This window comes from Streptomyces sp. KPB2 (assembly GCF_003950055.1).
Taxonomy (GTDB): Bacteria; Actinomycetota; Actinomycetes; order Streptomycetales; family Streptomycetaceae; genus Streptomyces; species Streptomyces salinarius.
In genome coordinates this window covers 341,081-396,543 of the sequence record NZ_CP034353.1, presented here as the reverse complement: position 1 = coordinate 396,543, position 55,463 = coordinate 341,081, and the positions used below count along the sequence as shown (strand labels likewise).

The window sequence follows — 55,463 nt, the reverse complement described above, 5'->3', positions numbered from 1 at the left end:
GGCGGTCCAGTCCGAGGTCACCTCGTCATGGGGGCTGACGCTCTGGACACCCTTGGTGAAGCCGCTGAAGTCCTGGAGCTGCGTCCACTGGTCGTAGACCGTGCGCAGGGGAACGCCGATGTCGACGGTCTCCATGATGTGCGTCGCCTTGACGCTGCCGCCGCTGCCACCGGAACCGCCGCCACCGCTCTTGGACCCGCCGCCGCCGCTCCCGGACCCACCGCCGCCGCTGCCCCCGGACCCGCCGCCGTCGCCCTTGGAGCCACCCCCGTCGACCGACTCGGTCAGGCGGTCGGTCAGGGACCCGACCCGTTCCCCCGCCCTGCCGACGAGGCCGTGCCCCGCCGCGGAGAGGTAGCCGCCCAGGGCGTCCTTGAGATCGGCGAGGGGGGACGGTCCGCCGCCACTCTGCCGGTCGGGGCTCATCCGCGCCCACCCCCGCGCCCGGCGCTCCGGCCCGCCGACCGCTTCACCGGTGCGGCCTTCTTGGCGGTGGCCGCCTTCTTCGCCGGCTTCTTCCCGGGAGGCGCGGCCTTGCGCGGCGGAGCCTTCTTGGCCGTCTTCCGGGGCGGCGCCGGCGCGGGCCGCCGGTCCTCTTCCCGGTCCTCCTCGTCGAAGTAGGCGTCCTCGTCCGGAGCCTGCTCGTCCCAGGAGCCGCCGGAGTCCTCGTGGTCGTCGTAGTCGTTCCGGCGGCTCTCGCCGGTGAGCGCGTCGGTGCGGTCGCGGAGGGTGTCCGCGAAGCCGGTGAGGCGGCGGTTCGCCGCGGCGGTGACGGCCGCGCGTCCGGCGGTCAGCAGATCGCCGCGCACCTGGTCGGTCAGCTCCTGCACCTGTGGCGTCCGCTGCAGGCCGCCCAGCCCCTGGCCGAGGAGCCGGCCGGGGGAGAGGCCGGCGCGTCTGCCCACGAGGTAGGAGCCGACCGCGAAGGCGAGCTTGGCCTTCTTGGTGCGCCCCAGGAGGTATCCGCCCGCCACGGCCGCCGCCATGGCCGTCCTGTTGTCGTTCATACGTGTCGTCTCCGCGCTGGTTTCGTGGTGGTGGTACGGCCGGGGGACCGGGTGGGGCGTTCCAGGAGGGTGAGCAGGTGCTCCTCCTCCCGTTCGAAGGCCGCCTCGTCGATGGCGCCCTCGTCCAGGGCGCGGTTGAGGGCGGCCAGCCGCGCTTGCACGGCGCGCGGGTCGTGCGCCTGGCGCCGGGCCTCCTGGAGCAGGTGGTCGGCGATCCACGCCGTGCCGCGCACCGGCGCGAGGGGCAGCAGGAGGAGACCGCTCACGAGGCCCACGCGGTCACCGGCCGGTCGGCGCCGCGGGCCGCGGGTCGACGAAGCTGTAGCAGGGCAGGGGCCCGGTCACGCTGAGGGCCAGCCGGTCGCCGCAGGCCCGGGCCCGTTCCGCCACCGCCTCCCGGAACCGCGTCTCGTCCGCCGAACGCAGCAGGAACGACGCGCTGAGCACCTGCTCGTCGTCGGTCGCTCCCTGGACCGTGCGCACGGCGAGCGGAGCCAGCAGGTCCACGACCTCCCGTGCGGCGCGCCGTGCCTCGCGGCGCACACTCAGTGCGATCGCCTCGCCCAGCCGGACGTTGGCCTCGTAGTCCGGCCGGCGCCGCGTCCGCAGGGCCAGGGTCCGCAGCTTGTCGTCGCGGCGCACCAGGTCGGCGAAGTGACCGGGCACCACAGTTCCCTTGACGTTCAGCTCCACGCACCCGCGTACGCCGTCGAGCTGTTGTGCCAAGTGCGTGGCGTCCGTCCGCAGTTGGGCGAGCAGGGTGTCGGTCCGAGGGCTGAGGACCGCGAACCGCATGGGCAGCACCGGTCCCTGAGCCACCAGTTCGTCCAGGACTGCCTGGTGGGCCAGCAGGTCACGGCGCCGGGGCCGCAGCCGCGGGGGCGCGTCCGACACCGCGGCGCACAGCCCGGCCTCGGTCAACAGCCGCACGGGGGCGCCGTCGACGCCTCGGGAACGGGGGGCGCGGATGCCGGCGGGGGCGATGCCGTAGACGTACAGCGCCTTCGGTGCGGCGGCGGAGTCGGGCGCCGATGCGGGGGCGGCTTCGGGGGCGGTGGTGGTGGGCGCGGTCATTCGTCCTCCGTCTCGGTGCGCCGGCGGGTGCGGGAACGGGGGCGGTCGTCCTCGTCGCGGGGGCGTGCGGCGGGCCGGCCGCGGGGCCGCTCCGCGCGTTCACGGGGACGGGCCTCCGCCTCCGCCGCCTCCTCGTGCTCGGGCGCGAGGACGTCGCGCACCTTGTCGGTCAGCGAGCGCGCCGTCCGCCTGGCGCCCGCCTTGCCCACGGTCCTGGCGACCGGGCTGCCGAACATCTCGGGCACGGTCTTGGACCGCACGTCGTGCTCCAGGTCCAGGCGGTTGCAGGCCTCGGCGAAGCGCAGATACGTGTCGACACTCGCGACCACGATGCGCGCGTCCACCTTGAGGATCTCGATGCCGACCAGGGAGACGCGCACGAAGACGTCGATCACCATGCCGCGGTCGAGGATGAGTTCGAGGACGTCGTAGAGGGTGCCGGCGCGGGGCGCGCAGACGACCTCGTCGTCGTAGGTGATCATGCGGTGGTCCTTCCGGGTGCGGGCCTCACGGTCCGCTCACTGGTCCTGGGCACCGCGCCGGTAGCGCGCGATCCTGCGGTACTGGATCAGGTCGCCCGCCGGGTCCAGCTCGACCTCGTAGGTGGCGAGCAGGCTGGTGGTGTCGGGGATGCGCGCGACCTCCAGCACGTCCACGTTGACGACCCAGCCGCCGTCCTCGCTCCGGCACACCGCGGAGACCCCTTCGAGGTGGTGCCGGATCAGCTCGGACAGGGCGTCGGCGGCGTGCCGGGCGGCGTCACGGGCGCCCCGCACGCCACGCTCGCGCGTGGCCGTGGAAGTGGTACGGCGCCGTCGCTCGCCAGGTTCTGTCATGCTGCCCACTCTGACCGCGGACCCCGGTCCGCGCGTGCGCAGTTACCCCATCCGGGGCTGCCCCGGGCGCCGGCAGTGCAGGAAGAGGTGCGGCTCCGGGCGGGCGTCCGGGTGGGCCGGGGTGAACATCGACGCCTCCTGCGCCAGCACCTCCAGGCCCGCCTCCTCCATCAGGGCGACGAGCTCCTGCGCGGGGAAGCTGGTGACGCGCACCGGCTGTCCCATGAAGGTGGCGTCGACGCCGTCCACGTCCAGCGGCACGGTGGCCAGGACCAGAAAGCCCCCGGGCTTCAGCAGCCGTGCCAGCCGCCGTACGAGATCCGCCTGCTCGCGCCGGTCGAGCTGGAGCAGCGAGAAGTACACGCAGACGGCGTCGAACGAGGCGTCCGCGAGCGGTACGTCACGGACGTCGGCGCACTGGAAGGTGGCGCCCGGCACCTGCCGCGCGGCCAGCTCCACCATGACGGGGGAGATGTCGATCCCCAGCACCGCGTGCCCGGCGTTCGCGAGGGTCTCGGCGGTGGGACGGCCCGTGCCGCTGCCCACGTCCAGCACCCGGCTGCCCGGCGCGAGCCGCGCCAGCAGCCACTCCAGTGAGCGGCGGTGCGTCTTCGACCCGGCGAACGCCTTCTCGTACTCGGCGCCCAGCGCGTCGAACGCGGCGGCGGCCCGTGGGCGTTCGCGGTCGTCGGTCACGGCGTTCCCTCCGGTGCGGTGAGCCGGTGCCCGGGCATCGTTCCACCGGGAACCAGCCGCCGACAAGGGGCCCTTCGGGCGACATCCCCCTAGCGGTCCTCGCCGTCGTCCTGTGCCGTCCCCGGCTCGGCCATCCGGCGGTGCACGGCCGCCTTGACGCGATCGGGCAGCACCTTGTCGGCCACCCCCTGCGCCTTGGTCCTCGCCGAGCCGGTGACCAGCTTGCCGCGCCCCTTCATGACGGCGTCGAACGCCTGCCGGGCCACCTGCGCCGGGTCGTCCTTCGGCATCGTGCCGACCTTGGTGTCCGCCATGCCGGCCCGCCGGAAGAAGTCGGTCTCCGTCGGCCCCGGCATGAAGGAGGTGACCGTGACACCGGTGTCCCCGACCTCCTCCTGCAGCGCCTGCGCGAAGGACTGCACGAAGGACTTCGACGCGTTGTACACCGACTGGAACGCGCCCGGCATCGTCGCCGCGACCGACGACGTGAACATGAGCCGTCCCACCCCGCGCGCCACCATGTCCCGCAGGATCGGCTTGGTGAGCCGCACGGTCGACGTCACGTTGAGGTCGATGACGGACTGGTCGTCCGCGAGGTCGGTGTCGACGAAGGCGCCGCCCCGTCCCACCCCGGCGTTGAGGGCCGCCACGTCCACCGTGAGCCCGGTCAGGGCGGCGACCAGGTGGTCCACGCCCTCGGGGCGCCGGAGGTCCGCGCGTACGGCCCGCACCTCCACGCCGGTCTCCCGCAGCCGCTGGGCGGCGTGCTCCAGCCGTTCGTCCTCCGCGTTGACCACGAGGTCGTAGCCGTGCTCCGCGAACAGCGCGGCGAGTTCGTGGCCGATGCCGCTGGAGGCCCCGGTGACCAGGGCGAGCGGCCTGCTGCCGTCCATGGTTCCTCCGTCCTCGGCGCACCCGCGCCCCTGAGGCCCGCCGGGTTCCCCCGATCCCGGTCTTCACGTCAGCACGGTCCGATCCCGGCCTTCACGGCGTCACGGTCCGGTCCCGGTCTGCACGGCGTCACGGTCCGGCACCGGCCGGCGCGCTCACCGCGGACGGGCGCCGGTCAGGGCCAGGTCCACCAGGCCCCGTACGAGCACGTCGTCCAGCGGGGCGCCGCTGAGCAGCACCCGTACGAACAGCGGACCGCTCACCGCCTCGATCAGCAGCCCGGGGTCGGTGTCCGCTGCCAGCTCGCCCCGCTCGACGCCCCGCCGGACCATCACGACGGCGCGGTCGAGACGCTCGCTCCAGTAGGGGCCGCGCCGGTCCTCCAGGGTGTCGTCGTGCTCGACGCTCAGCCGCAGCAGCGCCCGGCCCTGCGGGGTGGCGAGGAGCCGGGCCAGGGCGGAGAAGAACGCCAGCAGGTCGTCCCGGACCCGCCCGGTGTCCGGGACCGGCAGCGCGGCGTCCAACTCCGTGGTCAGCGCGTCCAGGATCAGGTTCTCGCGCGTGCCCCACCGCCGGTACACGGAGGTCTCGTGCACCCCGGCCGCGCGGGCCACGGCGCCGACGGTCGCGCCCGCCAGGCCCTCGCTCGACAGCAGGTCCACGGCGGCGGCCAGCACCGCCCGCCGCATCCGCTCCCCGCGGCGGCGCAGGGGCGGGGCGACGGGTTCCGGTGAGCTCATCGGACCAGCGTAAAGCAAGTCGTCCTGCGTTGGGTGTACGGTTAACGCAAGTCGACCTGCGATGGACCGCTGGAGGCCGTCCGGGTCGCCGCCGCACCGAGGAGGCCCCGTCATGGCACAGATGCTCGCCGCCCGCCTGCACGTCCCGAGCCGCACCCTGCGACTCGAAGAGGTGCCCCGCCCGCAGCCCGGCCCGGGGGAGGTGCTGGTCAAGGTCGAGGCCGCCGGCGTCTGTCTCTCCGACGTGCACCTCATCGACGGCACGCTCACCCCGCTGCTCCTCCGGGGCGACACCGTCACCCTCGGCCACGAGGTCTCCGGCACCGTCGCCGAGACCGGGGCGGGCGTCACCGCCTGGTCGCCCGGACAGCGGGTCGTGCTGCACGCGGGCGAGTCGCGGGACGGCGTGACCTACACCCGCGGGGTCGACTACGACGGCGGCTGGGCCGAGTACGCCCTGTCCGCCGCCGACGCCATGACGGCGCTGCCCGACGCCATCCCCTTCGAGCAGGGCGCGATCATCCCGGACGCCGTGTCCACCCCGTGGGGCGCGATCACCGAGACCGGCGCGGTCCGGCCCGCCGAGGCGGTGGGCGTGTGGGGCGTCGGCGGCCTCGGCGTCCACGCCGTGCAGCTGCTCCGGGCGATCGGCGCCTGCCCCGTCGTCGCCGTCGACCCCAACCCGGTCGCCCGCGAACGCGCGCTGGCCGCGGGCGCCGACCTCGCCCTGGACTCCGCCGATCCCGAGCTGCGGCAGACGGTCCGTGCCGCCACCGGCGGTGCGGGGCTCGCCGCCGCCTTCGACTTCGCGGGCGTGCCGCCGGTGCGGGAGCAGGCGGTCTCCGTCCTCGCGCCCAAGGGGCGGCTGGTCCTGGTGGGCCTGACCGACAAGCCGCTCACCGTCACGGACGGGACCCGCTTCAGCTACCTGCAGCAGCGCGTCCTCGGACACTACGGCTCCGACATGCCGGTGGCCCTGCCGCAGCTGCTGCGGCTGATCCAGGGCGGGCGGCTGGACTTCTCCGGTTCCGTCAGCGGAGTGCTGCCGCTCGCCGAGGCCGCCGAAGCGGTGGCCCGGCTGGAGAAGAAGGAGGGCGACCCGATCCGGCTGGTGCTGCGCCCGTGAGGTGAGGGAAACCTGAGACTTTCAGAGGCGGTTGAACGCTCCGGCCCCCGGTTCCGTATGGAGCCGGGGGCATTTCATGTCCGAGTCCGTCACGACACAGGAGCACGCCTTGGGACACAACCGGCGCAGACGCCCGACCGGGGCGCGGCGCGCGACCTTCGCAGCGGTCGCGCTGATACTGGGGGGCGGCGGCCTGGTGGCCGTGAACGTCTTCGCCTCCGCGACGGAGTCCGGCAACGCCGCCGTCCCCCTGGGCAGTTCCGGAGTCGCGGCCACCGTCGACTGCCCCGACCTGACCGAGCGGCTCACGGCCGTTCCGGAGCAGGCGCGGCCCGAGGTCGACACCGAACTCGCCCACCTCGACGAACAGGTGGCCGCGGCCTACCGGCAACTCCAGGAGGCCGCCCGCACCGCGGACGACGGCACACTCGACGAGGGCGCGATCCTCGGCCCCCTGAAGAAGGAGCGCACGGCGACCATCGAGCGCATCGCCGCCGCCGTCGACAAGGCCGGCGACCGCCCCGAGGGCCTGGACACCCTGGCCGGTTGCACCCTGCGCCGCACCGAGATCGCGTCGACCGCCGCGGGGAGCGGCAGCCCGGACCAGCAAGACCGGGGGGAGCAGCAGGGACAGGATCAGGAGCAGGGCCGGGAACAGGGCAAGGGCCAGGATCAGGAGGACGGCGCGGGGGAGCAGTCCGGCGACGGACAGCAGCCGCCCGGCAACGGCGGGCAGGCGGGCAACGGCCCCGTGGCCGCGGACTACGCCGACATCAAGTCCGTCCAGCCCAACGTCGTACGGGCGCCCCGGCAGCGGAACGCCTCTACCGGCTCCTTCGCCACCAGCTGCGGCGTCAACGCCGAGGGCCTGTTCAACTCGGACAACCTGATCGCCGCCCCCGGCGTCGGCAACGGCGCCCACCACTTCCACGACTACGTCGGCAACCAGGCCAACAACGCCTTCGCGAGCGACGAGGACCTGGCCGCAGGCGACACCAGCTGTGCGGACCGAGGCGACAAGTCCTCGTACTACTGGCCCGTGCTGCGCCTCCAGAACGGCACCGTCGAACAGGACGCCCAGTCGCCCGGCGGCGGCATCGAGGGCAACGCGGGCGAGATCGTCACGCCCGCGGAGGTCACCCTGACGTTCGAGGGCAACGAGCGCGGCAAGGTCACCGAGATGCCGCGGCTGCTGCGCATCATCACCGGCGACGCCAAGGCGTTCGTCAACGGCGACACCAACGCCAACGCCTCCTGGAGCTGCACCGGCTTCGAGGACCGGCAGCTCAAGGACAAGTACCCGCTCTGCCCCTCGGGCAGCGACGTGGTGCGCACCTTCACCTTCCAGAGCTGCTGGGACGGGCGCAACACCGACAGCGCCAACCACCGCACGCACATGGCCTTCGCCGCCGCCGACGGCAGCTGCCCGGAGGGGTTCCGGCCCGTTCCGCGACTGGTGCAGCGGGTCGTGTACGACGTGGCCGCGCCGAGCCTCGCGGACGGGGGCAGGACCGTGCCGCTGTTCGCCGTGGACTCCTTCCCCGAGCAGCTGCACAAGCCGGTCACCGACCACAGCGACTTCATCAACGTGTTCGACGAGGACCTGATGCGCGAGATGGTCGAGTGCATCAACTCCGGCCGCGAGTGCGGCGGGGACACACCCCCGGGGCCCGAGCCGGGCGAGGGCGAGGAGCAGCCCGGCGGCAACGACGACGGGCAGACCGCAGAGCCCCCGGCCGAACAGACCGCCACGGCCTCGGCACCCGTGGACGACGGGAAGAACGACGGCAAGGCTCCCACACAGGGCCAGGACGACGGCAAGGACGAGAGCAAGGCTCCCACCCAGGGCCAGGACGACGTGCGGCCCGGCCGTGACGAGACCGCGCCCCCGGCCGGCGGGGCGTCGGACGCCGGCGCCTCCGCGAGCGCCGCGCCCAGGGCCGCGACGACACAGGCCGACGCCCCGAACGACGCGAGCGGCGCCGGGGCCGTACCGGAGAGGACCGGCGGCACGGGCGACAGCGGCAACGCGGGCGGATCCGGGCCGGCGTCCGAACCGCAGGCGCAGGGCGGGCTCGCCGAGACGGGGTCCGGGCTCGGACTGTGGCCCGCGGCGGTCGGCGGCGTGCTCTCCGCCGGCGGATGTGTCCTGCTGGTCCGTTCCAGGCGACGTGCGCTGTGACGGCTGTTGCGGCGGCATGACTGAACGGGTGGGCGGGAGTGGCTTCCCCGCCCACCCGTCGGGTGGTGTCGAACACGCCACCGCGCCGCGAGAACTGGCTCATTCGGGGTGTTGCGAATCTCTTCACCCGGGCGGAGCCTGGTCTGCGACATCTTGGGAGCGCTCCCATAGGCGCCTGCGAGGTCAGTACTGTCCCCCCACGCGAAAGAAGGACACCCCGTGAGTTGTCATGATCGCATCAATCACAAGCCTGCTCGAAGGACCCGGCGCGCGACGACCCTCGCCCTCGGCACCCTGACCGCGGCCCTGCTCACCATGATCCCCTGGAGCGGCACCGCCGTCGCCCACGGCTCGGTCGTCGACCCGGCCTCCCGCAACTACGGCTGCTGGGAGCGCTGGGGCGACGACTTCCAGAACCCGGCCATGGCCGACGAGGACCCCATGTGCTGGCAGGCGTGGCAGGACAACCCCAACGCCATGTGGAACTGGAACGGCCTGTACCGCAACGGCTCGGCGGGGAACTTCGAGGCCGTGGTCCCCGACGGCCAGCTCTGCAGCGGCGGCCGGACCGAGAGCGGGCGCTACAACTCCCTCGACGCGGTGGGCCCCTGGCAGACCACGGACGTCGCCGACGACTTCACCGTCAAGCTCTACGACCAGGCCAGCCACGGCGCCGACTACTTCCTGGTCTACGTCACCAAGCAGGGCTTCGACCCCGCCACCCAGGCCCTGACCTGGGACAGCCTCCAGCAGGTCGCCCGGACGGGCAGCTACGCGCCGAGCCAGAACTACGAGATCCCGGTGAGCACCTCGGGGTTGAGCGGCCGGCACGTCGTCTACACGATCTGGCAGGCCTCGCACATGGACCAGACGTACTTCCTGTGCAGCGACGTCGACTTCGGCTGACCCGGGCCACCCCGTCCCCCCACCCCCGCCGGGCGCGCCGCGCCCGGCGGGGACACCCGTCGTACCGCCGGCCGGGTGCCGGATCAGACGTTGACGCCGAAGTCGGCGGCGATGCCCGCGAGGCCCGAGGCGTAGCCCTGCCCCACCGCCCGGAACTTCCACTCGGCGCCGTGCCGGTACAGCTCGCCGAAGACCATCGCGGTCTCGGTCGAGGCGTCCTCGGACAGGTCGTAGCGGGCGAGTTCCTGGTTGTTCGCCTGGTTGACGACGCGGATGAAGGCGTTGCGGACCTGGCCGAAGCTCTGGCCGCGGTTCTCCGCGTCGTGGATGGAGACCGGGAAGACGATCCGGTCCACCTCGGCCGGGACACCGGCCAGGTTCACCTTGACCGCCTCGTCGTCGCCCTCGCCCTCGCCGGTGAGGTTGTCGCCGGTGTGCTCGACCGAGCCGTCGGGGCTGGTGAGGTTGTTGTAGAAGACGAAGTGCCGGTCCGAGAGCACCTTGCCCGACGCGTCCAGGAGCAGCGCGGAGGCGTCGAGGTCGTAGTCGGTGCCGGTCGTGGTGCGCACGTCCCAGCCCAGCCCGACCAGTACGGCGGTCAGACCGGGCGCCTCCTTGCTGAGCGAGACGTTGCCGCCCTTGGCCAGGGAAACTCCCACTGTGTTCTCCTTCGTCACGTTCGCTGCGTTCGTGTTCCTCATGGGTGCTGCCTGCCGTAAATCTACAACACTGTAGAAGTAGGGCTTCTATACGATGTCGCTCCGGAAGACGATCGGCGGCGGAAGGAGGCGGGCCGTGCGGGATGACCGGCGTCCGCGGCGACGGGGGCAGGGTGAGCTGGAGGCACTGGTGCTGTCCGCGCTGCGCGAGGCGGACGGGCCCGCGACGGCCGGCTGGGTGCAGGAACGCCTCGGCGGCGACCTCGCCTACACCACCGTGATCACGATCCTGACCCGGCTCCTGGAGAAGGGGGCCGTCAGCCGTGAGCGCGCGGGCCGGTCCTTCGCCTGGACGCCCGCCTCGGACCAGGCGGGACTCGCCGCGCGCAAGATGCGCAAGGTCCTGGACGCCGAGAGCGACCGCGAAGCGGTGCTGGCCAGCTTCGTCACGGGTCTCGACCCGGACGACGAGCGGCTGCTGCGCGCACTGCTCGGGCACGCGCGCGCCGCGGAGGACGGCTGACACCGCATGGGCGTCTTCGTCTTCCTGCCCCTGGTCCTGCCGCTGACGGCGTGGCCGATCGCCAGGCTGGCCGAGCAGCACCTGCACCCGCGCACCGCGACCAGGCTGCTCACCGCCGTCGCCGCCGTGATGGCCCTGTGCAGCACCGTGTGCCTGGCCCTGGTGATGGTCGTCGGCACCGCCCAGCTGCCGGGCAACCCGCTGCCCGACGCCTGGTCGGACCCCGAGGTGCGGGCGGCGGTGCCCTACGACGAGGTCGTCGGCAAGGCCGCGATTCCCGCGCTCTGCGCCGTGGTCGCGGCCTCGGCGCGAACCCTGTGGCGACACGGCAGGGTGCGCCGCCGCGCCCACCGCGCGCTGGCCGGGCTGCCCGGCACCGGGGTGGCCGTACTGCCGGACGAGGTGCCCTACGCCTACGCGCTGCCCGGCGGACGGCGGGACCGCGTGGTGGTGAGCACGGCGCTGCTCGACTGCCTCGAAGCGGGGGAGCGGCGCGCGCTGTTCGCCCACGAACGCGCCCATCTCGCCGCCCGGCACCACCGCTACCTCCTCGCCGTCCGGCTCGCCGCGCTGGCCAACCCGTTCCTGCGCCCCCTGCGCACGGCCGTCTCCTACACGGCGGAGCGGTGGGCGGACGAGGCGGCCGCCCGGGCGGTCGGTGACCGCCGCGCCGTGGCGACCGCGATCGGCAAGGCGGCCCTCGTCTCGCGCGGCACCCCCGTCGCCACCCTCGCCGGTCTCGCGGCGCCCGGCCCGGTGCCCCGCCGGGTGGCCGCCCTGCTGCGGCCCGCTCCCGCCGTGCGCACCTGGCCCCCGGTGTTCACGTCGGTGGGCCTGGCGGCGTGGGCCGCGGCCGCCGGAACCGCCGTCTCGGCGATGTCGTCCGCGAACGCCGCCGTCACCATGTTCCTCATCCTGCGGGCCGCGACGCCGTTCTGAGTACCCCTCACTCCCTGACGGGCGATGGTGGAACGCCGCAGGTCACAGAGGTGTCGGCCAACTTTCCTCACTCGATCGGGTGAGCGGGCAATCCGGGCCGGGAGCTGCTCCGGATTCCCCGTGTGAGGGAAGAACCGAGACCACGCCGACAGCGGACCGGCGACTGACCCCGTAACCCGGGTCGGCCGGCCACCACGTGAACGGCACCGCGTACTCGGCGGCCCGTCGCACACCACCCCCGTTCCGCACCCGACTTCAGCTCCGCACCACGACTTCGCGCCAACGCAGCCTTTGTGCTGCCCGTTTTCAGGGAGATCCGCCATGAACGCCCGTATCCGCCGCTCCGCAGTCGCCGTCGTCGCGGCCGCCGTACTGCCGCTGTCCCTGGCCGCCTGTTCCGACGACGGCGACAGCGGTTCCTCGGACTCCGCGCAGGCCGCCTCCTCGGCGCCCGCGGCGACCGACGACCAGTCGGCCGACACCTCCGGCGGCACGGCGGACTCCGACGAGCCCTTCGGTCCGGCCTGCTCCACGGTGCCGAAGGAGGGTGCCGGTTCGTTCGACGGCATGGCCAAGGACCCGGTCGCCACGGCCGCCTCGAACAACCCGGCCCTGTCCACGCTGGTGTCCGCGGTGAAGAAGGCCGGTCTGGTCGACACCCTCAACAACGCCGAGAACATCACGGTGTTCGCGCCCACCAACGACGCCTTCGCCAAGATCCCGAAGGCCGACCTGGACAAGGTCCTCAACGACAAGGAGATGCTCACCGACATCCTGACCTACCACGTCGTCGGCCAGAAGCTCGCGCCCGAGGACCTGGAGAACGGCTCCTTCGAGACGCTGCAGAAGTCCAAGCTGACCACCTCGGGCTCGGACGAGGCCTACAAGGTCAACGACTCCGCCAAGGTCGTCTGCGGCAACGTGAAGACCGCCAACGCCAACGTGTACATCATCGACACCGTCCTCATGCCCAAGAGCTGACCCACGGCCCCGGGGAGCGGGTCGGGCAGTGGCCCGCCCCCCGGCGCCGCGGTGGCGCTGTGGTAGCTTGCGCAAGCCAGTCGAACCCACCTGGTGGGTCAGGGAATCCGGTGCGAATCCGGAACTGACGCGCAGCGGTGAGGGGGACGGGCGGGACACGGGCCACTGGGCGGCGTACGCCGTCCGGGAAGGCGTTCCGTCCGGTCGAACCCGAGTCCGAAGACCTGCTGGCACCCGTGCCGCGTGCGGCGCGGGCCGCACCGTACGGACGGGCTTCGCGCATGAGCCCTCGACGCCAGAGGATCCTTCCTTGCCCGCAGCACGCACCGTCGGCCCCCGGCGCCTTCTCCCTTCCCGCCGCGCCCCGCGCGGTCCCGTACTGCTCCTGGCCGGCGCCCTGCTGGCCTCCGGCTGCGGTTCCGGCGCGGCCGGCGACGACCCGATCGCCCGGGCCGACGCGGCCGGTTATCCACGCACCGTCCACGACTGCGGCCACGACGTCCGGGTCGACGCGCCGCCGCGCCGGGCCGTCTCCCTCAACCAGGGCACCACGGAGATCCTGCTCTCGCTCGGCCTCGCCGACCGCATGGCGGGCACCGCCACCTGGACCGACCCGGTCATGAAGGGCCTGGAGAAGGCGAACGCCGGCGTCCCCCGGCTGGCCGACGACATGCCGTCCTTCGAGACGGTCCTGGACGCCGAACCCGACTTCGTCGCCGCCTCCTTCGCCTCCACGCTCGGCACCGGCGGCGTGGCCACCCGCGAACAGTTCGCGGAACTCGGCGTACCGGCCTACCTGTCCCCGTCCGACTGCGCGGGCAAGGACAACAGCGGCGACGGCGACGGCGTCCGGTCCGAGGCCCTGACCATGGACACCGTCTACGGCGAAGTCCGCGACCTGGCACGCCTCTTCGACGTCGAGCAGCGCGGCGAGCAGCTCGTCGCCGAGCTCAAATCCAGGGTGGCCAGGGCGACATCCGGCATCGACGCCTCCGGTGTCACCCTCATGTACTGGTTCGCCAACTCCACCTCGCCCTACCTCGCGGGCTGTTGCGGCGCCCCCGGCGTCATCACCCGCGCGGTCGGTGCGAGGAACGCCATGGACGACACCCACGAGGAGTGGCCGCAGGCCGGCTGGGAGACCGTCGCCGACCGGGACCCCGACGTCCTGGTCCTCGGCGACCTCACCCGCAGGTCACAGACGGCCGAGACGGCCGCGAAGAAGATCGAGTTCCTGGAGTCCGACCCCGTGACCAGGAACATGACCGCCGTCCGCGAGAAACGCTACGTGCTGCTCAGCGGGCAGGCCATGAACCCCACCATCCGTACCGTCGAGGGTGTGGAGCAGGTGGCGGCGGCACTGCGCGAGTTCGGGCTCGCCAAGTGACGTCCGCGAGCCGGGCCGACTCCGTCCCCGGCACGGGCGCACCCCGCCGTGCCCCTCTGACGTGGGCGGCGGCCGGGATCGTCGCCCTGTGCGCCTCCGTGGCCGTCGCCGTCACCATCGGCCCGGCGGACATCGGCGTCGCCGACGTGTGGTCCGTGATCGCCGCCCACCTCGGCGCCGGCACCACCGCCGGGGACGTGTCGCCGATCCGCGACGGCATCGTCTGGGACCTGCGGCTGCCCCGCACCCTCCTCGCGGCGGTGTGCGGCGCCGGACTCGCCGTGTGCGGGGCCGTGCTCCAGTCCCTGCTGCGCAACCCGCTCGCCGACCCCTTCGTCCTCGGCGTCTCCTCCGGCGCCTCGACCGGCGCCGTCCTGGTCGTCGTGCTCGGCGTGGGCGGCGGCGCGCTGTCCGTCCCCGGCGGGGCGTTCATCGGCGCGGTCTGTTCCTTCGCGCTGGTGATGCTGCTCAGCCACGGCCTCGGCGGCACCACGGACCGGGTGGTCCTCGCAGGCGTGGCGGCGATGCAGCTGTTCTCCGCGCTCACCTCCTTCGTGGTCATGACCGCCGCCGACGCCGAGACCACCCGCGGCGTGCTGTTCTGGCTGCTCGGCTCGCTCGGCGGCGCGGGCTGGAGCGACGTGTGGACCACCGCCGCGGTCCTGGTACTGGTCCTCGCCGTGTGCCTCGGGTACGCCAGGACCCTGGACGCCTTCGCCTTCGGCCAGGACGCGGCGGCCGCACTCGGCGTCCACGTGGCCCGCACCCGGCTGGTGCTGCTGTGCGCCACCGCCCTGCTCACCGCCGCCCTGGTCGCGTCGGCCGGCGCCATCGGCTTCGTCGGGCTGGTGCTGCCGCACGCGGTGCGGGCACTCACCGGCCCCGGACACGCCCGGCTGCTGCCGGTCTGCGCGCTCGCCGGCGCCGTGTTCCTGGTGTGGGTCGACACCCTGGCCCGTACCGTCCTCGAACCCCAGGAGGTCCCGGTGGGCGTGGTGACCTCGCTGATCGGTGTGCCGGCCTTCGTGCTCGTGCTGTACCGCACCAGGAGGGCACGGTGACCCTGAACGCCGAGCGGGTCTCCCGCACCGCCGGTGGCCGGCTGATCCTGGACGGCGTCGACCTGAGCCCGCGCACCGGCGCCATGACGGGACTGCTCGGGCCCAACGGCTCCGGCAAGTCCACCCTGTTGCGGCTGCTCGCCGGCGTTCTCTCCCCGACCTCCGGCCTCGTCACCCTCGACGGACGCCCCCTGGACCGGGTGGGCCGCAAGGACGTCGCCCGGCGCGTCGCCGTGGTGGAGCAGCAGACGGACACCCAGGTGGAACTGACGGTCCGGGACGTCGTCCGGCTCGGCCGCATCCCGCACCGCCGCGCCTGGACACCGGCGTCGGCGGCGGACGAGGACGCGGTGACCGACGCCCTGGACCGCACCGGTCTGACGGGTCGGGCGGACCGCCTCTGGCACACCCTCTCCGGCGGCGAACGCCAGCGCGTCCAGATCGCCCGTGCCCTGGCCCAGCAGCCGCGCGAACTCCTGCTCGACGAACCGACCAACCACCTGGACATCCAGCACCAGCTGGACGTGCTGGCCCTCGTCGCCGCCCTGCCCGTCACCAGCGTGGTCGCCCTGCACGACCTCAACCTCGCCGCGACGTACTGCGACCACCTCGTCGTCCTCTCGGAGGGACGGGTCGTGACCTGCGGCGAACCGGCGGAGGTCCTGACGGCGGACCTGGTCGCGAAGGTCTACCGCGTCGACGCCGAGATCACCCCCGCCGGCCCGGCCGGCCGCCCGCACGTGCGCTTCCGAGGCACACTGCCGGGCTAGGGCCTGCCCGACCATTCCCGTCCGCCGCGGGCTCAGTCGTCCATCAGACCGGCGGCGAGCGTGGCCCCCAGCTCCCAGCAGGCCTCCAGGTCGGCCTTGCCGGGCTCACCGGCCACGCTCACCGCGGGCGCCGCACGCTGCCAGCCGAGACCGGTCGTGACCGACTCGATGCCGCGCACCGCGCCCGTGGTGTCGCTGCCCCCGTGCACCCAGTACCCGAAGGGACGGCCGCGCGTCTCGTCCAGGCAGGGGTAGTAGACCTGGTCGAAGAAGTGCTTGAGCGCACCCGACATGTAGCCCAGGTTGGCCGGGGTGCCCAGCAGGAAGCCGTCCGCCTCCAGCACGTCGACGGCGGTCGCCGCCAGCGCCGCCCGCCGGACCACGCGTACCCCCTCGATCTCGGGCGCGGTCGCCCCGGACACGACGGATTCCAGCATCGCCCGACAGTTCGGCGACGGCGTGTGATGCACGATCAGCAAAGTGGCCACACCGGCAGCCTGCCGCCCGGCACCCCCCGACCGCAAACGGACACGATGGCGCCCGCGAGGTCCGCCCCCGCCGGCGCCCTACTCCTCGGGTGCCCCCGTCTCCGTCAGCTCGCCGTCGGCCAGCCGCAGCCAGCGCTCGACGCCGATCTCGCGCAGGAACCGCCGGTCGTGACTGACGACCACGAACGCACCCCGGTAGGAGTTCAGGGCGCTCTCCAGCTGGCCCACGCCGACCAGGTCGAGGTTGTTCGTCGGCTCGTCCAGGAGGAGCAGGTGCGGGGCCGGCTCCGCGCACAGCACGCAGGCGAGCGTGGCCCGCAGCCGCTCGCCGCCCGAGAGCAGGCCGACGGGCAGATGGGCGCGGGCACCCCGGAAGAGGAAGCGCGCGAGGAGGTTCATCCGCTCGGCCTCCGGCCGGTGCGGGGCGTACGCGGCGAAGTTCTCGGCGACGGTGCGTTCCTCGTCCAGCAGGTCGAGTCGCTGCGAGAGGTACGCCACGCGCCCGTCGGCACGCCGGATGTCGCCGTCCTCCGGATCCAGGTCGCCGTCGAGGAGCCGCAACAGCGTGCTCTTGCCCGCGCCGTTGGCCCCGGTCAGCGCGATCCGCTCGGGCCCCCGGACCGTCAGGTCGACGCCCGCCCCGGCGAACACCTCCCGCTCGCCGAGCCGGATCCGCAGCCCCTGACCAAGGAAGAGGGTGCGTCCGGCGGGGACGTCGGTCTCCGGCAGGTCCAGCGCGATGCGCTGTTCCTCGCGCAGCGAACGCTCCGCCTCGTCCAGCCGTGCCTTCGCCTCACCGACCCGGTTGGCATGGGTCTGGCCCGCCCGGCCCGCGGCCTCCTGCGCCCCGCGCTTCATGTTGCCCGCGAAGATGCGGGGCAGCCCGGCGTTCTTGAGGTTGCGGGCGGCGTTGCTCGCCCGGCGGTCGGCGCGCTCGCGGGCCTGCTGCAACTCCCGCTTCTCCCGCTTCAGCTCCTGCTCGGCGTTGCGGACGTTCTTCTCGGCGACCTCCTGCTCGGCACGGACCGCCTCCTCGTACGCGGTGAAGTTGCCGCCGTAGAAGCGCAGTTCGCCCCGGTCCAGTTCGGCGATGCGCTCCATGCGGTCGAGCAGCTCGCGGTCGTGGCTGACCAGCAGCAGACAGCCGCTGTAGTCCATCAGCACGTCCCGGAGCCTGTCGCGGGCGTCCGCGTCGAGGTTGTTGGTGGGCTCGTCGAGGAGGAGCACGTCGGGCCGCTTCAGCAGCTGGGCGGCGAGCCCGAGGGAGACGATCTGCCCACCGCTGAGCGTGCTCAGCCGCCGGTCCAGGGCGAGGCCGCCCAGGCCCAGGCGGTCGAGCTGGGCACGGGTGCGCTCCTCGATGTCCCAGTCGTCGCCGATGGTGGTGAAGTGCTCCTCGGCCACGTCTCCGGACTCCACGGCGTCGATGGCCCGGATCACGGCGTCGACGCCGAGGACCTCGGCCACGGTGAGGCCGCCCGTCAGCGGGAGGGCCTGCGGCAGATGACCCAGGACGCCGGAGACCGTCACGGAGCCCGCGGTGGGCCGCAGCTCACCGGCGATCAGTTTCAGCAGGGTGGACTTGCCGGCCCCGTTGGGGGCCACGAGACCCGTGCGGCCCGCGCCCACGGTGAAGGACAGGTCCTCGAAGACGGGTGTGTCGTCGGGCCAGGAGAAGGACAGCTGGGAGCAGCGCAGAACGGCGTCGGACATGGAGACGACCTCGTGGAGATGAGGGGCAGGAGTCGGACTTCTGCCCGGAGCGGAGGACAGGGAAATGGGAACGACGAAGGGGCCACTGCGACGGCGCTCACAAACGCCCGCTGCGGCCTACCGGAACCGGATCTCACCCGGAGATGTCGTCGTCACCCACCATGTCCGCCACTCCTCACCGCACGATCAACGACTCCACCAGCCTAACAGCCGGGCTCCCGCACCGGTCCGGTCGCCGGGTCGGACGGGGAGTCGGAGATGAGCATGTCGGTGCGGTGCGGGGCGGTGCGGGGCGGTGCGGGGCGGTGCGGTGCGGTGCGGTGCGGCCTGGAGTACGCCGTCGCCCGCGGCCTCGCCGGACTGCTCGCCCGCCCGCGCAACGCCTTGAACGGGTCGCGCACCAGCGGCCTCTTCCCCCGTCCGCCGCGCCGGTCCCCGTAGGACGCGGCAGGGGGTGAGGGCCGCGGCCCCCACCCCGGTCAGGCCGGCATGCCCAGCAGCGCGATGGGGTCCGAGGTCGGCTGCTTCGAGCCGCCGGCCGGCTCGACCGTGATGCCCACGCCCGCCGCACCGTCGACGGCGCCCTCCATCAGCACCGCCTGGCTGGTGTCGCCGGGGTCCATCAGACCGGCCGGGCGCATCGTGCCCTGGTCGTCGAACCAGAGCTGGTAGACCTTGCCGCGCGGCGGTTCCGCCATGCCCGAGGCCAGGAAGACCGCCCGGTCCTGACGCTCGGAGACGACCAGCGTCCCGCTCGCCCCGTCGGCCAGCCGTGCCGTACGGGACTCGGCGTCCGGCGCGGCCAGCACCCCGGCGAGGGTCTCGGCCCGCCGCTCGGCCCGCGCGGCCCGCTGCCCGGCGTCCTGCGCCCGCTCGTACTGCCACACCGCCGTGCCGCCGAGCCCCACCGCCGCGGCCAGACAGGCGGCCAGCGCCCAGCGGGCCAGTCCGCGCCCCCGGGGCACGACGCGGCGCGCGGGCTTCTCCACGGTGCCGCCGCCCGGCGGGACCTGGCGCACGGTGGTGACGCGGTGCAGTACCCGTTCCCTGAGCGCGCTGCCGGGCACGACCGTCGCGGCCAGCCCCAGCCGGGCCGTGGCGGCGGCGAACTCCCTGGTCTCCCGGTCGCATTCGCCGCAGTCCGCCAGATGGCGCTCGAAGGCGGCCCGCTCGTCGTCGGACAGGGCGTGCAGGGCGTAGGCACCCGTCAGGCTGTGCAGGTCCTCGGTGCGCATCACGCGCTCACCCCCAGGCAGTCACGGAGCCGGATGAGACCGTCGCGCAGCCGTGTCTTGACCGTGCCGAGCGGCAGCGCGAGCGCCTCGGCCACCTGCCGGTAGGTCAGGCCGCGGTAGTAGGCGAGGGTGACGGACTGGCGCTGGATCTCGGTCAGGGTGCGCAGACAGCGCCGCACCTGCTCCCGCTCCAGCCGGGTCTCGACCTGCTCGGTCACCTCGTCGTACTCGGGCGTCCGGTCGAGCAGGGCGGCCCTGTGGTCCCGGGCCGCGGCGGCCTCCACCGACCGCACCCGGTCGACGGCCCGGCGGTGGGCCAGGGTCAGGATCCAGTTGACCACCGTGCCGCGCTCCGGCCGGTAGCGGGGCGCCGTGCGCCACACCTCCACCAGCACCTCCTGCGCCACCTCCTCCGACTGGGCCTGGTCGCGCAGCACCGCCCGGGCGACCCCGAGCACGGACCCCGCCACCGCGTCGTACACGACCGCGAAGGAGTCCTGGTCGCCGAGGGCCACCTCACGGATCAGCTGTTGCAGATCTGGCCGGGCGGATGGATTTCTGCCGATGTGTACGGCTTCCTTCACGAGGGTTGCTCCAAAAGAACGCGACGAGGTGGGGATGTCCCCGCGTAATCCGGGGCCGCGCCGCCCGCGGATTGGTCATGGGCCGGACCGAGTCGCGGTGAACCCGCCCGACGCACACCCTCGCACGGGTAGAGTGGGTGCCGTTCGCGTTCGATCGGGCTCCAGGGGAGCGGAAGGACAGGGAGGTGAGGTTGATGACCGTGCTCGACGCCGTCCTTCGCGATGCCCGGATGTCCCTCGCGGCCTCCCTCGCGTCCCGAGCGGCGGCCTGACCCCGCCTCCCACGAACGCAACCTCAGAAACGGATTCCGATTCCGCCATGTCCTTTTCCCGTTCTTCCTGGAACACCCGCGCCGAGACCGGCGCCGACGTCCCCGTCATCCGTGACATCGTCCGGGCGGCCTTCCCCACCCCGGAGGAAGCCGCCCTCGTCGACGCGCTGCGCGCCGACGCCGGGGCATGGATCGAGGGGCTGTCCCTCGTCGCGGTGGACGACACCGACCGGCCCGTGGGGTACGCCCTGCTGACCCGCTGCCACATCGGGGACAGCCCGGCGCTGTGCCTGGCACCCGTCGCCGTGCGGCCCGAGCACCAGAGGACCGGTGCCGGCGCGGCCGCCGTACGGGCCGCGCTCGTCGCCGCCGAGCGCCTCGGCGAACACCACGTCGTCGTCCTCGGGCACCCGGAGTACTACCCCCGCTTCGGCTTCGGCCGGGCCTCCGCCCACGGCATCGGGCTGACCATCGACGTGCCGGACGAGGCCCTGATGGCCCTCACCCTGGACGCCGCCCACCCGCTGCCCGCGGGCACCGTTCGGTACGCGGCGCCGTTCGGCATCTGATCCGACCCGCCGGGTGGCGGCGGGAGCCTCTTCCGCCGCCACCCGGCATTTCTTCTGCGCAACCCCTTGACCCGACGCCCGCGGTCCTTCACATTACTCGTTAATGCGCATTAGGTAATGCGCATTAACAGCTCACGACGAAGCGACGAAGCGACGAAGCGACGAAGCGACGAAGCGATGGAGAGGAGTGGTGGTGGCGAAGGAAGCCGCAGGGCGGGCCAGGCCGGGGAGGGCCCCCGCGCCGGCCGGCCGCCGGGCCCGGCCGAGGCAGGCGGAGGTGGCCGTGCTCGCCGGTGTCTCGCAGGCGACGGTGTCCCTGGTGCTGTCCGGACGCGACATCGCGACGGGCCGGCCGATCTCGGCGGAGACCCGCGCGAAGGTCCTGGACGCCGCCCACCGCCTCGGCTACGTCCCCGACCCCGCCGCCAGCCGCCTCGCCGCCGCCCGCAACAACCTGCTCGGCGTCTTCAGCTTCACCGCGACCTTCCCGACCGACGTCCGGCACTCGTACTACCCGTTCCTCGTCGGCGTGGAGCAGGAAGCCGCCGCGCAGGGCTACGACCTGGTGCTGTTCACCGGGTCGAGCACCGGGGGAGCGGGCGCCGGGGGAGCGGGCGCGCTCAACCGGGTACGGCTCGCGGACGGCTGCCTCTTCCTCGGCCGCCACGCCCCCGCGGACGAACTGCGCCGACTGGTCGCCGACGACTTCCCCGTCGTCCACGTCGGCCGGCGCGACGAACCGGAGGGCCTCGCCTGGGTGGGTGCCGACTACGTCAGCGCCAGCCGCGAGGTCGTCACCGCGCTCGCCGGACTCGGCCACCGGCGCGTCCTCCTCGTCCGCGAGGACGACGACGCGCCCGCCTCCACCGACCGCGAACGCGGCTTTCTCGCCGGGCTCGCCGACAACCGTTTGCCCGCCGGCCCCGAGGCCGTGTTCCGCTGCGGCGACCCGCGCGGCGACCTCACCGCCGACCGGGTGCGTGCCTGGGTGGCCGACGGCGTCACCGCCTTCGTCGCCGAGGAGACCGACACCGGCGCCGCCTGGCGGACCCTGCGTGCCGCCGTGGACGAAGCCGGTCTGGACTGCCCCGGCGAGGTGTCGCTCGCGCTGCTCGGCAGTCCGCCCGCCGACCTCGCGGACGAACCCGCGCCGATGGGCTTCGACATCCCGCGCCCCGCGCTGGGCGCCGAGGCGGTACGGCTGCTCGCCGCCCGTATCGCGGGCGGGCCCGCCGAGGGCACCCTCGTCGCCTGCGCCTTCAGACCCGGCGCGACCGCGGGGCCACCGACCGCCCCCTGAACCGACCGCACCCCACCGCACCGACCGCACCACCCAAGGAGCAACAGCGTGATACCGGAACCCGACATCCTCGTCGTCGGCGGCGGCCTCGGCGGCGTCGCCGCGGCGCTCGCCGCCTGCCGGGCCGGCCGCAGCGTCGTCCTGACCGAGGAGACGGACTGGATCGGCGGCCAGCTCACCAGCCAGGCCGTACCGCCCGACGAGCACCCGTGGGTCGAACAGTTCGGCACCACCGCCACCTACCGGCGCCTGCGCGAGGGCATCCGCCAGTACTACCGCCAGTGGTACCCGCTGCGCGCCGAGGCCGCCGCCCTCACCGACCTCAACCCCGGCGCCGGCCGGGTCAGCAAGCTCTGCCACGAGCCGCGCGTCGCCCTCGCCGTCCTGGAGGGCATGCTCGCCCCGCACCGGGCGGCCGGGCGGCTCACCGTCCTCACCGAGCACCGGCCGGTGGCCGCCGAGACCGACAACGATGTCGTACGCGCCGTCACCCTGGAGGACCTCCGCGACGGCACCCGCCGCACCGTCCCCGCCCGCTACGTCCTGGACGCCACCGAGACCGGCGAACTGCTCCACCTCGCCGGCGTCGAGCACGTCAACGGTGCCGAGTCCCGCGCCGAGTTCGACGAACCGCACGCCCCCGACCGGGCCCAGCCGGGCAACCAGCAGGGCATCACCGTCTGCTTCGCCCTCTCCCACCACGAGGGCGAGGACCACACCATCGACCGCCCCGCCGACTACGGCTTCTGGCGCGACTACAAGCCCGAATTCTGGCCGGGACCGCTGCTCGGCTTCGAGGCCCCCGACCCGCGCACCCTGGAACCGGTGCCGCGCACCTTCGAACCCAACCCCGACCTCGACCCGCTGGCCGTCAGCGCCGACCAGAGCGCGGACGCCGGCGACAAGGAACTGTGGGGCTTCCGCCGCATCCTCGCCCGCAAGCTGCACACCGAGGGCGCCTTCGACTCCGACATCACCCTCGTCAACTGGCCCCTCAACGACTACTGGCTCAAGCCCTACATCGGCCAGGAGACCGAAGCCCTGCGCGAGGCACGGCAGTTGTCCCTGTCGGTGCTGTACTGGCTGCAGACCGAGGCGCCCCGCACCGACGGCGGCACCGGCTTCCCGGGACTGCGGCTTCGCCCCGACGTGACCGGCACCGCCGACGGCCTCGCCAAGGCGGCCTACGTCCGCGAGTCCCGCCGGATCAAGGCCGTCACCACCGTCACCGAGCACGACGTCTCCATCGACCTGCTCGGCCCGTACGGCCGCACCCGCCATCGCGACTCCGTGGGCGTCGGCAACTACCGCATCGACCTGCACCCCTCCACCGGCGGCGACGGCTACGTCGACATCGGCTCCGTCCCCTTCGAGATTCCGCTCGGCGCGCTCGTCCCGCGCCGGGTGCGCAACCTGCTGCCGGCCGGCAAGAACCTCGGCACCACCCACATCACCAACGGCTGCTACCGCCTGCACCCGGTGGAGTGGAACGTCGGCGAGGTCGCCGGCGCCCTCGCCGCCCACTGCCTCGCCGAGGACGTCGAGCCGCACCGGGTGCAGGCCGAGGACAAGCGGTTCGAGGAGTTCGCCGCGGTGCTCGACCGCGACGGCGTACAGCGTCACTGGCCCGACGTCAGGGGCTACTGAACGACCCCGCGCGCGACGCGAGTTCGGGCGGGGCAGCACCACCTGCCCCGCCCGGTGACCGCCCGCGTGCGGACCGACCCAGCACAAGGAGGTGCCCGGACATGACCACCCACCGCATCCGCGTCGGCATCGACGTGGGCGGAACCTTCACCGACGCCGTGGCGGTCGACGCCACGACGCTCCGGCTCGTGGGCCAGGTGAAGGTCCCCACGAGCCACCATCACGAGGACGGTGTCGCACACGGCATCGTCGAGGCCCTGGACCGGCTGCTGAAGCAGACCGGACACGAGCCCGCCGACGTGGCCTTCCTGGCACACGGCACGACCCAGGCTACCAACGCCCTTCTGGAGGGCGACGTCGCCACCGTCGGCCTGCTCGGCATCGGCACCGGCGGCGGTACGTACTTCACCCGCAGGCTCGCCACCCTCGCCAAGCTCGAACTGACCCCCGGCAAACGGCTCCCGCTGCGCTACGCCCACGTGCCCGACCCCGAGGACGCCCCCGCCGTACGGGCCGCCGTCGAACAGCTCACCGCCGCCGGAGCCCAGGCCCTGGTCGCCAGCGAGCCCTTCGGCGTCGACCGGCCCGAGGGCGAGGAGGCGGTCGCCGACGCGGCCCGCGCCACCGGGCTGCCGACCACCGCCGCGCACGAGATCACCTCCCTGTACGGGCTGCGCAAGCGCACCCGCACCGCCGTCGTCAACGCGGCGATCCTGCCGCGCATGCTGGCCACCGCCGACCTCGTCGACGCCTCCATCACCAAGGCCGGTGTCACCGCGCCGCTCATGGTGATGCGCTGCGACGGGGGAGTGATGTCCCTGGACGAGATGCGCCGCAGGCCCCTGCTGACCGTGCTGTCCGGGCCGGCCGCCGGGGTCGCCGGCGCGCTCATGCAGGAACGCGTCAGCGAGGGCGTGTTCCTGGAGACCGGCGGCACCTCCACCGACATCAGCGTCGTCAAGCGCGGCAAGGTCGCGGTACGGCACGCCGTGCTGCTCGGGCGGACCTCCTACCTCAACGCCCTGGACGTGCGCACCGTCGGCGTCGGCGGCGGCTCCATGGTGCGGGTCTCCGGCGGCCGGGTCACCGGCACCGGACCGCGCAGCGCGCACATCGCCGGGCTGCCGTACGCCTGTTACGCCGACCCGGCCGACCTGCGGGACGCCAGGCTGACCACCATCAGCCCGCTGCCCGGCGACCCCGCCGACTACGCCGTCCTGGACGCGGCCGGCGGCCGGTTCGCCCTCACCATGACCTGCGCCGCCAACGCGCTCGGCCGGATCCCCGAGGGAGACTTCGCCCACGCCGACCCCGACACCGCCCGCGCCGCGCTGGCCCCGCTCGCCGCCGCCCTCGGCACCGACGTGGACACCGCCGCCACCCGGCTCCTGGACGCCGGCACCGACCAGGTGAAGTCCGTCGTGGACGACCTCGTACGCGAATACCGGCTGGACACCGACACCGCCGTCCTGGTCGGCGGGGGCGGCGGCGCCGCCTCGGTCACCCCGCACCTGGCCGCCCGCACCGACATGACCGGCCGCATCGCACAGCACAACGAGGTCATCAGCCCCATCGGCGTCGCCCTCGCCCTGGTCCGCGAACAGGTCGAGCGGATCGTGCCGGGCGCCACCCAGGAGCAGATCCTCGCCGTGCGCGCCGAGGCGGAGCGGGCGGTGGTCGCACAGGGCGCTGCCGCCGACGGCGTCGAGGTCGAGGTCACCGTCGACCCGCAGACCAACGTCGTACGCGCCATCGCCACCGGCGCCACCGAACTGCGTACCCAGGACCGGGCCCACCGCGCCGACGACGCCGAGCGCCTGCGGCTGGCCGCCGCCAGCCTCAAGACCGACCCGTCGAAGGTGCACCTCCTCGCGGGCACGCCCGCCCACACCGTGTACGGCACCGAGGTCCACCGCCGCTTCCGGCCCGTCCGCCACCCGGTGCGGGTGGTCGACGCCGACGGGGTCGTCCGCCACCACGCGCCGGACGCCCGGGTCGAGGCGACCACCGTCGCCGCCGCCCCCGAGGTGCTGGCCAAGCTGGTCGCCGAACACACCTCCTACGGCGACGGAGGCGTCCGCGCCCCCGCCGTACGGCTGCTGCTCGGCTCCCGTATCGCCGACCTCTCCGGCGTCCTCGACCCGCAGCCGCTGCTCGCCCTCGCCCGCAGCGAACTGCGCTCCCGCGCCGCCGACGAACCGGTGGTCGCCGTACTGGAGGTGCGCGAATGAGCGGGTCACGGGTCCCGGTGGCGGCCGACCTCGCCGCCACCGACGACATCGGGTGGGCGGTGCGGCTGCTGGCCGCCACCCCGACCCACGAGCACCGCGAGCCGGAGCTGCTGCGCCGGTGGGCGCGGGCAGCCGACGCGTTCGGCTCCGCCCTGGCACCCGTCGCGTGCCGGGCGCGGATCGTGGAGCGCGACGGCGGACTGGAACTCGGGCTGCTCGCCCGGTACACCTCCAGACCGCCCACCGTCGAGCTGTACACCGACACGGTCGACCTCGCCGAACGGGTCGTCGACGCCCGCGGCTGGCGCGACTGGTACCCGCCCGGCTCCGTGCGGGCGGCCGCCCTCGCCCACGAGGCGGTGCACGTCCACCTCCACCACGGCCCCGCGAAGGCCGCCCTGAAGCGCGCCCTCGGCCACAGCGCCCTGCGCCTGGGGCGACTGCAGGTACCCGGCCACGTCGCCGGCGCCGAGGAAGTGGCCGCGCACGCCTACGCCCGCACCGTCTGCGGACTCGGCCGCAGCCCCCTGCTGCTGACCGCGGCCCTGGCCGCCGAGACCGAGTCCGGGACGGCTCCCGGGACCACCCCACCACCCGCACGTGACGCAAGAAGAGAGAACTGACCCATGGGTGTCGTCATCCTCCTCGTCATGGCGGCCGGCGTCGCCGCGATGCTCACCCGCAAGCTCCCCACCGCCTTCGCGCTGGTGCTGCTGGCCGTGGTCATCGCCTTCCTCTCCGGCGCGCCCCTGACCGGCAAGAACAGCGTCCTGGACACGGTGCTCCAGGAGGGCGCCCCGGCGCTCGCGGCGACGATGGTCGCCATCATCCTGGGCTCCTGGCTCGGCAAGCTGCTCGACGAGACCGGCATCGCCGGCACCCTCGTCCGCAAGATCGTCGAGTTCGGCGGCGACCGGCCCACCGTGGTCGCCCTCGGTGTCCTCGCGGTCTCCGCACTCGTCGGCACCGTGACCGGCTCCGCGCCGGCCGCGATGCTGGCCGGGATCATCGGCATCCCCGCGATGGTCGCGGTCGGCGTGCCCAAGGTGACCGCCGCGGGCACGGTGCTGATGGGCATCGCGGTCGGCGTCCCCTTCGAGCTGCCCGTCTGGCAGTTCTTCTCCACCGCGCTCGACCTGCCGGTCGACACCGTCCGCGGCTTCATGGTGAAGCTGTTCCCCTTCGCCCTGGTCGCCGCGGTCGCCTACGTCGTCATCGAGAACCGGCGGCGCGGCACCGAGCACGCCTGGTCGCTCAAGTCGGTCTCCGCGCGCCCGCCCTCGCGCCGCGAACGGCTCGGGGACGCGCCCTGGTACGCGCTGCTCGCCCCCGTGATCCCGCTGGTCCTGGCCCTCGGCCTGGAAGTGGCCATCATCCCCTCGATGCTGGCCGGTGTGCTCTACGCGCTGGTCACCACCACCCGGCCCGGCGAGATGAACAAGCGGCTGCTGCGCACCCTGTACGGCGGCTTCGAGGTGGCCGCGCCGCCGCTCGCCCTGTTCGTGGCGATCGGCATCCTGCTCGCGGCCGTCAAACTCCCCGGCGCGGTGGACGCGCTGGAGCCGCTGATGAAGGCGGTCAGCCCGCAGAACCCGGTGCTGTTCGTCATCGTCTTCACCGCGCTGGTGCCGCTGTGCCTGTACCGCGGCCCGCTCAACGTGTTCGGGCTCGGCGCGGGCATCGCGGGCGTCCTCATCGCCACCGGCATCTACCCGGCCGTCGCCGTCCTCGGCATGGCCACCTCGTACAACCAGGTCTTCGGCGTCGCCGACCCGACCAGCACCCAGACCGTGTGGGCCGCGCAGTACGCGGGCGTCGGCCCGCAGCAGGTCATGGTCCGCACCCTGCCCTACGTGTGGCTGGTCGCCCTCGGCGGGATGTGCGTCACCGCCGCCCTGTACCTGTGACACATCCGTACGCGTGACACCCCCTCACCCAGGAGTCGACATGCACGAGCCGCACCTCGACCGCCGTCTGTTCCTGAAGGGCACGGCCGTCACCGGCGCCGCCCTCGCCCTGGGCGCCACCGCCGCGCCCACCGCCTCCGCCGCACCCGGCGGCTTCCCCGACTACACCTACGTCCGCACCCTGCTGACGCCGTCCAAGCTCGCCTACAACCCCACCGGCGAGATCATCTTCCCGACCGTCCGCGGCGTCTACGACCGGCTGCCCGCGAGCGGCCGGCTCGGCCGCTACTACCTCTACTACGCCCCGCACGACGCCCCCGGCGGCATCTGCCTGGCCTACGGCGACTCGCTGGAGGGCCCCTTCACGGAATACCCGCACAACCCGATCGTCTCCAACAAGTGGTCCCCGCACTACTCGGTCAGCCACGTCTCCTCGCCGCACGTGATGTGGCACGCCGGGCGGAAGGAGATGTGGCTCTACTTCCACGGCGAGAACACCACGACCAGGCTCGCCCGCTCCACCGACGGCATCCACTTCACCTACGACAAGGTCGTGCTGAACACCTCGATGCTGCCGTCCGGCACCACCGAGACCTCCTACGCGCGGGTCTTCCCGCACGAACTGCCCTCGCGCGGCGCGCACTACGTCATGGTCTTCATGGTCAACAACACCACCAACCACCGTGACATCGGCTGGGGCTGGTCCGCCGACGGCCGCACCTGGACGTTCGCACAAGAGCCCCTGGTGCGCCACGGCGACGTCGGCGCGGTCAACGTCGGCGGCCCGCACCTGCTGCACCGGAACAACAGCACGTACGTCGTCTACAACAAGGACAAGGAGAGCGGCGGCGACCTGATGATCACCGAGGTCGGCAACGACTTCTCCCGACGCGACCACCTCGGGGTCTTCTACAACTCCCGCTCCTCGGCACCGGAGAACGGCCGTGCGGCCTCCCCGTCCTTCGGCACCGACCGCGGCGTCCCGTACATGATCTACGAGGCGGGGGAGCGGCTGGCGGGTTCGATCGCCATGGCCCGCGGCTGACCCCCGGGTACGCCGCCGCACACGGCAGCGGGGCCGCACGTCCGGATCGGACGGGCGGCCCCGCTGTCTGCTCGACCGGTGCCTCAGGCGACGGGCGCCGGGTCCTTGCCGGCCGGCGCCGTGGGGCCCTCGCCGGACTCCTCGGCCAGACGCTCCATGCCACTGGTGGTCTTCAGCGGCTTCTCCTTGATGAAGACGACGGCGACCAGCGCGAGCACCGCGAACGGCGTGGCGATCAGGAACAGGTCGGCCGTGGCGACGGCGTAGGCGTGCTCGACGATCGTCCGCATCGGGCCGGGCAGCGTGGACATGTCCGGGACGCTGCCCTCGCCCGAGCCGCCACCACCCGGCACGGCGATGCCGGCTGCGCTGAGGCCCTTGGTCATCTCACTGGCGACCCGGTTGGCGAGGATCGCGCCGAGGACGCTGACGCCGATGGTGCCGCCCATGCTGCGGAAGAACGACAGCACGGAGGTCGCGGCGCCCAGGTCGGCGGCGGGCACGTCGTTCTGGGCGGCCAGCACCAGGTTCTGCATCAGCATGCCGACGCCGACACCCAGGACGGCCATGTAGAGGCTGAGCAGGCCGAAGTGGGTCTTCGCGTCGATCGTGGCCAGCAGCGCGAGGCCGACGGCCATGATCAACGCGCCCGCCACCAGGTACCGCTTCCACTTGCCGGTCCGGCTGATCACCTGTCCCGCGACGGTGGACGAGACCAGCAGGCCGAGGATCATCGGCAGGCTCATCAGACCGGCGACGGTCGGCGACTTGCCCAGGGAGATCTGGAAGTACTGCGAGAGGAAGACGGTCCCGCCGAACATGGCGACACCGACCAGGAGGCTGGCGACCGTGGTCAGGGTGACCGTGCGGTTCCTGAAGATGCCGAGCGGAATGACCGGCTCGGCGGTGCGGGCCTCGACGAACACCGCCGCCACCAGCAGCAGGACGCCGCCGACCGTCAGGGCGGCGGTCTGCCAGGACGCCCAGTCGAACTCGTTGCCGGCCAGCGACACCCAGATGAGCAGCGCGCACACACCGGCGACGATCAGGAGGGCGCCGAGCCAGTCGATGCGCACCTCGCGCTTGACGGTGGGCAGGCGCAGGGTGCGCTGCAGCAGGGCGATGGCGAGCAGCGCGAACGGGACGCCGATGAAGAAGCACCAGCGCCAGCCCAGCCACGAGGTGTCCACCAGGACGCCGCCGACCAGCGGTCCGGCCACGGTGCCCACCGCGAAGACGGCACCGAAGATGCCGGCGTACTTGCCCAGTTGGCGCGGCGGGATGACGGAGGCCATCACGACCTGCGCGAGAGCGGTCAGACCGCCCGCGCCGATGCCCTGCACGACCCGGCTGAAGATCAGCAGACCGACGCCGTGCGAGAAGCCGGCCAGCAGCGAGCCGACCACGAACATGCTCAGCGACAGCTGGAGCAGCAGCTTCTTGTTGAAGAGGTCGGACAGCTTGCCCCACAGGGGCACCGTCGCGGTCATCGCCAGGAGTTCGGAGGTGACGACCCACGTGTAGGACGACTGGCTGGCGCCCAGGTCGGCGATGATCGTGGGCAGCGCGTTGGCCACGACCGTGCCGGCCAGGATCGCGACGAACATGCCGGCCATCAGGCCCGACATCGCCTGGAGTATCTGCCGGTGGTTCATGGAGGTGGGCGGCGCGTCGGCGGGCGCCTCGGTAGCGGTCACGGAATCTCTTTCGGTTCAGGTCCTGTTGGGTCGCGAGCCCGGCGCGGAGGCTACGCGGAGGGTGCCGGAAGACCGGCGGCGAGGAGGGTGAACACCTCGTGGAAGACGTCGAGGAAGGCGGCTTCCTCCTGGTGGGCGGACCAGTGGTCCATGCTGGTGCGCACCGCGGCGCCCGCCACCGCGGCCAGCAGCCGCGGGTAGAGCCCCGACCCGGGGCCGGTCACGGACCCCGGCCCGGCTCCGGAACCCGGGCCGCTCGTGCCGCCGATCCCGCGCAGGCGTTCGGCGATGGCGTCGGCCAGGTCCGCCTCGGCCGCCATGTGGGCCCCGACGCCGCGCGCCAGGAGATGCGGCGAGGCGTGCAGGACCTTGGCGTGCAGCCGCCACAGTTCGTGCTGCTGTTCCGCCTCGGCCAGCTCCGCCGCCATGGCCTCGCGCAGGGCCTCCAGCGGGGACAGTTCGGCCGGTGCGTCGAGGACGGCACGCCGCATGCGCGCGCCCGCGTCGGCGTCGACCACCACGAAGGCGTCGTCGCGGCTGTCGAAGTAGTTGAAGAAGGTACGCACCGACACCCCGGCCGCGGCGCTGATCGCCTCGACGGTGACCTTCTCCGCCCCGTGTTCGGCGGCGAGCCGTACCGCGGCCTCGGCCAGAGCGGCACGCGTGGCCCGCTTCTTCCGCTCCCGCAGACCGCCCCCGGCGGCACCCTTCTCCGACATAAGTTGCATGGTATGCAAAGATGCACAGCATGCAAAATTGGCGCCGACCCCTCGGTGAGGGATCGGCGCCCGCCGTCGCAGCCGTGTCTCAGGCTGCCAGTCGTGCCAAGGTCTCCTCGAAGGGGACGGCGTCCCCGGCGGGGCGGTTGTGCGGCAGCCGGGCGAGGACCGCGGCCATGCCGCAGGTGTTGGTCACCCCGGAGAAGACCAGTCCCGCGCCTATCGCGCCGGACAGCCAGTGCGCGGGGCGCCAGAACCGTCCCGCCACGAAGCCGGCGGCGACGAGCGATCCGGCGGCGAGGCGCACCTGCCGGTCCATGGGCCACGGAGCGCGCGCCCCGGCCGGACGCTCGACGGGGTGACCGGCCGCCGCCCAGGCGCTGGTGCCGCCCTCGAGCGTGGCCGCCTCCACGCCCCGCCCCGCAAGGCGCGCGCAGCCCTTGGCGGACCGGTTGCCGGAGGCGCACACCAGCAGCAGCGGCCTCCGTGCGGCGGCCGCCCCGAGGGCGTCGGCGGCCTCGTCGAGGCGCTCCAGCGGAATGTTGTGCGCGCCGGGCAGGTGCCCGCCGGCGTACTCGCCCGCGGAACGGACGTCGACGACGGTGAACTCGCCCAGGCGGACCGCCGCCTGCCCGGGGGTCACGGCGGTCACGGTGGCGGCGGCCACGGGGGTGGCCGGTTCGATGGGGGTGCTCACGTACGGAAACCTTTCTCGTTGCTGTCCCCCCGCGCGGTAGGATACCCGCGGGGGTATGTGGGGATCGACAGTGATCAGTTGGACATCGGACGGAGGAGGGTCAGAAGCGTGGAACTCGACATGTCGGCCGACGAACTGAAGTCGGCGCTGAACCGGCTGCGGCGCGCCCAGGGACAGCTCGCGGGAGTCATCCGGATGATCGAGGAGGGCCGCGACTGCGAGGACGTGGTCACCCAGCTCGCCGCCGTCTCCCGGGCCCTGGACCGGGCCGGCTTCTCGATCATCGCCACGGGACTGCAGCAGTGCATGACCAGTGACGACCCGGAGGTGCGGGACTCGGCGCAGATGCGGGCCCGGCTGGAGAAGCTCTTCCTGTCCCTGGCCTGACGCGTCCCTGGCCTGACGCGCCCGGGCGGGGCGGCGGATCACAGGACCGCCGTCGCGCCCATCGCCACGGCCACGGCGAGCAGCACGGCACCGAAGACGCGCCGCAGTGTCGCCGCGGAGACCTTCGTGGCCAGCCGCCTGCCGTCCCAGGCCCCGAGGACGGCGGTGGCCAGGAACGGCAGGAGCAGCCCGAGATCCAGGTGCACGGCGCTGTGCGCCCGGCCGGCGAGGGCCACCAGCGCGTTGGCGGACACCACCAGCAGGCTCGTGCCCACCGCCGCGCTCATCGGCACCGCCAGCACCGTCACCAGGGCGGGCACCGCCAGGAAGCCGCCGCCGACCCCGAGGAACCCGGTGACCGCGCCGAGACCGGCCCCGGCTCCGGCCGCGCGCGTCCCCGACACGGTGCCGTTCTCCGGCGGCGTACGCCGGCGCAGCATGTGCAGGCCGGCCAGTGCCGCCAGGGCCGCGAACAGCACGGTCAGCACCGCCTCCGGCACCCGTGCCGACAGGGCCCCGGCCACGGCGGCCGGCAGCACACCCGCCGCCGCGAACAGCAGCCCGGCCCGCCACCGCACCGTCCCCGCCCGGGCGTGCGCCACCAGCGCGGTGACCGACGTGACGATCACGACGACCAGGCTGGCGGTGGTCGCCGCCGCCGGGGTGAAACCGAGCAGGTAGATGAGCGCGGGCACGGTGAGGATGCTGCCGCCCGCCCCCAGCGCGCCCAGGGACACGCCGGCCACGGCGCCGGCGATCAGGGCGAGGATCAGCGGCGTCATGCGGCGGTGTCGTCCGAGGGTGTCACGAGCGGCAGACCGGCCCCGGCCGCCGCGGCGAAACCGTCGTCGACCGCGACGACCTCGCGGCCGGCGGCGTCCAGCACGGACGCGGCGACCGCCGCGCGCATCCCGCCCGCGCAGTGCACCCACACCGTGCCCCGCGGCACCTCGGCCAGGCGCCGGTGCAGCTCGTGGACGGGTACGTGCACGCTGCCCCCGATCCACCCGTGGGCGCGCTCGGCGTCCCGGCGCACGTCGAGGACCACCACGTCCGCGCCGTCCCGCCGCGCCGCGGCCAGCTCGGCGAACGTGGCGCGGCGGAACGAGGCCGGCCGGTCCCCGTCCGCGACCCAGTCGGACGGCTCGCCCACCGCCGCCGCGGCCGGGCGGTCGATGCCCACCCGGGCCAGTTCGCGCTGGGCGCGGGCCAGGTCGTCCGCACTGTGCGCGAGCAGCGTCACCGGCCTGCCCCACGGGATCATCCAGGCCAGATAGGTCGCGAGCTGACCGTCGACCTCGAAGTTGACCGACCCGGCGACATGGCCGGCGGCGAAGGCCACCCGGGAGCGCAGGTCCACGACCCACTCGCCGGCGGCCAGGCGCCGGGCTATCTCCTCCGCGTCGGCCCGCCGGGGCGCGGTGAGATCCAGGGGGGCGGGTCCTTCGGTGTTCACCGGCGCCATGTGGGCGTAGTAGGCGGGCACGTCGTCCAGCCCCGCCAGCAGCTCCCGGACGAAGGTCTCCACGTCCTGGACGAGCGCCGGGTTGGCGGCCTTCTCGGCGCCGATGGTGCTGTGCTCGCCGCCGGAGGCGGAGGACGAGCAGAAGCTGCCGAAGCCGTGCGTGGGCAGCACGCTCACGCCGTCCTCGAGCTGACCCGCGAGACGGTGTACGGAGGCGTGCTGCGCGCGGGCCAGCTCCTCGGTCAGCCGCGGCTCCACGAGGTCGGGCCGGCCCACGGTGCCGATCAGCAGCGAACCGCCGGTGAAGGCGGCCACGGCCCGCCCCGCCTCCTTGAGGACGTACGAGGTGTGGTGCGGCGTGTGGCCCGGCGTGGCCACCGCGCGCAGCTCCAGTCCCGCGTCGACCGGCTCCACGTCACCGTCCGCCACCGCCACCCGCGCGTACGCCACCTCGGCCCCGGCCGGCACCAGATAGCGCGCGCCGGTGAGGCGGGCCAGCTCCAGGCCGCCGGTGACGTAGTCGTTGTGCACGTGGGTCTCGGCGACGGCGGTGATCCGCACCCCGCGCCGGGCGGCCGCGGCGACGACGCGGTCGATGTCCCGCGGCGGGTCCACGACCACGGCCGAGCGGGGACCGCCCGCCAGGTAGCTGCGGTTGCCCAGTCCCTCGGTCTCCAGGACGTCGACAAAGAACACTGCGCTCTCTCCTTCCGCTTCCGAATTACCCTCCGAATTACCCCCGGGGGTATCTCTCCCGGCCACCGTAACAGATATACCCACGGGGGTATTCTTGAGCGAGGATCGACGGCTTCGCGGGTCCAGAACGCCACCGTTGCGGGCGCTGCCGCAGAATCTGGGCAACTCCTGTGTGCGGAACTGAAGTTGGGGTATCCGGTGCACCAGCACGGTCGACACCGGGGTCGGCGCCGGTGACGACCGTGCTCTTCTCGTCACGCACCGTCGTCAGGCTCCCCCCGGCACCGGCGCCCCGTGACCCGTTCGGCACACGACGTGACCCGAACGGTCCTCTCGGGTACCCGCCCGGTCGGCGCAGGGTTGGGATGTGCACGGGCACCCCGTGCCCGCGCGCCCCGACCGGCTGTCCCGACACGGAAGGACCACCGATGTCCGTCGACACGCAGCAGGCGCCCACCGAACTCTCCGAGGAGGAGCTCGCCGGCCTGGACGCCCACTGGCGCGCCGCGAACTACCTGTCCGTCGGCCAGATCTACCTGATGGCCAACCCACTGCTGGCCGAACCCCTGCGCCCCGAGCACGTCAAGCCCCGGCTGCTCGGGCACTGGGGCACCTCACCCGGCCTCAACCTGGTCCACACCCACCTCAACCGGGTGATCAAGGCGCGTGACCTCGACGCCCTGTGTGTCTGGGGCCCCGGCCACGGCGGTCCCGCCGTCCTGGCCAACGCGTGGCTGGAGGGCTCGTACACCGAGACCTATCCGGACATCACCCGGGACGCGGCCGGCATGGCCCTGCTCTTCAAGCAGTTCTCGTTCCCCGGCGGCGTACCGAGCCACGTCGCACCCGAGACGCCGGGCTCCATCCACGAGGGCGGCGAACTGGGCTACGCGCTCTCGCACGCCTACGGCGCGGCCTTCGACCACCCGGACCTGACGGTCGCCTGCGTGATCGGCGACGGAGAGGCGGAGACCGGCCCGCTGGCGACGTCCTGGCACTCCAACAAGTTCCTCGACCCGGTGCACGACGGCGCCGTCCTGCCGATCCTGCACCTCAACGGCTACAAGATCGCCAACCCGACGGTCCTCGCCCGCCTCCCCGAGACCGAGCTCGACGAACTGCTGCGCGGCTGTGGACACGATCCGATCCACGTCACCGGCGACGAACCCGCCGCCGTCCACCGCGCGACGGCCCGCGCCATGGACACCGCCCTCGACCGCATCGCCGCGATCCAGCGGGCCGCCCGCGAGGAGGGCGCCACCGGCCGCCCCCGCTGGCCCATGATCGTCCTGCGCACGCCCAAGGGCTGGACCGGCCCCGCCGAGGTCGACGGACTGCCCGTGGAGAACACCTGGCGCGCCCACCAGGTGCCCCTGTCCGCCGTACGCACCAATCCGGAGCACCTGGCGCAGCTGGAGCAGTGGCTGCGCTCCTACCGCCCCGAGGAACTGTTCGACGACGCCGGGGCCCCGCGGCCCGCCGTCCTCGCCGCCGTTCCCGAGGGGCACCGCCGCCTCGGCGCCACCCCCTTCGCCAACGGCGGCCTCCTCCTGCGCGACCTGCCCCTGCCCGCCCTGGAGAAGTACGCCGTGCCCGTCGACGCGCCCGGCGCGAGCATGCACGAGCCCACCCGGGTCCTCGGCGAGCTCCTGCGGGACGTCATGGACGCCACCGCCGACCGCCGCGACTTCCGTCTCGTCGGCCCCGACGAGACCGCCTCCAACCGCCTCCAGGCCGTCTACGACGCCAGCGGCAAGGCCTGGCAGGAACAGACGCTGCCCGTCGACGAGAACCTGGACCGGCACGGCCGCGTCATGGAGATCCTGTCCGAACACACCTGCCAGGGCTGGCTGGAGGGCTACCTGCTCACCGGCCGGCACGGGCTGTTCTCCTGCTACGAGGCCTTCGTCCACATCGTCGACTCGATGGTCAACCAGCACGTCAAATGGCTGCGCGTCACCCGCCGCCTGCCCTGGCGTGCGCCCATCGCCTCCCTCAACTACCTGCTCACCTCCCACGTGTGGCGACAGGACCACAACGGCTTCTCCCACCAGGATCCCGGCTTCGTCGACCACATCCTCAACAAGAGCCCCGAAGCCGTGCGGGTCTACCTGCCGCCGGACGCCAACACCCTGCTCTCCGTCGCCGACCACGCCCTGCGCAGCCGCGACTACGTCAACGTGATCGTCGCCGGCAAGCAGCCCTGCTTCGACTGGCTGTCCATGGAGGAGGCCCGCGTGCACTGCGCGCGCGGCGCCGGCATCTGGGAGTGGGCCGGCACCGAGGACGGCAGCCGCGAACCCGACGTGGTGCTCGCCTGCGCGGGAGACGTCCCGACCCAGGAGGTGCTGGCCGCCGCCCAGCTCGTCCGCCGCCACCTGCCCGGACTCGTCCTGCGCGTGGTGAACGTCGTCGACATCGCCCGCCTGCTGCCCAGCGGCGAACACCCGCACGGCATGAGCGACTTCGAGTACGACGGCCTGTTCACCGCCGACAAACCGGTGATCTTCGCCTACCACGGCTACCCCTGGCTCATCCACCGGCTCGCCTACCGGCGCACCGGCCACGCCCATCTGCACGTGCGCGGCTACAAGGAGATCGGGAGCACCACCACACCGTTCGACATGGTCGTCGGCAACGACCTGGACCGCTACCGCCTGGTCATGGACGTCATCGACCGCGTGCCCGGCCTCGCCGTCCGCGCCGCCGCCGTACGGCAGCGCATGGAGGACGCCCGGCTGCGGCACCACGACTGGATCCGCGAGCACGGCGTGGACCTGCCCGAGGTCGCCGACTGGACCTGGGACGGCGCGCGGTGACCGCGACCCCGACGACGTGGGACTACGAACACTACGACGCCGCGGAGGAACGGCTGCGCGAGTCCCTGTGCACCCTCGGCAACGGCTACTTCGCCACCCGCGGCGCGCTGCCCGAGTGCGCCGCCGACGACGTGCACTATCCGGGCACCTACGTCGCCGGCTGCTACAACCGGCTCACCTCCACCGTCGCGGGGCGCGAGGTCGAGAACGAGGACATGGTCAACCTGCCCAACTGGCTGCCGCTGCGCTTCAGGGCCGCCGGGGAAGACTGGCTCACGCCCGACACCGCCGAGGTGCTCGACCACCGCCAGACCGTGCACCTGGACTCGGGCGTGCTGGAGCGCCGCACCGGTTTCGCGCTCGGCGGGGAACGCGCGCTCTACGTGCGTCAGTTGCGCCTCGTGCACATGGCCGATCCCCACCTCGCCGCCCTGCGCACCGAGTTCACGGTCGAGGGCGGTCCGGTCGACCTGGAGGTGGCGGCTGCCCTCGACGGGGGCGTCACCAACTGCGGGGTGCCGCGCTACCGGGACCTGGACGGCCACCACCTCACCCACGTGCACACCGGAAACGCCGACGAGGACACCGTGTGGCTGCGCTGCCGGACCCGCACCTCGGACACCCGGATCGGGATGGCCGCCCGTACCACCGCCGACGCGCCGGTCACCGCGGCGCGGGAGCATCTGTGCGTCACCCAGCGCACCGTCCTGCACGTGGCACCGGGCCGCACCGCCACCGTCGACAAGGTCGTGGCCCTGCACACCTCGCGCGACCCGGCGATCAGCGACCCGCTCCAGGCCGCCGTCGACCGGGTGGCCGAAGCCCCCGGCTTCGACGACCTGCTGGTCACCCACCGCACCGCCTGGGGGCAGCTGTGGCGCCGCGCCGAACTGGAGGTGCCCGGCGAGGCGGGCAGCATCCTGCGCCTGCACCTCTTCCACGTGCTCCAGACCCTCTCCCCGCACACGGCCGACCTCGACGTGGGCGTACCGGCGCGCGGACTGCACGGGGAGGCCTACCGCGGCCACGTCTTCTGGGACGAGCTGTTCGTCCTGCCCTACCTGAACCTGCACTTCCCCGAGGTGTCGCGGGCCCTGCTGCACTACCGGCACCGCCGCCTGGAGAAGGCCCGCTCCGCGGCCCGCGCGATCGGCGGGCGGGGCGCGCTCTACCCCTGGCAGAGCGGCAGCGACGGCCGCGAGGAGACCCAGCAACTCCACCTGAACCCCCGCTCGGGCCGCTGGCTCCCCGACCACTCCCACCTCCAGTACCACGTGGGCTCCGCCGTCGCGTACAACGTCTGGCAGTACTGCGAGGCCAGCGGCGACGCCGAGTTCCTGCACACCAAGGGCGCCGAGATGCTGCTGCAGATCGCGCGCTTCTGGGCCGACTCGGCCACCTGGGACGAGCAGTTGGGCCGGTACCGCATCCGAGGCGTCGTCGGCCCCGACGAGTACCACGAGGCCTACCCCGGCGCCGACCGGCCCGGTCTCGACGACAACGCGTACACCAACGTCACCGCCGCCTGGGTGCTGTCCCGCACTCTCGAGGTCCTCGACGGCCTGCCCGAGCCCCGCCGCCGCGAACTCGTCGAGCGCACCGCGCTGGACGACGCGGAACTGGAACAGTGGGACAGCGTCTCCCGCACCCTCCACGTCCCCTTCCACGAGGGCGTCGTCAGCCAGTTCGAGGGGTACGGCGACCTCGCCGAACTCGACTGGTCGGGCTACCGGGAGCGGTACGGCGACATCCGGCGCCTCGACCGCGTGCTGGAGGCCGAGAACGACAGCGTCAACAACTACCAGGCGTCCAAACAGGCCGACGTCCTCATGCTGGGCTACCTGTTCTCCCCGGCCGAACTGCGCGCCCTCTTCGGCCGCCTGGGGTACCGCCTGGACGAGGAGACCTGGCAGCGCACCGTCGACCACTACCTGGCCCGCACCAGCCACGGATCCACCCTCAGTGGACTCGTCCACGGCTGGATCCTGGCCCGCGCCCGCCGCGCCGAGGCCTGGGACTACTTCCAGGAGGCGCTCAAGGGCGACGTCGCCGACCTCCAGGGCGGCACCACGGGCGAGGGCATCCACCTCGGCGCCATGGCGGGCACCCTCGACCTGGTCCAGCGCGGGCTGACCGGCCTGGAGACCCGCGCGGGCGCCCTGTGGCTGGACCCGGTGCCGCTGCCGGAGCTGTCGTCGTACGGGTTCTCCGTGCGCTACCAGGGCCACTGGGGCGTGCGGTTCCGGCTGGAGCACGGCCGGCTGGAGATCGCCGTGCCCGCGGCCGGACCGCTGCCGATCGACGTCCGGCTGCCGGACCGCGAGGTGCGTCTCCAGCCGGGGGACACCTGCCGGCTGGTGCTGCCGGACTGACCGGGCCCGCCCGTCGGCCGGTCAGCCGGGCAAGGGGTAGGTCACCGTGCGCGGGGACCCGTCCGGCCTGCCGTCGGTGTAGGTCAGGGTGATCCGGGTGAAGTGCGGCCGGCCCGTGCCCTGCTCCCCGCCCGTCGGCATGTCGAGCCGCACGGTCACCGGATAGGAGTGGAAGGCGCCGGCGGCGCAGTACGGGTCGCAGTCGTTGACGGCGTTCGTGCCCCGGCCCACGGCGGCCTGCGGGTCCCAGCGGAACCAGCGCAGGGAGACCAGGCGGCTGTTCCCGTCGCCGCAGGCGAGCACGTAGTCCGCGGGCCCGATCTGCGGCTGCCCGGCGCAGTCGATCAGTACCGGGTCCTGCGTCTGCTGGGTCCGCGCCGCGGGTGGTGCCGACGGTGCGGCGGAGGCCGTGCCGAGGGGGACTGCCAGCGCGGCGGCGGCACAGAGTGTGACCGCTGCCCTCATCGGGTTCCTGCCCATGTCTGCTCCCGCCGTCTCGGGGTCGCTTGTCTCCGCTTGCCCCTTTCTCCGTTCCGACCGTACGACCGAGTCGGGGAACGCACCACTCGTACGGAGCAGCGGCGGGGGCCCCGGGACGCCGGCCTGCGTGCCGCCCCGAAGCACCCGGTTCGTGCGACAAGACGCCGATTGCATCCACCGTGTGGTCCTCGCGGCGGTCCGCAACCGCCGTGGGCGCCCCGGTGTCTCCAGCCGTCAAGAACGGCGACCCGACAAGGGGACCCGTCCAGGCGACCCCTCAAGTGGAGGACCGCGGTATGCACACGACGACTGCTCCGACCGCCACCGCCCCGACGCCCGCGCGCTCCCGCGACACGACGGGCGACTTCCTGCTCCAGCCGCCCAACCCCGACGAGCGCGTCGCCTGCCGGGTCGACCCCGTCGACCTGCGCCGTCTCGACCTGCTCGCCCTGCTCACCACCGCCGGTATCGCGCCCTCCGCGGGGGACCGGGCCGCCATCGACCAGCTCAGCGTGCTCCCCGGCAGTGTGCACACTGCACTCCACCGGTGGCTGGAGCAGGCGTACGGGTTCTGCCGCTGAGGGCGCCCGGACCGCGCGGGTCAGAAGTCCACGGGATCCCGCACCAGCGGACACGTCATGCAGTGCCCGCCACCGCGTCCCCGGCCCAGTTCCGCGCCCACGATGGTGACGACCTCCACCCGGGCCTCCCGCAGCAGCGCGTTGGTCAGGGTGTTGCGGTCGTAGGTGAACACCACCCCCGGTTCCACGGCGACGGCGTTGTTGGCGCCGTCCCACTGCTGGCGCTCGGAGGCGTAGGCGTCGCCGCCCGTCTCCACCACCCGCAGCTTCGGCAGCCCGAGAGCCTTGGCGACGACGTCGACGAAGGGCGTCGTCCCCTCGTCGACGACGTCGAACCCGGGGCCCCGGTCGCCGGGGCGCAGCGAGAAGGTGTGCACCGCGTCCATGATGCGCGGGTAGAGGGTCACCACCTCGCGGTCGGCGAAGGTGAAGACGGTGTCCAGATGCATGGCGGAGCGCAGCTTCGGCATCCCGGCGACGACGACGTGCTCGGCGGCCCCGTTGCGGAACAGGGCGGCGGCGACCTGGGTGATGGCCTGCCGGGAGGTGCGCTCGCTCATGCCCATGAGGACGACCCCGTTGCCCACGGGCATGATGTCGCCGCCCTCCAGGGTGGCCTGACCCCAGTCCTGCTCGGGGTCGCCCCACCACACCGTCGAACTCTTGAAGTCGGGGTGGAAGGTGTAGATCGCCTTCATCAGCAGCGTCTCGTCGTGCCGCGCGGACCAGTACAGCGGGTTGAGGGTGAGGCCGCCGTACAGCCAGCAGGTGGTGTCGCGCGGGTACAGGGTGTTGGGCAGCGGCGGCATCAGGTACTCGTGGGCGCCGGTGGCCTCCCGGGCCAGCGCGAGGTGCGGGGAGCGGAAGTCCTCGGGCAGGTCGTCGGTGGCGAGCCCGCCGACGAGGTACTCGGCCAGTTCCCTCGGCGAGAGGGTCTCCAGGTAGGCGCGGGTGGCGTCGATGAGGCCGACGCCGACCTGGTTGGCGACGATCTTCCGGTCCAGGAGCCACGCCTTCGCCTCGGGCATCGCCATGATCTGTGCCAGCAGGTCGTGCAGCTCCACCACCTCGACCCCGCGCCGGCGCAGTTCGCCGACGAACGCGGCGTGGTCGCGCTGGGCGTTCTCCACCCACATGACGTCGTCGAAGAGCAGCTCGCCGGAGTTGGTGGGAGTCAGCCTCCGGTGTGCCAGCCCGGGGGAGCAGACCAGGACCTTGCGCAGCCTGCCGACCTCGGAATGGACGCCGAGCGCGGGCTGCGCGGCGCTCTCGTTGCTGGTCACACGGCCTCCTTGCCGGTCGATCGTGACCACTGTGCACCAAGTGGTCGCTCCGGGCATCTCGGTCGGTTGCGCGGGACGGGCACCCCGTCGGCGACGCGTCGTCCGGCCCGGGGGATGCTCACCGAGCGGTGCGCAGATCCGCGCCGCGCCGGGCCAGGTTGAGGACACCCACCACGACGAGTGCCACCCCGAGCAACTGGGGCAGGACCCACCAGTCGCCGCGCAGGTCCTCCTGGTACAGGACCACGCCGAGCAGGAGACTGACCGTCGCGTCGCCCAGGGTGAGCGCGGGCTGGGAGGCGACGAGCGGACCGCCCTGCATGGCGTGCTCCAGCAGGAGTACGGCGCACACCCCGGCCAGGGCGAAGCCGTAGGTCTGCCAGGTGGTGAAGAAGCCGGCGATGCCGTCGGCGTCCAGCACGCGCATGGAGTCCTTCATGAGCGCGGCGGTCAGCGCGTAGCACACCGCCGTGGCCGCGCCGAGGCACCCGGCGCGGGCCTTGCCGACGGGCCGCTTCAGACCCACCGCCGCCAGCAGTACGGCCGCCCCGGCGCAGGCCGCCAGCGCCGGCATCCAGCGGTCCAGAGGCACGTCGGCCTTCCCGCCGTCCGGCGACGCCGAGGCCAGCGCGACACCGAGCCCCACGACCACCCCGCCCACGGCGAGCCACACCGCCTCCGGCATCCGGTTGCCGGTCAGCAGCGAGGCCAGCAGCAGGGCCAGCGGGAGTTCCAGTACGAACAGGGGCTGTACGAGTGACAGCGGCCCCGTCGCCAGGGCCACCGCCTGACCGACGCCGGCGACCACCACGGCCAGCATGCCGCCGAGCCACACGGGCCGCCGCAGCAGATCGAGGACGAGCCCGGGGCGGAAGCCCTGGGACTGCGGCACGCTCAGCGCCGCGCGTCGCTGGAGCACGGTGGCCAGCGCGTTGCTGAACGCGGCGAGGAGTGCGAAGAGCACCGGCAGTACAACACCCATCCACCGATACTCACCCCGTTCCGGCCCGGTCGCGCGCCGCGTCGGACCCGGGTGACGGGGTGACGGGGTGACGGACGACGGGACGGCGGGAGCGGCGGGGTCGCTCAGCTGCCGCTCTGCGCGGACGCGGACTCGGCCGCGGAGTCCTGCTGCCGCGCGGGCGCCGGTGCCTCGGTGGCGCTGTAGTAGACCGAGGTGCCCTGCTTGGTGCGCTGGGCCTGGTTCTTGGCGACCAGTCCCTCGAGCGTGGTGCGCACGACCGTGGTCTTGACGGCGCGCCCGGAGTGGGCCTCGCCCAGCGCCGCGGTGACCTCGGCGGCGGAGCGCGGTTCCCGCTGTCCGGCGAGGTGCTCGCGCACCAGTTCCACCAGGGTGGGCCGGCTGGGCGCCTTCTGCGCCGCGGACTTCCCGGCGGCCTTGGGCGCCTGCTTGGCGGTCGACTTGGCGACCGGCTTGGTGGTCGTCTTCGCGGGTGCCTCGGCGGCCGACTTGGCCGCGGTCGTCGCGGTCGACCTGGTGGCCTTCTTGGCGGCCGGCTTCGAAGCCTTCTTGGCACCCGGCTTCGGGGCGGCGGCGCGCTTGGGCGCGGTGGTGGCCCTCTTGCTCCGCGTCCGCCCGCCCTTGGCCGACTGCGCGGCGGTGCCGCCCCGCGGCGCCGGCACGGTGGCCGTCTCGGCCGCGGGCTCCGGCGCGGTGGGCGACGGGGGAGGCGAGGTGATGCCGAGTGCCTGCTGCATGTTCACCAGCAGGGCGTGGTCGTGCTGCAGCGCGGCCAGTTGCTGCTGGAGGGCCGTGATCTCCGTGCTGACACGTTCCTGCTCCTTGATGTTGCGCTCCAGGTCGTCGTTGACCTGGGTGCTGTACTGCGAGGCCAGTTCCGTGGCGGACTGCATGGTGCTCTCGGACATGATGACGACTCTCCTTGGTTCACGGCCGTGAAGGCTGACGTGCAGCCCCGGTTGTTGCCCTGTGCGCTGCCGAGTCGGTATACCACGTATGGCCGCTGTCGTGGTATGTGCCGCCGCAACCCAGTGCATGTGTTCGGACCGCGGAGAGCGGCGGTCACCCGCCCTCGGGCACCTCCACGATCTTCCCGTGCTCGTCGACGGTGTGTGTCCGCCAGTAGGTGTCCCACTTGTCATCCACGTGTTCCGGGACCTTGCCCTCGGGGTAGCGGGTGTAACCCTCGGGCGGCTCCTCGCCATTGGGCACACATGCCGAGCCGGTGCCGCCGACGCTCAGGACCGGGTATTCGCCGCCGCCGCAGGTGGCCTCCTCCATGGAACAGCCGGTCAGGACGGCCGCGGCGGCGGCACAGGCCAGGACGAGACCGCGGACGGAACGGGTGGCGCGGCCGGCGGGCGCGGCCGGTGTCCGGTGAACTCGATCGGTGATACGCACGGTTGACTCCCTGTGGGTGGCTCGTGCCGCAAGCGTCCCCCGGTGGAGGGAAGCACCTCATGAGTACGGGTACTCAATCGGACGAGCCCCATGACCCGGCCCGGCCGCCCATACGGACCACTTTGCGCGTGCTCGCCCGTGCCTCCCGCTCGGCCTCGGCCACCGTGTGTGCGGCCGTACGGTCCCGCTCCTCGGCCTCGCGCCGGTTACGTTCGACCCGGTCGCGGTCCTCGTGCGCCGCCCGCAGCCGCTCCTCGGCGGCGGCCACCGTCTCCCGGACATGGGCGAGTTCGTCGTCGGCCGCGCGCAAGGACTCCTGGGCCTCCGCCTGTTCCGCGCGTGCGTCGCGCAGGTGCCGTTCGGCACGATCGGCCTCCCGTTCGGCCCGCGCGAGTTCCTCCTGCCGTTTGCGGCGCCGCTCGGCGAGTTCGTCCTTCGCCCGGGTGCGGGACGTGGCGCGGGTGGACTTCGGGCGCGGGGCCGGCTCCGGTTCGGACGCGGCCCCGGAGGGTTCCGTCGCAGCGGTGCCCGAGGGGAAGACCGACGGCGGGGTCAGGGAGACCTCCAGACGCCCTTGGGCCCACGCGTCGGCCGCTTCCGGGTCGGCGAGGACGGCGCGCAGGGTCGACTCGACCTCCCGCTGCGCCGCCTGGGAGAGCCGGTGCCCGGCCTCGCCGGCCAGTTGCGCGGCCTGCCGGGAGAGCGCGGCGACGATGCGCCGGCGCTGGGCGGAGAGTTCCTTGAGCCCGGCGGGGTCCAGGGTGCGGTGTGCCTGGCGCAGTGCCTGCCCCAGTTCCAGGAAGCGCCGGGTCTCCTCCGGGCGGGCGCGCGCCAGCAGGTTCGCCGCCCAGGCCGCGAGCGTGGGCCGGCGCGCGGCGTGGATGCGGCGGGCGTCCTCCTTGCGACCGGCCGTTCTGGCCGCCGCGGCGCGTTCCTCACGGCGGGCGACGAAGGCGGCCGGAGACGTCGTGTAGAGCTGGTCCAGGACCTCCTCGACCGTCTCCGCCTCCTGACCGCCCGCCTCCCCGCGACGACCGCCCTTGCGCTGCATGGCCCTCCGCCTCCCACCCGACCGCTACGACCCTCCGGACGCCGGCGCGGCCGGCTTCCCCGCCGCCTCGTCGCCCCGCACGGCGAAGCCGGCCACGAGACGGAGGCGCCAGCCGCCCGGCCGCCGCTCCCCCCGGCGGGAGCGGCCCTCCTCGGACATCCACCGGACCGGCCGGTCCCGCGGCAGCCCGGGGCCGCGGCGGCTGCCGGGGACGGTCCCGACGCCGGTCACCGGAGTCGCGCCGGCGGCACGCAACCGTTCGGCCGGCTCCGCGCGTCCCGCGGTGCCGGGCCCGAACGTGACCGGATGAGGCTGCGACACGGCGTCGCCGGTCCCCTCGTCGCCTGCGTCCATGCCTCCTGTCTACGGTCACCCCGGCCGCGCCGCGACCCGGACGGCGCCGTCCCCGGGCACGGTCCGGCCTGGTGCCTTCAGCCGAAGGCGCGCCGGTAGGCGTGCGGGCTGACTCCGGTGGTGCGTTTGAAGCGGTCGCGGAAGGCCGTCGGGGAGCCGAAGCCGACCTGGGCGGCGATGCGTTCCACGGAGTGCTGCGTCGTCTCCAGCAGGTGCTGTGCCTGCCGGACGCGGGCCCGGTGCAGCCACTGCAGCGGGGTGCTGCCGGTCTGCTCCCGGAAGCGGCGGATCAGCGTCCGCGTGCTCACTCCGGCGTGGGCGGCGATGTCGGCCAGGGTGAGCTCGCGGGCGAGGTTCTCCCGCAGCCAGGTCAGCAGGGGTTCGAGGGCGGAGCCGCGGGGCACGGGCGTGTAGTCGTGGACGATGAACTGGGCCTGCCCGCCCTCCCTTTCCAGGGGCATCACCGACAGCCGGGCGGCGTGCGCGGCGACCGCCGAGCCGTAGTCGCGCCGGATCATGTGCAGGCACAGGTCGAGGCCCGCGGCGGCACCGGCCGAGGTGAGGATCTGACCGTTGTCGACGTACAGGACGTCCGGGTCGACGTCGATGTCCGGATGCGCGTCGGCCAGGGCCCCGGCGGCGATCCAGTGGGTGGTGGCCCGCAGCCCGTCGAGCAGCCCGGTGGCGGCCAGCGGGAAGGTGCCCGAGCAGATGGACGCGATCCGTGTCCCCCTCCCGGCGGCCGTGCGCAGCGCGTCGCGGACGGCGGGGGAGAGCGGGTCGGTCGCCGCGGCCGTACCGGGGACGATGATCGTGTCCGCCTCCCGCAGCCCGTCCAGTCCCCAGGGGGCCCGCAGCGTGAAGGCGCCGGCGTCGACCTCGGGGTGCTCCGCGCACACCCGGATCCGGTAGCCGGGGCTGCCGTCGGGGAGCCGGGTGCGGGTGAAGACCTCGAGCGGGGTGGACAGGTCGAACGGGATCACCCGGTCCAGCGCGAGTACGGCGACGGTGTGCATGGCCGGAAAGTACCTCCTGGCGGGACGGCGGTCGGAGGCGGTGGCGTTTTCCCGGCGGAAGTTGTCACTCCTGCCACAGCACGCCCTCGGCCGCATTCCTGACACACCAAGCGGTTTGCCTAATGCCATTAGGGCTATGCATAATCGATGAAGGAATGAGCGACGCCGCAAGACGCACCACCGCCGGAGGCGACATGAACACCACGGACGACTGGATCACCACGCCGATCACCCCCGACCTCCTGCGGGGCGCCCTGGACCTGGAGCGGACCGAGCGCGGACTGCTGCCCCACCGGCTGCCCGCCCGCGCCCGCGCGCAGAACAACGACGGACAGCTGGCCATGGCCGAGTCCCAGCCCTCCGGCGTACGCCTGGCCCTGCGCACCCGCGCCACCGCCCTCGAACTGGACACGCTGCCCACCAAGCGCGTCTACGTCGGAGCCCCGCCGCGCCCGGACGGCGTGTACGACCTGCTCGTGGACGGCCGCCCGGCGGGCCGGGGCAGCGTCGCGGGCGGGAACACCCTCACCATCGACATGACCGCCGGCACGGCGGGCCTCGAGCCCGGCCCGGCGGGCACCCTCCGCTTCACGGATCTGCCCCGGGGCAGCAAGGACATCGAGATCTGGCTGCCGCACAACGAGACCACCGAACTCGTCGCCCTGCGCACCAACGCCCCCGTGGCGGCCGCCCCGGACCCCGGCCGCCGGGTCTGGCTGCACCACGGCAGCTCGATCAGTCACGGCTCCGACGCCGCGAGCCCCACCACCACCTGGCCCGCGCTCGCCGCCTCCCTCGGCGGCGTCGAACTGGTCAACCTGGGCCTGGGCGGCGGCGCCCTGCTCGACCCGTTCACCGCTCGGGCCATGCGCGACACCCCGGCCGACCTGATCAGCGTCAAGATCGGCATCAACGTGGTCAACGCCGACCTCATGCGGCTGCGTGCCTTCGGCCCCGCGGTCCACGGCTTCCTCGACACCGTCCGGGAGGGGCACCCCACCGTCCCCCTGCTGGTCGTCTCACCCATCCTGTGCCCCGTGCACGAGGACACCCCCGGCCCCCTGGCCCCCGACTTCACCGACGGTCGCGTGCGGTTCGTCGCCACCGGCGACCCCGCGGAACGCGCGAGCGGGAAGCTGACCCTGAACGTCATCCGGGACGAGCTGTCCCGGATCGTGACGGAGCGGGCCGCCGAGGACGAGAACCTCCACCACCTCGACGGCCGCGCACTCTACGGAGAGGCCGACGCGGCGGACCTCCCCCTGCCCGACGGCATCCACCCGGACGCCGCCACGCACCGGCTGATCGGCGAACGGTTCGCCAGGGCGGCCTTCACCGAACGGGGCGCCTTCGCGGGCTGAAGTTCATGGGCCGGGACACTCGGGGCCGGCCGGGCCTCACGCCCCGACGACGACCGAGGCGAAGCGCCGGGCCACCTCGCGCCAGACCGCCTCGGCCGCGGGCTCGTCGAGTTCGGCCCGGCGGACGAGTTCCACCGGGTCCAGCCCCCGGGCGCGGAGCCGGCCGGCGTCCCACGCCGCGACCCGGTCCGCCCCCGCCTCGGGGTGGAACTGCACGCCCCACGCCCGCTCGCCGACCCGGAACGCCTGGTACGGGCACCGCTCACTCGCCATGAGCCATGCGGCGCCGGGCGGCAGTACGGTGACGGCGTCCACGTGCTGCTCGACCGCCGTCACCCGCTCCGGCAGTCCCCGGAACAGCGGGTCGGCTTCGGCCTCCGGCCGCAGCGTCAACGGCGTGCTGCCCACCTCGGGCTCGCCGTGCCCACCGAGCACCGTGCCACCCGCCACCCGGGCGAGGAGCTGCCCGCCCAGACAGATCCCGAAGACGGGCACCTTCCGGTCCAGCGCCTCGGCGACCAGCGCCCGGGTGGGTGCGAGCCAGGGGGCGCGCTCGTCGTCGTCGGGCAGGTAGCCACCGCCGAGCACCATGACGCCGTCGTGCTCCGGACGCCGGGGGAGCGGCGCACCGGCGTACGCGTGCACCACGTCCAGTGCCACCCCGCCCGCGACCAGCCAGTCGCCGAACCGGCCGGGACCGCCGCCGCGATGGTTCTGCACCACCAGGAGTCGTGACATCTGCCCACCCCGCCTCACCTCGCCCGCACCGGAGCCCGCCGCCCGGGAAGCGACGGGCCGCGGGGCACCCACCGTGTCACAGACTCGCCGCCCGATGGGTCGGCTCGCCGTCGAGGACGGTCAACAGCACCGGCACGTCGGCGAGTTCGGTGGCCGGCACGGTGAGCGGGTCGGCGGCGAGGACCGTCAGGTCGGCACGGTGTCCCACGGCGATCCGCCCGGCCCCGTGCTCCTCGCCCGCCGCGTAGGCGGCGTTGACGGTCATGCCCCGCAGCGCCTGCGTCGCGGTCAGCGCCTGCTCCGGGCCGTGCGGGGCGCGGTCCAGATCGCGCGTCGGCCGGCGGTGGCGGGCGCCCGCCATGACGCCGAGCGGCGGATACGGCGCGATGGGCCAGTCGGAGCCGAGGACCACGACGGCACCCGAGTCGAGCAGGTCGCGGCAGCGCCAGGCCCGCGAGGCGCGCGGTTCGCCCAGCCGCCGGGACCAGTTGTCGGTGTGGTCGGCGCGGGTGAAGTCGCAGCAGTGCGTGGGCTGCATGGACGCCACGACACCCAGCTCGGCGAACCGGCGCAGGGTGTCGTCCGGGACGGTCTCGATGTGCTCGACCCGGTGCCGTGGCCCGGGGCCGCCGTCCGCCAGGGCCTTCTCGACGGAGTCGAGGACGTGCCGTACGGCCGCGTCGCCGATCGCGTGGGTGACGGTGGGCACCCCCGCCCGGTGCAGGGCGCCGACGATCCGCGTGTACTCCTCGGGGTCCGGCCAGAAGGCGTGCCGGGACTCGCCCCGGCCGTCGGGCTGCTCCAGCCATGCCGTGCCGTTGTCGACGGTCCCGTCCATGAAGATCTTGACGCCGTCGGTCCGCCACAGCCGGCCGCCCACGCCCTGCCGCGCGACGAGTGCGCGCACTTCCTCCGCGTCCGCACCCGGCTGGCACCAGGGAGCCACCCGGAGCCGCAGCGGCAGCCGCCCGGCCTCGTCCAGCTCGGCGAAGAAGGCGAGGCTGTCGCCGTTCGCGTCCATCACGTGGCCGCCGGTCAGTCCGGAGGCGGCCATGGCGCGCAGGGCGGCGGCGAGCCGGTCGCGCCGCTCCTCGCGGGTGGGCTGCGGTGCGACCCGCTCCACCAGGTCGCAGGCGGCGTCCTCCAGGAGCAGCCCGGTGGGCCTGCCGTCCGCGTCGCACACCACCTCGGCCGTGGCCTGGTCGAAGGCGCGCGGCCCGGTCACCCCCGCGAGTTCCAGCGCACGCCGGCTGGCCAGCATCGAGTGGGCGTCGAAGAGCAGCAGCAGCGCGGGCACGCCCTCCAGTACGGCGTCGAAGGGCGCCACCCCGACCGGGCGACCGGCGAAGACGTTGGGGTCCAGCCCCCAGCCGTGCAGCCACGCACCCGCGGGCAGGTCGCGCACCGCGTCGGCCAGCGCGGCCCGCACCTCGTCGAGATCGCCGCAGCCGGACAGGTCGAGGCCGTGGGTCAGCTCGGCGCCCGTGACGGGATGGATGTGGCCGTCGACCAGGCCGGGCGTCACCACGGCGCCGCCCAGATCGATCACCGTGGTCGACGCGTCCGCGAGGGCGCGGATCTCCCGGTCGTCACCGAGGGCGGCGATCCGGCCGTCGGCCGCGGCCAGCGCGGTCTGCGGCAGGAAGGCACCGGTGACCGGGTCGAGCAGCCGGGCCGAGAGCAGGATGAGAGAGGTGCGCACAGTCGCTCCTTGGGTGAGGGTCAGTTCGGGGCGCCGCAGGCCGTCAGGGTGCCGGCGGGCAGGCCCAGTTCACGTTCCGCGGTGAGGGCCGGCATCAGCCGCACCTCGGGCGGGTCGGCCGCGGTGTCGGCGCTGTTGACGAGCATGCCGAGTCCGTCGAGGACGACCAGGATCCGGATGGCGGCCAACAGCGGGTCGGCGGCGCGGAACTCGCCCCGCTCCACGCCGTCGCGGACGAGTGCTTCGAGCCGGTCGCGCCACGCGGCCTCCTGGACGGCGACACGGTCGCGCAGGGTGGGCCGGTAGCGGCTCAGATGCCGGGCGTTGAGCCAGAGACGGCTGATGTCGTCGAACTCCGCTCCGGCCGCACGGGCGAAGAACCGGGCCAGGTGCCGGGTGGGCGTGGCCCCGGCCCGGTCGGCCGGGAGCAGCGCGTCGAGTTCCGCGGCGGCCGCGTCGCCGTACGCCTCGGCCACCAGGTCCTCGACCGCGGGGAAGTAATGACTGATCAGGCCGGGGCGGACGTCGAGCTCCTCGGCGATCCGCCTGAGGGTGATGGACTCCAGTCCCTCGGACAGTGCGATGGATGAGGCTGCGGCAACGATTTCCGCACGTCTGGCCGCTGGAGTTTTGCGGATTCGCTTGTTCGGAGTGCTTGACGGCATGGAATCGATGCTATTGAGTGTGCGACCAACAAGCAAGCAGGTGGGCCACCAGCACCCCGGAGGAGCCTCATGGCGTCCACGATCCCCGACCCGCAACCCCGCTCCGGCGCCCCGCGCCCGGAGGATTCGCCGACCCGGAAACCGTCGGACGGGGCGAGCCGCGTCGAGGCCCACGGCATCGACCACATCCCCGAGCACGAACGCCGCGGACGCCCCCGGCAGCTCTTCTCCGTCTGGGCCGCCGCCAACGTCAACTACCTGAACCTGGTGACCGGCGGCGCCCTGATCCTCATGGGCCTGACCCCGTGGCAGGCGCTGGCGGTGATCGTCGTGGGGAACCTCTTCTGGGTGCTGACCGGAGTGCTCGCCCTGTCCGGTCCGGCCGCCGGCGCGCCGAGCGAGGTCGTCACACGCGCCATGTACGGCGTCCGCGGCAACCGCGTGAACAACGCGATCGTCGGCTGGCTGATCTCCGTGTGCTACTTCGCGCTCAACCTCGCCGCCGCCGCGACCGCCGCCTTCGCCCTCGTGGAGATGGCCGGCATCACCGCGAACACCGGCGTCAAGGTCGCCGTGGTGATCGTCGTCGCCGCCCTCACCCTGACCATCGGCGTCTACGGCCACGCCATGATCATGAAGCTCTACCTGCCGATCACGCTGGCCCTGACGGCCGCCTTCGCCGTCGTCGCCCTGGGCGTCCTGCGGCACGCGGACTTCTCGTACGTGCCGCCCCAGCCGCTGACCGGCACCGAACTCTGGGCGGTCCTGATCGCGGGCGTCACCCTCATCGGATCCGGCCCGCTGTCGTACACGACCAGCGCCGACTTCTCGCGCTATCTGCCCCGCACGGCGTCCGCGAAGGCCGTCGTCGGCTGGACCGCCCTCGGCGGCTTCCTGCCGGGCGTGGTCGTCTGCTTCCTCGGAGCCCTCGCCGCGACCGCCGTCGACATGACCGACCCGCAGGCGGGCCTCAGGCAGATCCTGCCCGGCTGGTTCGGACCGGTGCTCCTGCTCGCCCTGGTGCTCGGCACCGTCGCCATCAACGCCCTGACCGCCTACAGCGCGGGCCTCGCCCTCCAGGCCGTCGGCATCCGCATCCGCCGCTCCCGCAGCGTGCTCGCCGACGGCACCGCGGCCGTCGCCCTCACCCTGTACGGGCTGCTCGTCTCCGGCTTCCTCGACACCGTCAGCAACGTCCTCCAGCTCACGGTGGTCCTCCTCGGCCCCGCCATGGCCGTCTACGCCACCGACATCGCGCTGCGCCGCAACCGCTACGACGGCCCGGCCCTGATGGACGAGACACGCGACGGCCGCTTCTGGTACACCGGCGGCGTCAACCCGGCCGGTGCGCTCGCCCTGGCCGGAGGCGTCGCCGCGGCGGCCCTGAGCGTCGACACCCTCTACACCGGACCGATCGCCCGCGCCCTGGGCGACATCGACCTCTCCCTGCCGGCCGGCATGGTGGTGGCCGCCCTGCTCTACGCCGTCCTGGCGCGCGGCGGGCGGACGAGGGCGGCGACGCCGTCGGGCTGACTCAGCGCCGCGCCAGGTACAGGGTCACGGCCTTGTGCAGCACCTTGTTGAGGGGGAAGTCCCACTCGCCCAGATACTCCACGGCCTCTCCGCCCGCGCCGACCTTGAACCGGAGCAGCCCGAGCAGGTGGTTGTCCTGGTCCAGGGTGTCGGTGATGCCGCGGAAGTCGTAGACGGCGGCGCCCAGTTCACGGGCGTCGCACATCATCCGCCACTGGAGGGCGTTGTTGGGCTGCACCTCGCGCCGACGGCCGGTGGACGCGCCGTAGGAGTACCAGACGTGTTCACCCACCGTCAGCATCGTGGCGGCGGCGAGTACCTCGCCGTCGTGGTGGGCGAGGTACAGGCGCATGCGGTCCGGGTCCTCGGCCGTCAGCGCGGTCCACATGCGTTGGAAGTAGGCGAGGGGGCGCGGCACGAACCGGTCCCGCTCCGCGGTCTCCACGTACAGCTCGTAGAAGGTGGCCAGGTCCTCCCGGTCGCCCCGGACGACCTTCACGCCGGCCTTCTCGGCCTTCTTGACGTTGCGCCGCCACTGCTGGTTGAAGCCGCTTCGCAGGTCCTCCTGCGTACGTCCGGCGAGCGGCACCTGGCACACGTACCGGGGCTGGCCCGCGGCGAAGCCGTCCTCGCCGCCCGCCTCGGTGCGCCGCCAGCCCATCGCGCGCAGCCGCTGCGCGACGTCGTCCGCGCCCGGCTCGCGCACCGTCGCCTCCACGTCGCCCAGCCGCCGCGCCCCCGGGTCGGAGATGGCCGCCTTGACGGCGTCGGCGCTCCAGCGTCGCGCCACCACCGGCGGCCCCATCCGCACCGTGAACGCGCCGCGCTCCCTCAGGTGCGCGAGCATCGGCTCCAGCCACCGCTCCAGACCGTCCGCCGTCCAGTCGACGACCGGGCCCTCGGGCAGATAGGCCAGGTACCGCTTCAGCCTCGGCAGCGGCCGCAGCAGCACCAGCCCCGCGCCCACCAGTTCACCGCCCTCGTCGAACCACCCCAGGCTCTCCGCCCGCCAGTCCGGCTTCACGTCGCCCCAGGCGGGGACCTGCAGGTGACTCACGGACGGCCGGGCCGTGACGAAGCGCAGGTGCTCCTCGCGGGTGATCGGCTTCAGACGAAGACTCATGGGGCGTCCCTCGGTTCGGCTGTGGTGCGGCGTGCTGCGGCGTCGTTCGACGGTCCGACGGGGGAGACGGCCGAGGCGCCGGCCGCGGTTGCCGTCCCGCACCTCACAGGGAACAACGGCCGCGGCCGATCCGCGCGCTGTCGCCCGGCCGCCCACCCGTGTGCTCCGTCCGGCGGGCGGAGCGGCGAGCCGGGTGGCAGCGTGGCAGGACCGCGCGGTGCGGGCGGTACGGGCGGCACACAGGGAGCGGACGGCGATGGCACGGGCGATCTGGACGGGCGTGGTCACCTTCGGGCTGGTCTCGGTGCCCGTCGGCCTGTTCACGGCGACCGAGGACCACACCGTCCACTTCCACCAGCTCCAGCGCGGCACCTCGGACCGGATCCGCAATCGCCGGGTCAACGAGCGCACCGGAAAAGAGGTCGACGCCGCCGACATCGTCAAGGGCTACGAGGCGGGCGAGGGCGAGTACGTCGTCGTGGAACCCGAGGAACTCGACGAGATCGCGCCGGGACGCTCCCGCACCCTGGAGATCACCGACTTCGTGGACCTGGACCGGATCGAGCCGGTCTACTTCGGCCGCACCTACTACCTGGCCCCGCGCGGCAAGGAGTACCTCAAGGTCTACGCACTGCTGCGCACCGCCCTCGCCGAGGCCGGCAAGGTGGGTGTCGCCACCTTCGTCATGCGCAACCGGCAGTACCTGACCGCCCTGCGCGCCGAGGACCGGGTGCTGCTGCTCCAGACGCTGCACTGGGCCGACGAGGTCCGCGACCCGGTCGAGGAACTGCCGGAACTGCCGTCGGAGCGGGTGGGCCGCGGCAAGGAGCTGGACATGGCGCTGCGTCTCGTCGACGCCCTCAGCGGCGACTGGGAGCCCGCCCGCTACCGCGACACCTATCAGGAGAAGGTCCGCGAACTGGTCCGGGCCAAGGCCGAGGGCCAGGAGGTCGCCGTCGCGGAGGAGGCGCCCGAGGCCACCAACGTCGTCGACCTGATGGAGGTCCTGCGCGGCAGCCTGGAGCAGGCGAAGGACGCCGGCGGCAAGCAGGCGGCGGCGAGGTCCAAGAGCCCCGGCGGCAAGCGGGCCGCGTCCACTACCCGGAAGGCGGACGCCGAACGGCCCGCCGGGGCCCGGAAGAAGGCCACCGCACCCTCCCGGAGCGAGCTGCGGGAACTGAGCAAGGCCGAGCTCTACCAGCGGGCCACCGAACAGGACATCGCGGGCCGGTCGAGGATGAGCCGCCAGGAACTCGTCGACGCGCTCGGCGGCAGCGCCGGCCGCGGCCGCCGGAAGAAGAAGACGACCGCGGCCTGAACCGCCGGACCGGAGGGAGCCGGACCTCGCCTCAGGCGGTGCTGAGCATGCCCTCGCGCAGCCGGGCCAGCAGCCGCGAGATCAGCCGGGACACGTGCATCTGGGAGACGCCGAGGCGCTCGCCGATGTCCTTCTGGGTGAGTTCCTCCACGAACCGCCAGTGGATGATCTGCCGGTCGCGTTCGTCCAGCTCGGCGATCATCGGAGCGAGGGCGTGGAAGTCGTCCACCAGGGCCAGGGCGGCGTCGTCGGTG

56 protein-coding genes and 1 riboswitch (2 of these 57 running past the window's edge) are annotated in these 55,463 nt (G+C 73.4%); of the genes, 24 read left to right on the top strand and 32 right to left on the bottom strand.

Annotated features, from left to right (window positions below):
- From D1J63_RS01765 to D1J63_RS01725, 9 genes are all read right to left on the bottom strand, one after another.
- A protein-coding gene (locus tag D1J63_RS01765; RefSeq protein WP_125627414.1) for an SRPBCC family protein crosses the window boundary here: on the bottom strand, positions 1–426 show its start. Its footprint begins 531 nt before the window's first position; the window shows 426 of its 957 coding nt (coding positions 1–426); its start codon is at positions 424–426; the stop codon falls past the left edge of the window.
- Positions 423–1,007 (bottom strand): hypothetical protein, encoded by a 585-nt coding sequence (locus tag D1J63_RS01760; protein WP_125627413.1) that lies wholly within the window; start codon positions 1,005–1,007, stop codon positions 423–425. Before D1J63_RS01760 ends, D1J63_RS01765 begins: the two co-directional genes overlap by 4 nt.
- A complete protein-coding gene (locus D1J63_RS01755) occupies positions 1,004–1,282 on the bottom strand; it encodes a gas vesicle protein GvpG (protein ID WP_125627412.1) in 279 nt (92 codons plus the stop codon). Before D1J63_RS01755 ends, D1J63_RS01760 begins: the two co-directional genes overlap by 4 nt.
- Before the next feature lie 4 nt (positions 1,283–1,286).
- Positions 1,287–2,081, bottom strand: coding sequence for a GvpL/GvpF family gas vesicle protein (locus D1J63_RS01750; RefSeq protein ID WP_125627411.1), 795 nt, complete (start codon positions 2,079–2,081; stop codon positions 1,287–1,289).
- Positions 2,078–2,563 carry a gas vesicle protein GvpJ gene (gvpJ, locus tag D1J63_RS01745; protein WP_125627410.1) on the bottom strand — a complete coding sequence of 162 codons (486 nt, stop codon included), beginning with the start codon at positions 2,561–2,563 and terminating at the stop codon, positions 2,078–2,080. The genes D1J63_RS01750 and gvpJ overlap by 4 nt, the downstream gene beginning before the upstream one ends.
- 36 nt (positions 2,564–2,599) lie before the next feature.
- Complete coding sequence (locus D1J63_RS01740) at positions 2,600–2,917, bottom strand: gas vesicle protein (RefSeq protein ID WP_125627409.1); 318 nt, start codon at positions 2,915–2,917, stop codon at positions 2,600–2,602.
- 42 nt (positions 2,918–2,959) lie between these two features.
- Positions 2,960–3,613 (bottom strand): class I SAM-dependent methyltransferase, encoded by a 654-nt coding sequence (locus D1J63_RS01735; RefSeq protein ID WP_125627408.1) that lies wholly within the window; start codon positions 3,611–3,613, stop codon positions 2,960–2,962.
- A gap of 89 nt (positions 3,614–3,702) precedes the next feature.
- Complete coding sequence (locus tag D1J63_RS01730) at positions 3,703–4,506, bottom strand: SDR family NAD(P)-dependent oxidoreductase (RefSeq protein WP_125627407.1); 804 nt, start codon at positions 4,504–4,506, stop codon at positions 3,703–3,705.
- A 153-nt stretch (positions 4,507–4,659) separates the two neighbouring features.
- Positions 4,660–5,244, bottom strand: coding sequence for a TetR/AcrR family transcriptional regulator (locus D1J63_RS01725; protein ID WP_125627406.1), 585 nt, complete (start codon positions 5,242–5,244; stop codon positions 4,660–4,662).
- Positions 5,245–5,356: 112 nt separating this feature from the next.
- Between D1J63_RS01725 and D1J63_RS01720 the strand changes: the two genes are divergently transcribed.
- From D1J63_RS01720 to D1J63_RS01710, 3 genes are all read left to right on the top strand, one after another.
- Entirely contained in the window at positions 5,357–6,370 is a 1,014-nt protein-coding gene (locus D1J63_RS01720) for a zinc-binding dehydrogenase (RefSeq protein ID WP_102930035.1), read from the top strand.
- A gap of 76 nt (positions 6,371–6,446) precedes the next feature.
- The gene (locus tag D1J63_RS01715; protein WP_206436745.1) at positions 6,447–8,552 is read left to right on the top strand and encodes a DUF1996 domain-containing protein; all 2,106 of its coding nucleotides are present in this window, start codon (positions 6,447–6,449) and stop codon (positions 8,550–8,552) included.
- A 219-nt stretch (positions 8,553–8,771) separates the two neighbouring features.
- Positions 8,772–9,458, top strand: coding sequence for a lytic polysaccharide monooxygenase (locus tag D1J63_RS01710; RefSeq protein WP_125627405.1), 687 nt, complete (start codon positions 8,772–8,774; stop codon positions 9,456–9,458).
- Positions 9,459–9,541: 83 nt separating this feature from the next.
- On the opposite strand, the gene D1J63_RS01705 is transcribed toward D1J63_RS01710, so the two are convergent.
- Entirely contained in the window at positions 9,542–10,117 is a 576-nt protein-coding gene (locus tag D1J63_RS01705; protein ID WP_061440719.1) for a TerD family protein, read from the bottom strand.
- Positions 10,118–10,211: 94 nt separating this feature from the next.
- On the opposite strand from D1J63_RS01705, the gene D1J63_RS01700 reads away from it, so the two are divergent.
- From D1J63_RS01700 to D1J63_RS01675, 6 genes are all read left to right on the top strand, one after another.
- Complete coding sequence (locus D1J63_RS01700) at positions 10,212–10,640, top strand: BlaI/MecI/CopY family transcriptional regulator (protein WP_061440718.1); 429 nt, start codon at positions 10,212–10,214, stop codon at positions 10,638–10,640.
- Positions 10,641–10,646: 6 nt separating this feature from the next.
- On the top strand, positions 10,647–11,579 hold the full coding sequence (locus D1J63_RS01695) for a M56 family metallopeptidase (RefSeq protein WP_125627404.1): 933 nt from the start codon (positions 10,647–10,649) through the stop codon (positions 11,577–11,579).
- Between the two features lie 321 nt (positions 11,580–11,900).
- Positions 11,901–12,560 (top strand): fasciclin domain-containing protein, encoded by a 660-nt coding sequence (locus tag D1J63_RS01690; RefSeq protein ID WP_125627403.1) that lies wholly within the window; start codon positions 11,901–11,903, stop codon positions 12,558–12,560.
- A 60-nt stretch (positions 12,561–12,620) separates the two neighbouring features.
- Positions 12,621–12,807, top strand: a riboswitch (cobalamin riboswitch).
- Positions 12,808–12,960: 153 nt separating this feature from the next.
- Positions 12,961–13,947, top strand: coding sequence for an ABC transporter substrate-binding protein (locus D1J63_RS01685; protein WP_241235677.1), 987 nt, complete (start codon positions 12,961–12,963; stop codon positions 13,945–13,947).
- A gap of 56 nt (positions 13,948–14,003) precedes the next feature.
- A complete protein-coding gene (locus D1J63_RS01680; RefSeq protein ID WP_240798603.1) occupies positions 14,004–15,008 on the top strand; it encodes an iron chelate uptake ABC transporter family permease subunit in 1,005 nt (334 codons plus the stop codon).
- On the top strand, positions 15,005–15,778 hold the full coding sequence (locus tag D1J63_RS01675) for an ABC transporter ATP-binding protein (protein ID WP_125627400.1): 774 nt from the start codon (positions 15,005–15,007) through the stop codon (positions 15,776–15,778). The genes D1J63_RS01680 and D1J63_RS01675 overlap by 4 nt, the downstream gene beginning before the upstream one ends.
- Positions 15,779–15,810: 32 nt before the next feature.
- Here the strand turns inward: D1J63_RS01675 and D1J63_RS01670 are convergent, their stop codons facing one another.
- The gene (locus D1J63_RS01670) at positions 15,811–16,266 is read right to left on the bottom strand and encodes an NAD(P)H-dependent oxidoreductase (protein ID WP_125627399.1); all 456 of its coding nucleotides are present in this window, start codon (positions 16,264–16,266) and stop codon (positions 15,811–15,813) included.
- 78 nt (positions 16,267–16,344) lie between these two features.
- Entirely contained in the window at positions 16,345–17,979 is a 1,635-nt protein-coding gene (gene abc-f, locus D1J63_RS01665) for a ribosomal protection-like ABC-F family protein (protein WP_125627398.1), read from the bottom strand.
- A 258-nt stretch (positions 17,980–18,237) separates the two neighbouring features.
- Between abc-f and D1J63_RS01660 the strand changes: the two genes are divergently transcribed.
- A complete protein-coding gene (locus D1J63_RS01660; protein WP_125627397.1) occupies positions 18,238–18,420 on the top strand; it encodes a hypothetical protein in 183 nt (60 codons plus the stop codon).
- A 38-nt stretch (positions 18,421–18,458) separates the two neighbouring features.
- Here the strand turns inward: D1J63_RS01660 and D1J63_RS01655 are convergent, their stop codons facing one another.
- Both D1J63_RS01655 and D1J63_RS01650 read right to left on the bottom strand, forming a co-directional pair.
- Positions 18,459–19,214, bottom strand: a complete 756-nt coding sequence (locus D1J63_RS01655) for an anti-sigma factor (protein WP_125627396.1) — start codon at positions 19,212–19,214, stop codon at positions 18,459–18,461.
- On the bottom strand, positions 19,214–19,798 hold the full coding sequence (locus D1J63_RS01650) for a sigma-70 family RNA polymerase sigma factor (protein ID WP_125627395.1): 585 nt from the start codon (positions 19,796–19,798) through the stop codon (positions 19,214–19,216). Before D1J63_RS01650 ends, D1J63_RS01655 begins: the two co-directional genes overlap by 1 nt.
- 319 nt (positions 19,799–20,117) lie before the next feature.
- Between D1J63_RS01650 and D1J63_RS01640 the strand changes: the two genes are divergently transcribed.
- The 7 genes from D1J63_RS01640 (at position 20,118) to D1J63_RS01610 (ending at position 28,769) form a co-directional block, all read left to right on the top strand.
- Complete coding sequence (locus D1J63_RS01640) at positions 20,118–20,639, top strand: N-acetyltransferase (protein WP_125627394.1); 522 nt, start codon at positions 20,118–20,120, stop codon at positions 20,637–20,639.
- A gap of 190 nt (positions 20,640–20,829) precedes the next feature.
- A complete protein-coding gene (locus tag D1J63_RS01635) occupies positions 20,830–21,939 on the top strand; it encodes a LacI family DNA-binding transcriptional regulator (protein ID WP_125627393.1) in 1,110 nt (369 codons plus the stop codon).
- Between the two features lie 48 nt (positions 21,940–21,987).
- On the top strand, positions 21,988–23,586 hold the full coding sequence (locus D1J63_RS01630; protein WP_125627392.1) for an FAD-dependent oxidoreductase: 1,599 nt from the start codon (positions 21,988–21,990) through the stop codon (positions 23,584–23,586).
- A gap of 101 nt (positions 23,587–23,687) precedes the next feature.
- Positions 23,688–25,817: a hydantoinase/oxoprolinase family protein gene (locus tag D1J63_RS01625; protein ID WP_125627391.1), complete on the top strand. Its 2,130-nt coding sequence runs from the start codon at positions 23,688–23,690 to the stop codon at positions 25,815–25,817.
- Positions 25,814–26,440, top strand: coding sequence for a hypothetical protein (locus tag D1J63_RS01620; RefSeq protein WP_125627390.1), 627 nt, complete (start codon positions 25,814–25,816; stop codon positions 26,438–26,440). The genes D1J63_RS01625 and D1J63_RS01620 overlap by 4 nt, the downstream gene beginning before the upstream one ends.
- A gap of 3 nt (positions 26,441–26,443) precedes the next feature.
- Positions 26,444–27,724 carry a TRAP transporter large permease subunit gene (locus D1J63_RS01615; RefSeq protein WP_125627389.1) on the top strand — a complete coding sequence of 427 codons (1,281 nt, stop codon included), beginning with the start codon at positions 26,444–26,446 and terminating at the stop codon, positions 27,722–27,724.
- Positions 27,725–27,764: 40 nt separating this feature from the next.
- Positions 27,765–28,769, top strand: coding sequence for a twin-arginine translocation signal domain-containing protein (locus tag D1J63_RS01610; RefSeq protein ID WP_125627388.1), 1,005 nt, complete (start codon positions 27,765–27,767; stop codon positions 28,767–28,769).
- 83 nt (positions 28,770–28,852) lie between these two features.
- Here the strand turns inward: D1J63_RS01610 and D1J63_RS01605 are convergent, their stop codons facing one another.
- The 3 genes from D1J63_RS01605 to D1J63_RS01595 form a co-directional block, all read right to left on the bottom strand.
- Complete coding sequence (locus D1J63_RS01605; protein WP_176156114.1) at positions 28,853–30,424, bottom strand: MDR family MFS transporter; 1,572 nt, start codon at positions 30,422–30,424, stop codon at positions 28,853–28,855.
- A gap of 92 nt (positions 30,425–30,516) precedes the next feature.
- Complete coding sequence (locus D1J63_RS01600) at positions 30,517–31,194, bottom strand: TetR/AcrR family transcriptional regulator (protein WP_125627387.1); 678 nt, start codon at positions 31,192–31,194, stop codon at positions 30,517–30,519.
- Between the two features lie 79 nt (positions 31,195–31,273).
- Positions 31,274–31,882, bottom strand: a complete 609-nt coding sequence (locus D1J63_RS01595; RefSeq protein WP_240798596.1) for a rhodanese-like domain-containing protein — start codon at positions 31,880–31,882, stop codon at positions 31,274–31,276.
- Between the two features lie 108 nt (positions 31,883–31,990).
- On the opposite strand from D1J63_RS01595, the gene D1J63_RS01590 reads away from it, so the two are divergent.
- On the top strand, positions 31,991–32,269 hold the full coding sequence (locus D1J63_RS01590; protein ID WP_003978241.1) for a metal-sensitive transcriptional regulator: 279 nt from the start codon (positions 31,991–31,993) through the stop codon (positions 32,267–32,269).
- A gap of 38 nt (positions 32,270–32,307) precedes the next feature.
- Here D1J63_RS01590 and D1J63_RS01585 read toward each other — a convergent pair whose 3' ends face one another.
- Both D1J63_RS01585 and D1J63_RS01580 read right to left on the bottom strand, forming a co-directional pair.
- On the bottom strand, positions 32,308–33,051 hold the full coding sequence (locus D1J63_RS01585; protein WP_125627386.1) for a sulfite exporter TauE/SafE family protein: 744 nt from the start codon (positions 33,049–33,051) through the stop codon (positions 32,308–32,310).
- On the bottom strand, positions 33,048–34,430 hold the full coding sequence (locus D1J63_RS01580) for an MBL fold metallo-hydrolase (RefSeq protein WP_125627385.1): 1,383 nt from the start codon (positions 34,428–34,430) through the stop codon (positions 33,048–33,050). The genes D1J63_RS01585 and D1J63_RS01580 overlap by 4 nt, the downstream gene beginning before the upstream one ends.
- A gap of 428 nt (positions 34,431–34,858) precedes the next feature.
- Between D1J63_RS01580 and D1J63_RS01575 the strand changes: the two genes are divergently transcribed.
- Positions 34,859–37,249: a phosphoketolase family protein gene (locus D1J63_RS01575; protein ID WP_125627384.1), complete on the top strand. Its 2,391-nt coding sequence runs from the start codon at positions 34,859–34,861 to the stop codon at positions 37,247–37,249.
- Entirely contained in the window at positions 37,246–39,621 is a 2,376-nt protein-coding gene (locus D1J63_RS01570; RefSeq protein ID WP_125627383.1) for a glycosyl hydrolase family 65 protein, read from the top strand. Before D1J63_RS01575 ends, D1J63_RS01570 begins: the two co-directional genes overlap by 4 nt.
- A 21-nt stretch (positions 39,622–39,642) precedes the next feature.
- On the opposite strand, the gene D1J63_RS01565 is transcribed toward D1J63_RS01570, so the two are convergent.
- The gene (locus D1J63_RS01565) at positions 39,643–40,101 is read right to left on the bottom strand and encodes a hypothetical protein (RefSeq protein WP_125627382.1); all 459 of its coding nucleotides are present in this window, start codon (positions 40,099–40,101) and stop codon (positions 39,643–39,645) included.
- Between the two features lie 296 nt (positions 40,102–40,397).
- Between D1J63_RS01565 and D1J63_RS01560 the strand changes: the two genes are divergently transcribed.
- Positions 40,398–40,682 carry a hypothetical protein gene (locus tag D1J63_RS01560; protein ID WP_125627381.1) on the top strand — a complete coding sequence of 95 codons (285 nt, stop codon included), beginning with the start codon at positions 40,398–40,400 and terminating at the stop codon, positions 40,680–40,682.
- A gap of 20 nt (positions 40,683–40,702) precedes the next feature.
- Here D1J63_RS01560 and D1J63_RS01555 read toward each other — a convergent pair whose 3' ends face one another.
- The 7 genes from D1J63_RS01555 to D1J63_RS01525 form a co-directional block, all read right to left on the bottom strand.
- Complete coding sequence (locus tag D1J63_RS01555; RefSeq protein ID WP_125627380.1) at positions 40,703–41,965, bottom strand: arginine deiminase; 1,263 nt, start codon at positions 41,963–41,965, stop codon at positions 40,703–40,705.
- A 118-nt stretch (positions 41,966–42,083) separates the two neighbouring features.
- Positions 42,084–42,947: a DMT family transporter gene (locus tag D1J63_RS01550; RefSeq protein WP_125627379.1), complete on the bottom strand. Its 864-nt coding sequence runs from the start codon at positions 42,945–42,947 to the stop codon at positions 42,084–42,086.
- A 104-nt stretch (positions 42,948–43,051) separates the two neighbouring features.
- Entirely contained in the window at positions 43,052–43,855 is an 804-nt protein-coding gene (locus D1J63_RS01545; RefSeq protein WP_125627378.1) for a hypothetical protein, read from the bottom strand.
- A gap of 154 nt (positions 43,856–44,009) precedes the next feature.
- Entirely contained in the window at positions 44,010–44,348 is a 339-nt protein-coding gene (locus tag D1J63_RS01540; protein ID WP_176152790.1) for a hypothetical protein, read from the bottom strand.
- A gap of 73 nt (positions 44,349–44,421) precedes the next feature.
- On the bottom strand, positions 44,422–45,399 hold the full coding sequence (locus D1J63_RS01535) for a hypothetical protein (protein WP_125627377.1): 978 nt from the start codon (positions 45,397–45,399) through the stop codon (positions 44,422–44,424).
- Positions 45,400–45,423: 24 nt separating this feature from the next.
- Positions 45,424–45,753, bottom strand: coding sequence for a hypothetical protein (locus D1J63_RS01530; RefSeq protein WP_125627376.1), 330 nt, complete (start codon positions 45,751–45,753; stop codon positions 45,424–45,426).
- A 77-nt stretch (positions 45,754–45,830) separates the two neighbouring features.
- Complete coding sequence (locus D1J63_RS01525; RefSeq protein ID WP_125627375.1) at positions 45,831–46,769, bottom strand: helix-turn-helix domain-containing protein; 939 nt, start codon at positions 46,767–46,769, stop codon at positions 45,831–45,833.
- Between the two features lie 194 nt (positions 46,770–46,963).
- Here D1J63_RS01525 and D1J63_RS01520 point away from each other — a divergent pair, with 194 nt between their 5' ends.
- Positions 46,964–48,130, top strand: coding sequence for a GDSL-type esterase/lipase family protein (locus tag D1J63_RS01520; protein ID WP_125635106.1), 1,167 nt, complete (start codon positions 46,964–46,966; stop codon positions 48,128–48,130).
- 36 nt (positions 48,131–48,166) lie between these two features.
- Here D1J63_RS01520 and D1J63_RS01515 read toward each other — a convergent pair whose 3' ends face one another.
- The 3 genes from D1J63_RS01515 to D1J63_RS01505 all read right to left on the bottom strand — a co-directional run bounded on the left by D1J63_RS01515 (position 48,167) and on the right by D1J63_RS01505 (position 51,235).
- Entirely contained in the window at positions 48,167–48,868 is a 702-nt protein-coding gene (locus tag D1J63_RS01515; RefSeq protein WP_125627374.1) for a type 1 glutamine amidotransferase, read from the bottom strand.
- Between the two features lie 76 nt (positions 48,869–48,944).
- Entirely contained in the window at positions 48,945–50,570 is a 1,626-nt protein-coding gene (locus D1J63_RS01510) for an amidohydrolase (RefSeq protein ID WP_125627373.1), read from the bottom strand.
- A 20-nt stretch (positions 50,571–50,590) separates the two neighbouring features.
- Positions 50,591–51,235, bottom strand: a complete 645-nt coding sequence (locus D1J63_RS01505) for a TetR/AcrR family transcriptional regulator (RefSeq protein WP_125627372.1) — start codon at positions 51,233–51,235, stop codon at positions 50,591–50,593.
- Positions 51,236–51,304: 69 nt separating this feature from the next.
- Between D1J63_RS01505 and D1J63_RS01500 the strand changes: the two genes are divergently transcribed.
- A complete protein-coding gene (locus tag D1J63_RS01500) occupies positions 51,305–52,768 on the top strand; it encodes a cytosine permease (protein ID WP_125627371.1) in 1,464 nt (487 codons plus the stop codon).
- Position 52,769: 1 nt separating this feature from the next.
- On the opposite strand, the gene D1J63_RS01495 is transcribed toward D1J63_RS01500, so the two are convergent.
- Positions 52,770–53,891: a peptidoglycan bridge formation glycyltransferase FemA/FemB family protein gene (locus D1J63_RS01495; protein ID WP_125627370.1), complete on the bottom strand. Its 1,122-nt coding sequence runs from the start codon at positions 53,889–53,891 to the stop codon at positions 52,770–52,772.
- 256 nt (positions 53,892–54,147) lie between these two features.
- On the opposite strand from D1J63_RS01495, the gene D1J63_RS01490 reads away from it, so the two are divergent.
- Positions 54,148–55,209, top strand: coding sequence for a Ku protein (locus tag D1J63_RS01490; protein ID WP_125627369.1), 1,062 nt, complete (start codon positions 54,148–54,150; stop codon positions 55,207–55,209).
- 31 nt (positions 55,210–55,240) lie between these two features.
- On the opposite strand, the gene D1J63_RS01485 is transcribed toward D1J63_RS01490, so the two are convergent.
- Positions 55,241–55,463 carry the end of an RNA polymerase sigma factor SigF gene (locus D1J63_RS01485; protein ID WP_125627368.1) on the bottom strand. The gene runs 623 nt beyond the window's last position, so only the last 223 of its 846 coding nucleotides appear in the window; its start codon lies beyond the right edge, outside the window; the stop codon is at positions 55,241–55,243.

Excerpts from the sequence above, each read along its gene's own strand:
- D1J63_RS01760 (WP_125627413.1), bottom strand. The coding sequence starts at position 1,007 with ATGAACGACAACAGGACGGCCATGGCGGCGGCCGTGGCGGGCGGATAC.
- D1J63_RS01750 (WP_125627411.1), bottom strand. The coding sequence starts at position 2,081 with ATGACCGCGCCCACCACCACCGCCCCCGAAGCCGCCCCCGCATCGGCG.
- gvpJ (WP_125627410.1), bottom strand. The coding sequence starts at position 2,563 with ATGATCACCTACGACGACGAGGTCGTCTGCGCGCCCCGCGCCGGCACC.
- D1J63_RS01740 (WP_125627409.1), bottom strand. The coding sequence starts at position 2,917 with ATGACAGAACCTGGCGAGCGACGGCGCCGTACCACTTCCACGGCCACG.
- D1J63_RS01730 (WP_125627407.1), bottom strand. The coding sequence starts at position 4,506 with ATGGACGGCAGCAGGCCGCTCGCCCTGGTCACCGGGGCCTCCAGCGGC.
- D1J63_RS01725 (WP_125627406.1), bottom strand. The coding sequence starts at position 5,244 with ATGAGCTCACCGGAACCCGTCGCCCCGCCCCTGCGCCGCCGCGGGGAG.
- D1J63_RS01720 (WP_102930035.1), top strand. The coding sequence starts at position 5,357 with ATGGCACAGATGCTCGCCGCCCGCCTGCACGTCCCGAGCCGCACCCTG.
- D1J63_RS01715 (WP_206436745.1), top strand. The coding sequence starts at position 6,447 with ATGTCCGAGTCCGTCACGACACAGGAGCACGCCTTGGGACACAACCGG.
- D1J63_RS01700 (WP_061440718.1), top strand. The coding sequence starts at position 10,212 with ATGTCGCTCCGGAAGACGATCGGCGGCGGAAGGAGGCGGGCCGTGCGG.
- D1J63_RS01695 (WP_125627404.1), top strand. The coding sequence starts at position 10,647 with ATGGGCGTCTTCGTCTTCCTGCCCCTGGTCCTGCCGCTGACGGCGTGG.
- D1J63_RS01690 (WP_125627403.1), top strand. The coding sequence starts at position 11,901 with ATGAACGCCCGTATCCGCCGCTCCGCAGTCGCCGTCGTCGCGGCCGCC.
- abc-f (WP_125627398.1), bottom strand. The coding sequence starts at position 17,979 with ATGTCCGACGCCGTTCTGCGCTGCTCCCAGCTGTCCTTCTCCTGGCCC.
- D1J63_RS01660 (WP_125627397.1), top strand. The coding sequence starts at position 18,238 with ATGAGCATGTCGGTGCGGTGCGGGGCGGTGCGGGGCGGTGCGGGGCGG.
- D1J63_RS01655 (WP_125627396.1), bottom strand. The coding sequence starts at position 19,214 with ATGCGCACCGAGGACCTGCACAGCCTGACGGGTGCCTACGCCCTGCAC.
- D1J63_RS01640 (WP_125627394.1), top strand. The coding sequence starts at position 20,118 with ATGTCCTTTTCCCGTTCTTCCTGGAACACCCGCGCCGAGACCGGCGCC.
- D1J63_RS01625 (WP_125627391.1), top strand. The coding sequence starts at position 23,688 with ATGACCACCCACCGCATCCGCGTCGGCATCGACGTGGGCGGAACCTTC.
- D1J63_RS01620 (WP_125627390.1), top strand. The coding sequence starts at position 25,814 with ATGAGCGGGTCACGGGTCCCGGTGGCGGCCGACCTCGCCGCCACCGAC.
- D1J63_RS01615 (WP_125627389.1), top strand. The coding sequence starts at position 26,444 with ATGGGTGTCGTCATCCTCCTCGTCATGGCGGCCGGCGTCGCCGCGATG.
- D1J63_RS01610 (WP_125627388.1), top strand. The coding sequence starts at position 27,765 with ATGCACGAGCCGCACCTCGACCGCCGTCTGTTCCTGAAGGGCACGGCC.
- D1J63_RS01605 (WP_176156114.1), bottom strand. The coding sequence starts at position 30,424 with ATGAACCACCGGCAGATACTCCAGGCGATGTCGGGCCTGATGGCCGGC.
- D1J63_RS01600 (WP_125627387.1), bottom strand. The coding sequence starts at position 31,194 with ATGCAACTTATGTCGGAGAAGGGTGCCGCCGGGGGCGGTCTGCGGGAG.
- D1J63_RS01585 (WP_125627386.1), bottom strand. The coding sequence starts at position 33,051 with ATGACGCCGCTGATCCTCGCCCTGATCGCCGGCGCCGTGGCCGGCGTG.
- D1J63_RS01575 (WP_125627384.1), top strand. The coding sequence starts at position 34,859 with ATGTCCGTCGACACGCAGCAGGCGCCCACCGAACTCTCCGAGGAGGAG.
- D1J63_RS01565 (WP_125627382.1), bottom strand. The coding sequence starts at position 40,101 with ATGGGCAGGAACCCGATGAGGGCAGCGGTCACACTCTGTGCCGCCGCC.
- D1J63_RS01560 (WP_125627381.1), top strand. The coding sequence starts at position 40,398 with ATGCACACGACGACTGCTCCGACCGCCACCGCCCCGACGCCCGCGCGC.
- D1J63_RS01550 (WP_125627379.1), bottom strand. The coding sequence starts at position 42,947 with ATGGGTGTTGTACTGCCGGTGCTCTTCGCACTCCTCGCCGCGTTCAGC.
- D1J63_RS01545 (WP_125627378.1), bottom strand. The coding sequence starts at position 43,855 with ATGTCCGAGAGCACCATGCAGTCCGCCACGGAACTGGCCTCGCAGTAC.
- D1J63_RS01535 (WP_125627377.1), bottom strand. The coding sequence starts at position 45,399 with ATGCAGCGCAAGGGCGGTCGTCGCGGGGAGGCGGGCGGTCAGGAGGCG.
- D1J63_RS01530 (WP_125627376.1), bottom strand. The coding sequence starts at position 45,753 with ATGGACGCAGGCGACGAGGGGACCGGCGACGCCGTGTCGCAGCCTCAT.
- D1J63_RS01525 (WP_125627375.1), bottom strand. The coding sequence starts at position 46,769 with ATGCACACCGTCGCCGTACTCGCGCTGGACCGGGTGATCCCGTTCGAC.
- D1J63_RS01520 (WP_125635106.1), top strand. The coding sequence starts at position 46,964 with ATGAACACCACGGACGACTGGATCACCACGCCGATCACCCCCGACCTC.
- D1J63_RS01515 (WP_125627374.1), bottom strand. The coding sequence starts at position 48,868 with ATGTCACGACTCCTGGTGGTGCAGAACCATCGCGGCGGCGGTCCCGGC.
- D1J63_RS01505 (WP_125627372.1), bottom strand. The coding sequence starts at position 51,235 with ATGCCGTCAAGCACTCCGAACAAGCGAATCCGCAAAACTCCAGCGGCC.
- D1J63_RS01500 (WP_125627371.1), top strand. The coding sequence starts at position 51,305 with ATGGCGTCCACGATCCCCGACCCGCAACCCCGCTCCGGCGCCCCGCGC.
- D1J63_RS01495 (WP_125627370.1), bottom strand. The coding sequence starts at position 53,891 with ATGAGTCTTCGTCTGAAGCCGATCACCCGCGAGGAGCACCTGCGCTTC.
- D1J63_RS01490 (WP_125627369.1), top strand. The coding sequence starts at position 54,148 with ATGGCACGGGCGATCTGGACGGGCGTGGTCACCTTCGGGCTGGTCTCG.